This window comes from Anaerosacchariphilus polymeriproducens (genome assembly GCF_003363435.1).
Taxonomy (GTDB): Bacteria; Bacillota; Clostridia; order Lachnospirales; family Lachnospiraceae; genus Anaerosacchariphilus; species Anaerosacchariphilus polymeriproducens.
This window is the reverse complement of the sequence record NZ_QRCT01000049.1, coordinates 346,028-403,698: the sequence shown is the minus strand read 5'-3', so window position 1 is coordinate 403,698 and position 57,671 is coordinate 346,028. Positions and strand designations below refer to the sequence as shown.

Here is a 57,671-nt window from a genome sequence, read left to right as displayed (position 1 = left end):
ACAAGAAATAAATATAATCGGTGCCTGTGTAGATTTTTGTTTTGCTATCTGGGATTTTGCATTTGTATTTTTTTATATGTCAGATACAGCAAATGAAGCGATGATCTGGCACAAAATAAGCGCAATTGGCTGGATTATGTTTTGTCCGTTTGCGACACATTTCTTTTTGATTCTCTCTGAAAAGGCTAAGAATCATAACAGGCTCAGAATATATGTAAGCTTATATTTATTGCCTTTTATATTACTAATTAAAACTTTTTTTAGCAACGAGTCTCCTATTGCGAAAGGGATTAAAAAAAGTAATATAGGTTTAGGGTGGACTTACATTTCGAATATAGAATCCGAATGGTATTGGATATATTTAGTCCAGATGGCTGTTTATATAGGGGTTGCATTATATTTTACTTATCAATGGGCAAAAAGGGAGAACCGGATTAAATTTTTAAAACAAATTAAAAATATAATTCTGGTAGATTCGTTTTTGATAATTTTTGGATATATTACTGACTTAATACTACCTATATTTGGAAGCGATTTTCCGCCTTTATTTAATATTATTTCAATTTTTTGGGGAGTGGGTTCTTTATTAATTGTAAGGAATTACAAATTATTAAATGTTAATGAAGCTGCCACCCCGGAGTTGATTTTGGAAACAGTATTGGATCCAATTATTATGATTGACAGAAATGGAATTATTGTACGATGTAATCAGGCAACAGCAAGTCTCATGAAATATAAGGCAGAAGAAATGATAGGAAAATCCCTATTTGATTATTATGATTCTAAGAAATATCCAAAAGAATATCTTATTAATCTGTTTCAAAAGAGAGCACCGAGAAATGTGGAGGCAGAGTTAATTGATGGTGAAGGGAATATTATTGATGCTGTTGCCTCTTATTCCATAGCTGAAAATAAACTAGATGGTTTTTTGGGTGTAGTAGTAAGTCTTCATAACGTTACAGAGTATAAAAAATTGACACAAACGTTAGAGAATTTGGCAAATTATGATAAATTGACGAATTTGGCTAACCGAAGATTATTTGATAATAAATTAAATCAGGCAATTGAGAATTATAAAATGACAGGTGAAAAATTTGCAGTAATATTTATGGATTTAGATGGGTTTAAAAATATAAATGACCGTTATGGTCATGATATAGGAGATAAATTATTATTAGAAATTTCAAAACGGATGCTTTCTGCAATACGGAAAAAAGATACACTTGCACGTCTTGGAGGAGATGAATTTGTATTACTATTTACAGATTTAGTTATTGAAGCAAATTTAGTCGCTGTTATTGACAGGTTAAGAGAATACTTTTGTGAGGCTGTAAATATTGAAAATAATATCTGTAAAGTCGGTATTTCATTTGGAGTCAGTCGATGTCCAGAAGATGGATTGACGATAGACGAATTAATGAAGAAAGCAGATGAGAGAATGTATGGGGAAAAATCTGATAAATATAAGCGATAATAAAAGCTGACAAAAGAGAGGGATTTATTATGGAAAAAGCAAAGTTAAGCAATATAAATATTTTCACAGACTTAATAATTGGAATACTTTTTACGTTATTTTTTATGTCTGCAGGAGTTATATTGGTTCTAAATTTGAGACCAATATATTATTTCGATATTTCATTGCTGAAAATAGAAGAAACTTCCGGCATGGAAAAAGAAGAAATTGTAGAAAATTATAATGCTCTAATAGATTATAATTCTCCATTTTATAGAGGAGAACTTAATTTTCCAACATTGAAATCTTCAGAAACAGGCTTGCAGCATTTTAAAGAAGTGAAACGGATTTTTATAAGTTTTTACTATTTGTTTGTAATTACAGGACTGATTTTGATACCTTTCGTTATATATAAAAAGAAAAAAGATTGTTCACTTAAATTTTTAAGAAATGCAGCAATATTAATTTTCATAATTCCTGTTGTAGTTGGAATTGCAATTGCATTAAATTTTAATCAATTATTTATTTTGTTCCATAAGATTTTCTTTCGGAATGATTATTGGATTTTTTCCATTGAGACAGATCCGGTTATAGGTATTTTACCTGATACTTATTTTCTCCATTGTGCAGTTTTAATTATTTTAGTAATGATGCTAAGCGGTCTTGCTTTGTATTTCATTTATAAAAAGAGAAGTGCACCGGCTTTAGACTGAGAAGAGCCATTATTATTTGTGAAGGTAAATAGAACAGCCACATTCCTATCGTGGAGAACTCTATAAAAAAAGAAGGTATAAACGAAAAATCATAGTTAAAAATAGCTTTAGAATTATAAAGTCCGACATTTATATCACATAGAAAAAGCAGTATGATTCCTGCGCAAAAAATAGTAAGAGAGGTCTGGTTGGAAGTAAAAGCTTTCAAGCAGGCTTTTATTACATTGCAAATTAAAAAACAAGAATAGAAAATTGCAATCATGGTAGTTATATTAACAGAAAGGTTTAAGATTATCAAAATAGTATAGCTGATTGCACAGACTATAAAGCAAAAAACATACATTTTGAAAACACCTTTCTTACCTGAAAGTATGTAACGATAACAAGTCTGAACACAAATAAAAAAGAAAATCCCTATACTAAAATAAGAGGTAAAAATTAAAAAAATATCTGCTATCGCTGAAAAACCCAGTGCAAATGTTAAAACTGATAGATGATTTCTAAGTATTCCTTCTGCCAGACTGAATAAAAAGCATAGAAATATAGATATATATTTTATAATGTTAACATATTTAAATTCCGAACCTTCATTTAGTGCATTTTGTATATCAAAGTATAAAAATGTTAGATAAAGAACGACTTCTACTGATATAAAAATATAAGTTCTGTATTTTGATTTCATGATTACTCCCTTTTCAAAATGTTTATATAGAATTATTTTATGAATTGTTATTTTATATTATATCAAAAGTTTTTCGGATTTTAGAATGTTTTTTTGACGAGTTATGGAGTGTTTTTTTACTGTTCACAGCTACGCATATTTTACATATTATAAAATAACTTAGAACTATTAATTGAATCAGGGTGGGGAATGGTATGCCAAAATTGGATCATGCAGCCGTAGGAAGTTGTGTTACAGTTGATGAATTATTATCTACCGGAATGTTAAGAGAAAGGATGTTAGCACTTGGACTTACCAAAGGAACCCGAATAGAAGTAGTCAGAAAAGGACCTTTTGGAGATCCAACTGTTTATAATATACGTGGAGCTATGATTGCTCTTAGAAAAGAAGAGGCGTTTTTAATTTCAATCTATCCGATGGAAGAGGTGTTTCCAAAGAAAGAATCTTATGTCAAAATAGAAGATATACCGGGAGGCTCGTAATGGGATTAACATTTCAGTCAACTCAAAATGCTTCATTAACAGATATGTTTTATATTAAAAAGAATAATGGAGAAGCTGTTATTGCTCTAGCCGGTAATCCGAATACAGGTAAAAGTACTGTATTTAATTCTTTAACTGGATTACACCAGCATACAGGAAACTGGCCTGGTAAAACCGTAGTGAATGCAAGAGGAGAATTTACATATAAAGGAAGAAATAATATATTGGTTGATCTTCCGGGAACTTATTCTTTATTTGCATCCTCTGTGGAGGAGGAAGTAGCCAGAGAATTTTTGCTTTTTGGAAATGCAGATGCAGTTATTGTAGTAGCAGATGCAACTTGCATTGAAAGAAATCTAAATCTGGTAATTCAAGTAATGGAATTAACTAAAAATGTAATTTTATGTATAAATTTGATCGATGAAGCTGTAAAGAGAAATATAATCATAAATAAAAAAAGATTACAAAAGGAATTAGGAATACCAGTAGTATTATGTGCTGCAAGACAAGGAATAGGAATGAATGAACTTAAGGAAATCGTATTTCAGGTAACGAACCAAAATGCAAAGTTTTTTCCCGTATTAATGGAGTATTCCAAAGAAGTAGAAGATAAAATCCAATCTATGCAGTCCTTATTGGAACCTTTCTTTAATCAATATAAGGGGAGAATGAATCTTAGATGGATTGCATTAAGAGCTCTAGATTCAGAGCCTAAATTTCTTGATTCCATTCTTAGCAAGTGCTTAAAACAAAATCCAGAATTGTTAGATGAAATTAATAAAATAGAAACAAGAGAAAGAATAATACTTAGAGACAAAATTACAGAACAGATTTATAAGAAAGCAGAAGAAGTTCGGAATAAGTGTGTGAATGAAGATCATATGAAAAGAAATCGAGAAAGAATGATTGATAACTATATTACTTCTAAAAAATTTGGAATTCCTATTATGTTATTAACATTAGCGGCAGTATTCTGGCTTACGATCGTTGGTGCGAACAAACCGTCTGAGTTGATCGCATCAGTTCTATTTGGACTCGAAGATAAGTTGACTGAATTATTTATGAACATACATGCAGCGAAATGGCTTCATGGAGTAGTTGTTTTGGGATTATATAGAACTCTTGCATGGGTAATTTCAGTGATGCTTCCCCCAATGGCTATTTTTTTCCCATTACTTACTATTTTAGAAGATTTGGGCTATCTGCCCAGAGTAGCTTTTAATCTGGATCATCTTTTTAAAAAAGCGTGTGCTCATGGGAAGCAATGCTTAACAATGTGTATGGGATTAGGATGTAATGCAGCTGGAGTAATTTCATGTAGAATTATCGATTCTCCAAGAGAAAGAATTATTGCAATTTTAACAAATAATTTTGTACCTTGTAATGGAAGGTTTCCCACACTAATAACAATTTCAATGACTTTTTTTGTTGTAAAAGGAAGAATGGGTTCTGGTATGATTCCTGTGCTTTTTATTACTGGTTTAGTCGTAATTGGAATTTTAGTAACTTTGCTGGTTTCCTATTTATTATCGAAAACTTTGTTAAAAGGAATACCGTCAACCTTTACTTTAGAATTACCGCCTTATCGAGTCCCTCAAATAGGAAGGGTATTGTATACATCAATGATCGACAGGACTATCTTTGTACTCTGGAGGGCGGTAATTATAGCTGCGCCGGCAGGTGCAATTACTTGGATATTGGGTAATGTTTATATTGGAAATCTTAGTATTATCAGTTATGGAGCTTCTTTCCTTAATCCGATTGCTCAAATAATAGGGCTGGATGGATATATTTTAATGGCTTTTATACTAGGGCTTCCCGCCAATGAAATTGTACTTCCGATACTTATGATGGCTTATTTGTCTACAGGCAGTATGGTTGAGTTTGAAAATATAGATTCCTTAAAAAAGATATTATTAGAACATGGATGGACTTATCTTACGGCATTGAATGTTATGCTTTTCAGTTTACTGCATTGGCCTTGTGGGACTACTTTATTAACAATAAAAAAGGAGAGTGGAAGCATAAAATGGACAGCACTATCCTTTATAATTCCTACCGCAATAGCATTTGGGGTATGTTTTATAACCACAACTTTATTTAAGGCATTTAATTTGGTGTAATTTAAAAAATTTTAAAAAAGTATTGACTCTGACATTAGGTCATAGTTTATGATTATGATATCAAAAGGAGGTTAAAGATATGATGACAGTAAATCAAGTAAGTAAACGCACAGGAGTGAGCGTACGCACTCTGCATTATTATGATAAGATTGGATTATTACATCCGAATGAAGTGACGAAGTCAAAATATAGACTGTATGACGATACAGCCTTAGAACGTTTGCAGCAGATTTTACTGTTTCGTGAATTGCAGTTTTCTTTAAAGGAAATTAAGCAAATAATAGATAGTCCCGGATTTGATAAGAAGAAAGCGCTCGAACAACAAATTGCATTGCTTCAAATGAAAAGAGAACGTCTGGATGAATTAATTAACCTTGCTTTTGAAATAAAATTAACAGGAGTGAAAAAAATGGATTTTTCAGCATTTAATACACAGAAAATAGATGAATACGCAAAAGAAGCGAAAGAAAAGTGGCAAGAGACGGATGCCTATAAGGAATTTGAAACTAAGACAGGAAAATATTCCAAGGAAGACTGGAAACAAATCAACCAAGAAATGACACAGATTTTTGCTGAATTTGGTAAAATGTTAGATTTAGATGTCGATTTGGAAGTAGTCAGGAAGCAAGTCATGAAACTTCAACACTGTATTACGAAAGGATATTATACTTGTACGAATGAAATCCTGGCAGGTTTAGGTGAAATGTATATTGCAGATGGCAGAATGAAAGATTCCATAGACCGGATGGGAGGAGAGGGAACAGCTGAATTTGTCAGCAGAGCCATTAAAAATTATTGTGTATCATTATCTTAATTATCAAGAGAGCGGCATGTCCGCTCTTTTTTAATTGTGCACAGAAGCATAAGGTGTGTTATAATGTAAATATTTGAAAAATAATGGTTAAAGGGGTGAACTATTATAGAGACTATTGATATGCTAAATAAACGTTGGAGGATGTTGCTGTTTAAAAGATTTAGCATAATTGCATTTGTTATCTTTTTGACGGAAGTTATTATATTTCTTTATGATGAGAGGGTAGGATTGTTATGTTTTTCAATACCAATATTTTTAATAAGATTTTTAATAATCCCTTCTGTTTTTAATATTATAGTTTTAGTGATAGGATATCTATTATTAAAATCAGAACGATATTCTGAAACATTTAAAAATATTACGATTTGTATGGTTTGCTTTTTTTTATGTGTATGTGTGGAATTAACTCATTATGTATTTGTACCGGTATTATGTGCACCAGTGATTGCTATTTATATTTCGATTACATTTGGAAATATAAAAATCACACGGTTGTTAACGGTCTTAAGTATTATATCGTTAATATTAGCAGGTATTATAAGTGCGGTTGAATTGCGGGCAGGTGATAAGGAACTCCCTTTTGAAATAGTAGTAGCAATCATCATTACGGTTTGTTCTGATGGAATTGCTTCTTTGCTAATACAAAGAGAAAGGGAAAGAATGAATTTTATGTTACAATGTTATCAGAAACAAACGGAGTTATCGGAACAATTGAACCGTGACACCCTGACCGGATTGTATAATAGAAAAGTAATGTTTGATGTACTGCATGGTGAAATAGAGCAAGGGAATCTGGTATATTTGGCAGTTTTAGATATTGATAATTTTAAAGTTATTAATGATACATATGGACATGCCAAAGGAGACGAAGTTTTATTGTACCTTTCTAAACTATTTAAGAAATATGTTAATAGAATAGGTTATCCGATACGTTTTGGTGGAGAAGAATTTGCTATTATTTTTTCAAATCTTCATGAAGAAAATGTAATTGCTATTTTAGAAAAAATCCGTACAGAATTATTGAATCACACCTTTGTATTGGCAGAGAATGGACAGATAACTCATATTACAATTAGTTCCGGTCTGGTCAGACATAGAGGACTACAATCCATAGAAGAATTATTCAAATCTGCAGATCGTGCAATGTATCAAGCCAAAAAAAGAGGGAAAAACAATATTGTTTATGTACGTGGATAGCTATAAAGTCACAGAATATGAGTTTTCATTTTTATTCTGTGACTTTACATTTAAATTATTGGGACAGGATTCTTGCAGATTGATATAAAGTAACGGTGTATCGAAGAATCCTGAGTAATTTCAGGATGAAACGCAAGACCGAGTTGATTTTGATAACGGGCTGCTACGATTCGGTCATTTACGGTTGCTAATACTTCAACGGAATTTTCTACGGATTCAATATATGGGGCCCGGATAAATACTAATGGGACCTTTCCGATATTTTTGACATCTGCTGATACCGAAAAACTTCCGAGTTGTCTGCCGTAAGCATTTCTTCGTACTTTAATTGGCATGGTAGCAAAATAGGAATTAGAATCATTTGATAGTTCAGAGGCCAGAAGGATCAAGCCTGAACAGGTAGCAAGTACAGGAAGACCATCTTTGATTTTTTCATAAAGAGGTTGAAATAAATCTAATTCTTTTAAAAGTTTTCCCATTACTGTACTTTCTCCTCCCGGAAGAATAAGACCATCGTAACTCTGTTGCAGATCTGTTTTTTTTCTGATTTCAAATGATTCGACGCCTAACTCTTTTAATTTGCCGGCATGTTCCCAAAAGGCACCTTGTAATGCTAATATTCCAATTTTCATGAAGGTATCCTTTCTGCTAAATACCGCGTTCGGCCATTAGCAGCTGAATTTCCTGTTCATTAATTCCGACCATTGCTTCACCAAGGTCAGATGATAATTCTGCTAATATTTTAGGGTCATTGTAATTAGTCACTGCTTTTACTATGGATGCTGCACGTTTTTGTGGATTTTTGGATTTAAATATCCCAGAACCGACAAAGACACCTTCGGCTCCTAACTGCATCATCAGTGCAGCATCTGCTGGAGTTGCAATTCCTCCTGCAGCAAAATTGACAACAGGAAGACGTTTGTTGTCATGGACATATTGTACTAATTCAAAAGGGACCTGAAGTTCTTTGGCAGCATGAAATAATTCATTTTCCTGTAAAGAAACCAGTTCGCCAATCTGCCGGTTCATTTTTCGCATATGACGTACTGCCTGGACAATGTCCCCTGTGCCCGGTTCTCCTTTGGTACGAATCATGGAAGCGCCTTCATTGATTCGCCTGAGTGCTTCTCCTAAATCTTTGGCACCACAGACAAATGGAACTTTAAATCTTGTTTTGTCTATATGATATACATCGTCTGCAGGAGATAATACTTCGCTTTCGTCGATATAGTCGATTTCAATTGCTTCGAGGATCTGCGCTTCTACAAAATGTCCGATTCTTGCTTTGGCCATAACGGGAATTGATACGGCATCCTGGATGCTCTGGATCATTTTGGGGTCACTGGTACGTGAAACTCCACCTGCCGCACGAATATCTGCAGGAATTCTTTCGAGAGCCATAACAGCGCAGGCACCTGCTTCTTGTGCGATTTTGGCTTGTTCCGGCGTTGTGACGTCCATTATAACGCCGCCTTTTAACATTTGAGCTAATGCTTTATTTAATTCATAACGGTTTTCTGACATGAAAATCCTCCTTCTGAAATGGTTTTTATATTAAATTGATTTCAATTGATACTTATTATAACAATATCTGGACTATTGTGAAGAACCAGTTCTATAATAATTATGCATACCAGTTCAAATAGTAAGAGTTAGAATTCTTAATAATAAATAAAAAATTTTTGATTGTTTATAAGCTTCTTGCTATAATAATTAAGAGGGATGAGGAACTTGTGAATCTAACAATTAGAGAAAGGGAATATAAATGAGTATAGAAGAATTAGTAAGGAAGAACTATAATAAATTAAATGAGAATGATATTTATATCTGGCATTTTATTTCAGAAAATAAAAAGAAATGTGGTAACTATACGATTGAAGATATGGCAAAACATTGTAATGTTTCCAGAACGACAATTATGCGGTTTGCCCAGAAATTAGAATTTTCTGGTTTTAGCGAATTAAAGGTAAGGTTAAAAATAGAATGCGAAAAATTGCAGAACCATAATTTCAGAAGTTCAATTGCAGATGTCTGTTATAGTTATCATAGATTGATTAATGATATGGAAGGAAAAGATTTTACGGCAGTCTGTAATATGATATATGGGGCGAACAGAGTTTTTGTATATGGTACGGGAGCGGTACAATCATTTGTAGCCCAAGAGTTGAAAAGAGCTTTTTTGTCTGCACAGGTATGTATCTATCATATTGAGGGACGCGAAAGTGAGGTCGCTTTAGCATGCGATATGCTTACAGATGAGGATCTGGTCATAGTTATTTCCTTGACTGGAGAATCAGATCAGGCAGTTGAATTGGCTAAAATACTGAAATTAAAAAATGTAAAAGCTATATCATTTACGAGAATGAAATCGAATACTTTAGCCGGAATGTGTGATGAAAATATATATATTTCAACTTCACCGGTAGAATCTGGTGACAGGCATTATGAAACTACTTCATTATTTTTTGTAGTGGTAGAAATACTTGTTTTAAAGTATATGGATTACTTACAAAAAATATATGAAGAAACATTTGGTTTAAAAGAATAATCACTTAATTTTTGCATAAATTTTACTATGAAAGATAAAAAGAACAATAACAGTAATAGACACTAATTGCTATCAGAAAATGGCGATTGGTGTCATTTTTTGTGAAATCTCACAGTGAATTGTGAAGATATACTAAAGGACATGCAAAATACCTAAAAATGGTAAAAGTGTTGTATAAATTAGAAATTAATAATAAGATAATGATATATTAAATGGCCGTTTAATAGAATAAGATTATGAAGGAGAAGGTTATGGGAAGTAAAATAATGGAAAAGGTACAACGTTTCGGCGGTGCTATGTTTACGCCGGTACTGCTATTTGCCTTTGCAGGTATAATGGTAGGAATATCTTCTGTATGTAAGAATACGGATATTGTAGGAGCATTGGCTAATGAAACAACCTTGTGGTTCAAGATTTGGAGCGTTGTTGAAAGCGGATCATGGACTATTTTCAAAAACATGCCATTAGTTTTCGTCGTAGCGCTTCCAATTGGATTAGCGAAGAAACAGAATGCAAGGGCGTGCTTGGAAGCATTAGTAATATTTCTTACATTCAATTATTTTTTAAATCAGATTTTTACATTTTGGGGTGATAGTTTTGGTGTAGTGTTTGAAAGTGGTAGGACAGGTATCACTACCGTAGCAGGTATTCAAACATTAGACATGGGAATGATTGGGGCGATTTTGATATCTTCAATAGTTGTATATATTCATAATCGTTTCTTTGATACAGAACTCCCGGAATTTTTAGGTATTTTTAAAGGATCAACGTTTGTATATATGATTTGCTTCTTTGTAATGATACCTGTTGCATTTTTAGTAGCATTGATTTGGCCAAAGGTTCAAATGGGTATAAGTTCTATGCAAAACTTTATTGCAGGTTCCGGTACAGCAGGAGTTGGGATTTATGCATTCCTAAATAGAATACTTATACCAACAGGATTACATCATTTTGTTTATTCACCGTTCCAATTTGATAACCTTGTTGTAGATGGAGGGATTGCTTCCTATTGGATGCAGCATTTAAATGAATTTGCAAATTCAACCAAATCTCTTAAAGAATTATTTCCTCAAGGTGGATTTGCCTTATATGGGATGGAAAAAATGTTCGGCAGTATAGGAATTGCACTTGCAATCTATTCCACTGCCAGAAAAGAAAATCGTAAAAAGGTAGCAGGACTTCTTATACCGGCGACGTTAACTGCTGTGTTATGTGGAGTGACAGAACCTTTAGAATTTACGTTTTTATTTGAAGCACCAGTCTTATTCTTAGTTCATTCAATTTTGTCGGCTCTGTTGGACATGACATGTTACATATTTGGTGTTGTAGGGTATTTTGTAGGCGGAGGAATAGAATTTGCAGCATCGAACTGGATACCTCTGGGAGCGAGCCATGGAATTACATATGTGATACAGTTCATTATAGGATTCGTTTTTATAGGTATATATGTTGTTGTGTTCCGCTTTTTGATTTTGAAATTTAATTTCAGAACACCTGGACGTGAAGAGCAGGGAGAAGAGACGAAATTATTTACCAAAGCAGACTATAAAGAGAAGAAAGCAGCAGAAAAAGGCAGCAGCAGTGATGATTATACAACAAAAGCACAGGCATTTTTGGATGCCTTAGGTGGAAAAGATAATATCTCAGAAGTTAACAACTGTGCTACAAGACTTAGAGTCAGTGTAAAAGATGAGTCTTTGGTACAAGATCCACAAGCATTTAAATCAGCAGGGGCACATGGTGCCGTGATTAATGGAACCTCTATACAGATCATTATTGGACTGAAAGTAGTCCGTGTAAGAGAGGAATTTGAAAAATTGTTATAGATAATAGGAGGACTTAGAAATGAAAAAATATTCAATTGTAATAGCAGGCGGTGGAAGTACCTTTACACCAGGAGTTGCACTTATGCTATTAGATAATAAAGATAGATTTCCAATCAGACAACTTAAATTTTATGATAATGATGAGAAAAGACAAGAACCTATTGCAAAAGCATGTGAAATTTTAATTAAAGAAAAAGCTCCGGATGTTGCTTTTTCTTATACTACCAATCCGGAAGAGGCATTTACAGATATTGATTTCTGTATGGCGCATATTCGTGTAGGTAAATATGCTATGCGTGAATTAGATGAAAAGATTCCTTTGAAATATGGGGTTTTAGGTCAGGAAACATGCGGTCCTGGAGGAATTGCGTATGGAATGCGTTCTATTGGCGGAATTTTAGAATTATTGGATTATATGGAACAATATTCACCAGATGCCTGGATGTTGAATTATTCTAATCCTGCTGCAATTGTTGCAGAAGCAACCAGAAGATTAAGACCGGATTCTAAGATTTTAAATATTTGTGATATGCCAATTGATTTGGAAGAAAAGATGGCAAATATGTGTGGTCTTAAATCCAGAAAAGAAATGTCTGTGAGATATTTTGGTCTAAATCATTTTGGCTGGTGGTCACATATTTATGATAAAGATGGCAATGATTTGATGCCTACAATCAAAAAACATATGGAGCAGCATGGATTTGCATTGGCAACTTCTGAGTTTAATCAACATGTGGAACCTAGCTGGAATGATACATTTGTAAAAGCAAGGGATGTGTATAAGGTCGATCCGGAACATATTCCAAATAGTTACTTAAAGTATTATTTATTCCCTGATTATGTTGTAGAACATTCTAATCCGGAATATACAAGAGCCAATGAGGTAATGGATTATAGAGAAAAGAATGTTTTTGAAGAATGCCATAGAATCATAGATAAGGGAACAGCAGAAGGAACAACCTTTGAGGCAGATGCACATGCTAGTTATATTGTTGATCTGGCTACTGCAATTGCTGAAAATACAAAAGAGAGAATGCTTCTTATTGTACCAAATGAAGGCTCAATAGCCAATTTTGATCCTGAAGCAATGGTAGAGATTCCATGTATTGTAGGAAAGAATGGGTTTGAAAAAATCACTATCGGAAATATTCCACGTTTCCAAAAAGGACTTATGGAACAGCAAGTAGCAGTTGAGAAGTTAGTCGTAGAAGCATGGATTGAAGGAAGTTATCAAAAATTGTGGCAAGCAATTACACTTTCAAAAACAGTACCAAGTGCATCTGTGGCAAAACAAATTTTAGATGACTTAATTGAAGCAAATAAAGATTATTGGCCGGAATTAAAATAATTAATCATAAAATTTCCTTAGTTCTACATGAGTAATTTGAATTTCATGCAATTAAAGATTGTTTTGTACTTCATTGTATGATAAAATTTAGGATTGTGATTATGTCTTTTATTAATTGAATAAATGTTATAAAAACAATCATAAACTTAAAATAAAACTAAGGAGAATTTCATACAATGAATATCAGCAATAACTATAAGAGTTTAGTTAATACACATACAAGAAAATTGTATATTGTATATAAAAGTTTGTTTATAGGTGTTCTGGCAGGAGCTGTTTCGGTAGCTTTTCGATTTACATTAGAGAAAGTGGGTATATTTTCTGAGATAGTTTATCACTTTTTTCGGGAAAATCTAATTTACATACCAATTTTATTAGTAATTTTAGGGTTTGTCGGGTTGGCAGTTGGATTATTAGTACAGAAATATCCTCTAATCGGCGGCAGTGGAATTCCGCAAGTAAAAGCACATATGATAGGTGCTGTGAAAAATAAATGGTTAACCTCTATGATTTTTAAATTTATTGGTGGAACCATATCAATTATTGGTGGACTTTCTGTTGGTAGAGAAGGTCCATCAATTCAGTTGGGAGCTTGCGTGGCTCAAGGGGTAGGTGAAAAAATTGCATCTACCAGAACGGAAAGAAAAGTATTGATTGCCGGAGGTGCAAGTGCAGGGCTTGCTGCAGCATTTAATGCACCGCTTGCAGGGACAATGTTTGCGATAGAAGAGTTGTTCAAATATTTTTCACCCATTGTTTTATTGGCAGTTACTTCGGCTGCTGTTGTTGCTGATTTTATATCCAAAACAATATTTGGTATTGAACCGGTTTTTAATTTTGCAGTAAATGATAGTATACCTTTACACGGATATTGGGTATTTATTCCAATTGGTATTATTTTAGGATTAGCCGGTGCATTTTATAATTGGTCATTGATAAATACACAGAATATAATGAAGAATATCTTTAAAAAATTTCCTTATGTGAAACCAGTGATTCCATTTTTGGCAGCAGGAGTATTGGGAATCTATTTACCGATTGTTCTAGGCGGAGGACATCATTTAATAAAAGAATTAAGTATAGAAAAAAGTTTTCTATGGTTAATCATAATTTTAATTATTAAATTTGTATTTTCTATTGTAAGTTTTAGTTCCGGAGCACCGGGAGGAATTTTCTTTCCGTTACTAGTTTTGGGTGCTACACTTGGGGCAGTCCTGGGAAAGATTTCTGTTACATATTTGGGATTTGATCCTAGTTTATATCATAACTTCATAGTTTTAGCAATGGTTGGCATGTTTACTGCAATTGTTAGAGCTCCGATTACAGGAATCATATTATTAACGGAAATGACAGGTTCGTTTACACATTTGTTATCTTTTACAACGGTTGCTGTTATTGCTTATATAACAGCAGATTTAGTAAAAAGTGAACCTATTTACGAATCATTATTAGAAAGTTACTTAAAAAAGAATGATTTAAAGACAACAAAGCGGGATCATGTAAGAAGAATAACGGTGGAATCGGTCGTTCATTTTGGTTCAAATTGTGAGAAGAAATTAGTGAAACAGATTCCATTTCCTGATGAAAGTTTATTAATATCAATACGTCGAGATGGAAAAGAGATTATACCAAGAGGAGATGTAGAGATGAAGGCAGGAGATTATTTAGTTGTAATAACGGCTGTTAAGGATGAACATAAGGTTAGAACGTTTTTGGATGAAATGACATCCTCTACACATTGTTAAAAATACGGTTTGACATAGAATAGAGATTGTGTTAGATTATAGATAGTTAATTACGAAGAACATAAATGGGGTGCACCACCGAGGGTGTAGTCCTTTTTATGTTCTTTTTTTATTATTAAAATTAGTGAAAGAGGTGAAAAGATGAAGGTTAATGGGAGTGAAATCTTATTAAAAGACTCTGTAAATTTGCAAGAGTTTCTAGAGAAACATCAATATGATACAACAAAGATAGCGGTAGAAAAAAATAGTGAAATTATTCCAAAGGCAAATTACAAAGAAGTAATGTTGAGTGATACAGATGTTCTTGAAATTGTAAGTTTTGTAGGAGGAGGCTGATGATGAGAGTTGTTATTAATGGAGAAAAAAAAGAAACAACCAAATATTTCCTATATGATATTTTAAAAGAATTTAAAATAGGTGGAGAAGTCCACATAGTGAATGGATTTCAGGTAAAAGAAGATTTGAAAATAAAGGAAAATGATGCTTTGATCATTATTGAAAAAGGGAAAATTCCTGATCGTGATAAGCTGGAATTGATGATTTCGGCCAGACATACGCCTAATGTGTTTGAAAAATTAAAATGTGCGAGGGTAGGAATAGCCGGACTCGGGGGATTAGGTTCTAATCTTGCAATTGCATTGGCCAGGACAGGAGTCGGCAATTTGGTTTTGGTAGATTACGATGTGGTAGAACCAAGCAATTTAAATCGTCAAAGTTATTTTATCAATCATTTAGGCAGACCCAAAACGGAGGCGTTGAAAGAACAGATTTCACAAATAAATCCCTATTTGAATGTAGAGATTCAAAACTGCAAAGTAACGCAAAAGAATGCTGCAGAACTTTTTGGCGGGTGTCAGATAGTATGCGAGGCTTTTGATGTTTCTCAGGAAAAAGCGATGTTAGTCAATACACTATTATCAGAGGAAAAAAAGATAATAATTGTAGCAGCTTCCGGCATGGCAGGGTATACTAGTGCAAATGATATTAAAACACAAAAAAAGATGAGTAGATTGTATGTATGTGGAGATTTAGAGAATGAAGCAAAACAAGGCAATGGTCTTATGGCACCAAGAGTACAGGTCTGTGCCGGTCACCAAGCGAACATGGTGCTAAGACTACTGTTGGGGATAGAACAGCCTTAGAAAAAAGAAAGAGCAGAAAAGGAGATTAAAGATGAGTGATAAATTGGTAATTGGCGGACATGAATTTCAATCAAGATTTATTTTGGGTTCCGGTAAATTTTCTTTAGAAATGACAGATAAGGTAATAAAAAATGGAGGAGTCGAAATGGCTACCCTTGCTATACGCAGGGCAAATGCAGGCGGAGAGGAAAATATTCTTGATTATATGCCAAAAGGGATTACACTGCTTCCGAACACTTCAGGTGCAAGAACTGCTAAAGAAGCACTTCGAATTGCAAGATTAGCCAGAGAATTAGGCTGCGGAGACTTTGTGAAGGTAGAGGTGATTCGAGATTCTAAATATCTAATGCCCGATAATTATGAGACAATTAAGGCAACGGAGCTTATGGCAAAAGAAGGATTTATAGTCATGCCATATATGTATCCCGACCTGAATGTTGCAAGAGAATTGGTAGATGCCGGTGCGGCAGCAGTCATGCCTCTTGGAGCTCCGATTGGAAGCAACAAAGGTCTTATGACGAAGGAATTCATAAAAATGTTAGTGGAAGAAATCGATTTGCCAATTATTGTTGATGCAGGGATAGGAAGACCGTCGCAGGCATGTGAAGCTATGGAAATGGGAGTCGATGCGGTAATGGCGAATACGGCAATTGCGACAGCCAACGATGTTGGATTGATGGCGCAAGCATTTAAGAAAGCAATTGAGGCGGGAAGAGAGGCTTATTTAGCAGGATTAGGAAGAGTGTTAAATTTTAAGGCAGAAGCTTCTAGTCCATTAACAGGTTTTTTGGAGGATTAGGAATGCAAGTAGAAATGAATCATATGGAATATATGCCGGATATGGATGTTATTGAGTCTGATATTATGGACAGAGTTCAAAAAAAGATGAAGGCATATGATTATAATTGTTATACAAAAGAGGATGTTATAAGGATATTAAATAAAGAACAAATGAGTATAGAAGATTTTGCTGTTTTACTTTCTCCGGCTGCAGAAGGATTTTTGGAGAATACAGCACACAAAGCACAATTAGAAACGAAAAAGCACTTTGGCAATGCGGTGAGTATGTTTACTCCTTTGTATATCGCAAATTATTGTGAAAATCATTGTGTTTATTGTGGATTTAATTGTCAAAACAAAATTAAACGGGGAAAACTTTCTATGGATGAAATAGAAACTGAATTGCAGACGATTGCATCTACCGGTCTTCAAGATATTTTGTTATTGACAGGAGAATCAAGGAAGCATTCAGATGTGGAATATATAGGGGAAGCTGTTAAGATTGCTGCTAAATATTTCTCTACGGTAGGGATTGAAATTTATCCCCTTAATGTAAAAGAGTATGCGTATTTGAGGGAATGCGGTGCGGATTTTGTTTCGGTATATCAGGAGACATATCATACAGATAAATATGAAAAGGTTCATTTAAGTGGTCATAAAAGAAGCTATCCATATCGTTTTTATTCCCAGGAAAGGGCAATTTTGGGAGGGATGAGAGGGGTTGCTTTTGGAGCTTTGCTTGGACTTGGTGATTTTAGAAAGGATGCTTTTGCTGCAGGACTGCATGCGTATTATGTACAACAGAAATATCCTCATGCGGAAATATCGTTTTCTTTACCCAGATTAAGACCTTATATCAATAATTCTAAAGCAAATCCAAATGATGTTCACGAAGCTCAACTACTTCAAGTGATGTTGGCGTATCGTTTGTTCATGCCTTTTGCAGGTATTACTATTTCTACGAGAGAAAGAGCGGGATTCCGTGATCATGTCATTGGAATGTGTGCGACAAGAATATCGGCAGGAGTAAAAGTTGGAGTAGGTGGTCATGAAGAAGAGAAAAAAGGGGATGAACAGTTTGAAATAGCAGATCCCAGAAGTGTGAAACAGGTACATGAAGCAATTTTAAACAGAGGATTGCAACCGGTATATACAGATTATATCCGAGTGTAAATAGAAATGTGACAGAGAGAAAGGAAGATAATGGGATATGATGGTTGTGACCAGCTCGAGACTGTGTAAAGATAATTTTTTTGACAGAATAGAAAAGATTTCCAGGGGTGGGCCTGAGGGAATCATACTGCGCGAAAAAGAAATGAATCAGGAAGAATACAAAATCACTGCAAGAAGATGCGCTGAAATCTGTCACAAATATAAGGTGCCACTCATTATCAATCATCAGGTAGAAATTGCTCGGGAATTGGAAATCAAGAGGATTCATTTGTCGTATGGGGAATTGATTGAATATGTTGAACCCAAAGAGGAGTTTTCTTGTATGGGAGTATCCGTTCATAGTGTAGAGGAAGCGGTGAAAGCAGCTGAATCAGGTGCTGATTATTTAGTTGCAGGACATATTTTTGAAACCGACTGTAAAAAAGATTTAGAGCCAAGAGGTCCTGGGTTCTTAAAAAATGTTTGTGAACATGTAAAGATACCGGTCTATGCAATTGGAGGAATAAGAAGAGACCGTCTGGAGCAAATTTACGAGTGCAATGCAGCTGGAGTGTGTGTGATGTCAGAATTAATGTTGTGTCAAGAGCCTGATAAAGTAGTAGCAGATTATGAAAAAGAGTGGAAAAAGATTCATGAATTAAAGGAGGAAATCCAAATCTGAAATTGAGAAAACTTTCGAATAATTGGGATTTCCATCCTATACTGTTTTACATTTCTTTTGATATTGCTTTTGCATCCTTTGTATACATAAAAATACAAATGATTGTCAAAACCGTTTCAACAACTGGTTGCGCAGCAATAACACCATTTAATTTCCAAAGATAATTCAAAATGATTACTCCTGGAATAAAAAACACTGCATTTCTCATGACTGTAATAACCAGCGAATTAACTGCCTTGCCTAAAGCTTGAAAATAACTTGTAACCATATTGATAACTCCGAGCATCGGTGCCGACAGGCAAAGAATTCTTAAAAAGTATCCGGTTTGTAAAATCAGAGTTTCATCGTGCAGGAATATGGATACAAGAGGTTTTCCAAAAAGAAGAAAAGCAGCGGTAAATATTGCTCCAAGAAGAACCCCATACATCATTGCATATTTCACAACATCGATCGTTCGTTTCTTCTTTTTTGCTCCATAATAATAGCCAATTAATGGGGTAACTCCCTGTGATAATCCAACTGACAGTAGAATTGGAATCATTTCAAGCTTATATGCAATCCCGTAAGATGCTACTGCATCAGAACCATACATACCAATATAGTTATTTAGTACGATATTTGAAACACTCATAAGAACTGTAATCAGTGCCCCAGGAATACCGATGTTTACAACGTTTCGAATCATTCTTGTATTTGGTGAAAAATATTTTGGGGTTAATGGCACTAATTGATTACCCTTGCATTCCTCACGGATCATGCAGATAATATAGTATATAGTTGCACATAAAAATCCCAAGGAGGTTGCAAGTGCAGCTCCGGCTGTTGCCCATCCTAAAATAACGATAAAGACATAGTCCAATCCAATATTGATGATATTGCCAAGCACTAATCCAATCGTACTTTCTTTTATCAAACCAACAGAACGAAACAGATGGACAAACCCATTTGCGAGCATGATAAAAGGTGCTCCAATAAAAATGTATTTCAAATAGTCACAGGTATAACCTATATTATCCGCATCAGCACCTACCAGTTGTGCTAATGGATGCAAGAACACAAGACCTAGCACAAGTGTGATAATTCCTGCAAACACCAATGCATACACGCAAAAATTCATGGTTGTGCCAGCCTCTTTTTTCTTTTCTTCTCCTAATAGCCTGGCAATTACACTGCTTCCGCCCATTCCAAAGATAAAGGAGAGAGACATTATAATAAGCAATATAGGAGCACACAATGTAACAGCTGCAATGGTTGTTGGTTTTCTGGTCAAAGACACAAAAAAGGTGTCGGCAATATTGTAAATGAGGGTTGTAAGCTGTCCCAACATAGAAGGCAATCCAACTCTCATAATCGCCTTAGGAATATTCTTTTCTTCAAAAATAGATGTCATAGTTTCTAATCCTCCCTTGAAATCTTAATGATTATAATGTAAAATTGATTTCAAAAACTGGACATTTGTCTTGTTGTTTGGAGGACTTATGAAAAAAATTTATGACAAAAACAAAATAGCTACTTTTATTGAAAATAGCAAATATCAAACGGTTCTCAATGAACTGCATGTAGATTTTTGCCTTATAAAATACGAAAAAGGCGAATTGGTCACTTCGCCTTTTCAGAATGAATTGTTATTTCAAATTGTAGAGCATGGATCTATAAATATCTATTTTATTCGTGATGACGGCACACGATATTCTTTGTCAAACGGCTATGCAGACTACTTACTTGGAGACATGGATATTTTTTATCCAAGGAACTATAACATCTATTCTGAAGCAACTGAAAATTTGACCTGCATTTCATTTCCTATTGACAAAAACAGGGAATTATTACTTGCGAACAATCAGTTCCTGCAGCTCATCTGTAATAGTCTATCTGCAAAAATAGGTGCAATAACAAACATTGACGCTGCTCCAACATCCTTAACAGAACGGGTCATGTCCTATATGAAATACAAATGTGATTCAGGTATATTGAAGGGGCTAGAGCAGGCAGCTTTCCATCTTCATTGCAGTTCAAGACAACTTCAAAGAATTTTGAACCAATGTGAAGCGGCTGGCGTAGTCTCAAAAATCGGAAAAGGTACTTATCGTTTAATAGAATAATATATTTATTTCAGAACTCAACCTTCAAATTCGAATTAAACTAATTCAATCAGATTTATCATCCAATGACACTTCTACTAATATTCTTCATTTCTCTCGTTTTGTAATCTTTCATTGAAAAGACAAAGATACATCGTTTCCACTTTGCAAATTTAAATGTTAAGAGAAATTAATGAAAACAATACTCTTAATCTAATAACAATTTAAAAGCAGCAAATAAGATACTGTTTAAACATGTACATATACAACTAAGGTAAAATATACACATAAAATGCAAAAACAATGTTGACAAGTGTAAAAAAATGATATATATTATGACTAACAAGTAATAAAAATAAATAAAAAACAGTTTAAGATGTACACATAAAAGATAAAATACACAATCATCTCATACAAGCGAATATATAGTTTGTTAATGACATATAGAAATAATAGGGGTATGCAAAAAAAGATTGTAATATTGTACAAAACCGTACAACTAGTACGGATTGTAAATACAACTTTAAACCAATGTATGAATGGGAGGTAAAAAAATGAGAAACAAAATCTTAAGTCTTATTCTAAGTGTAGCTATGGTAACGACTATGTTAGTTGGGTGTGGAGAAGGCTCAACGACTGATAAGTCTACAGTATCAGATTCAGCGCAGACAGCTGACAGTGCTAATGTGAATGGGAAAAAAAGTGCAAAAGGAAAAACCGTTGGTTTGGCAATGCCGACGCAGTCATCCGAAAGGTGGATCAGCGATTGTGCCAACATGAAAGAGCAATTTGAGAAACAAGGGTACAAGGTAATTGCTCAGTTCGCGGAAGATGATGTACAAAATCAAGTATCACAGGTAGAGAATATGATTGCTCAAAATGTAGATTGTCTTGTAATTGCAGCAGTAGATTCCTCAGCGCTGGTCAATGTGGAGAAACAGGCAAAGGATGCAGGAATTCCGATTATTGCTTATGATCGGTTGCTTATGGATACCGATGCTGTTTCCTATTATGCTACATTTGATAACAAAGGGGTGGGAGTAGCGATAGGAAAATACATAGAAGAAAAGAAAGACTTAAAAGTTGCCCAAAAAGAAGGAAAATCTTATACAATCGAATTTTTTATGGGATCACCTGACGATAACAATGCTTTGTTTTTGTACAACGGAATCATGGAAGTGTTAGAAGGATATTTAAAAGACGGAACCTTAGTATGCAAATCAGGCAGAACATCTTTTGACGATACATGTATTTTGAGGTGGTCACAGGATACGGCACAAGCCAATTGTGAAAATTATTTAACAGGTTTCTATGCAAAAGAAAAATTAGATATTGTATGTTCTGCATTTGACGGTTTTTCTTATGGATGCAAATCAGCCTTAGAAGGAGCGGGATATTCAGTTGGAAAGGACTGGCCATTAATTACAGGACAAGATGCAGATTTGATGGCTGTAAAAAACATAATAAGTGGTTATCAGACAATGTCTATTTATAAAGATACCAGACTTTTAGCAGAAAAATGTGTGAAAATGGTTCAGGCGGTTTTGGAAGGAAAAGAGCCTGAGATCAATGATACAAATCAATATAATAATGGGGTGAAAACAGTTCCTTCCTACCTTTGTACACCGGTACCGGTAGACAAAGATAATTATAAAAAAGTAATTGTTGATAGTGGATATTACACGGAGGAGCAATTGTCAAAATAGATAACATTGATATTTGCAGCAGGGGTGTGGCGGTCTTGTACCGCCGCCAAATCGAATGAAAGGATTCTGTAAAGAAGAATTTTAATCAAAAGGAGAAGAAAGGGAGCGAAAAAATGTCTGATGTTATCTTGGAAATGAAAAAAATAACGAAAGAGTTTTCAGGGGTGAAAGCATTAGCAGATGTACAGTTAAGCGTGAAACGTGGAGAAATTCATGCTCTATGTGGAGAAAATGGAGCAGGAAAATCTACGCTGATGAATGTATTGTCCGGCGTGTATCCATATGGTACTTATACCGGGGATATTATTTATAATAACGAAGTATGCCAATTTCACAACATCAAAGAAAGTGAAGCGAAAGGAATTGTTATTATACATCAAGAGCTGGCTTTGAGTCCGTGTCTGTCTATTGCAGAAAATGTATTTTTGGGGAATGAACAGACTTCTGTAAAAGGTGTCATAAATTGGACTAAGACAAAAAGCAAAGCAAAAGAAATGCTGGCAAAAGTGGGATTGGAAGATGAAAATGTCAATTTGCCGGTCAACTTACTTGGTGTTGGGAAACAGCAATTAATTGAGATTGCAAAAGCTTTGGCGAAAAAAGTCGAACTCTTGATATTGGACGAACCAACAGCAGCGTTAAATGATGAAGAGAGTAAAAAGCTATTAGAGTTAATGCTGGAATTAAAAAAACAGGGAATTACTTGTATCATTATCTCTCATAAATTAAATGAAATCAGTTATGTTGCAGATTCAATTACGATTATTCGGGATGGAAAGACGATTGAAACAATAGAAAAGGAGAAAGAAGATTTTACGGAAGACCGTATTATTAAAGGAATGGTTGGAAGGGAGTTGACCAATCGTTATCCCAAACGGGAAGATGTTAAAATTGGAAAGACTATTTTTGAAGTAAAAGATTGGAATGTATTTCATCCGGAAGAAGCAGAACGGCAAATGATTAAAAATGTTTCTTTTCATGTCAGGGAAGGAGAAGTAGTTGGTTTTGCAGGGCTAATGGGAGCAGGCAGAACGGAATTGGCTATGAGTATCTTTGGGAAGACCTATGGTCAGAAGATTCAAGGCAGCATTAAAATGCATGGAAAAGAAGTGAGGATCAAAAACGTAAAAGATGCCATACAACATAAGCTTGCATATGTTTCAGAAGATAGAAAGAATTATGGATTGGTTCTGATAGAGGATATTAAACGAAATATGACCATGGCTGCGTTAAAAAAGTTTTTTTCTAAAAATGGAGTAGTGAATAAGAATGAAGAAATATTAGCAGCAAATAAATTTATGAAAAAAATTAATATAAAGGCGAATTCAATTGATCAAAAGGTTGTTTCCTTATCAGGCGGAAATCAACAGAAAGTAGTTCTGGCAAAGTGGATGCTGACACAGCCGGATGTTTTGATATTGGATGAACCAACAAGGGGAATAGATGTAGGTGCTAAATACGAAATCTATTGTGTGATTAATGAACTTGCCAAAGCTGGAAAAGCAATTATTATAATTTCATCAGAAATGCCTGAGATTATAGGAACTTGCGACCGTGTATATGTAATAAATGAAGGTGAGATTGCTGGGGAATTAAATGAGTATGAGGTTTCTCAAGAAAAAATCATGCAGTGTGTCATGGCACATAACAGAAAGGGAGAGTAAAAATGCGAGAGAAAAAAGTAAAAAATTTAGATATGAAACAATATGGTATGGTCGTAGCTCTTATTGCAGTTTTCTTGATATTTTCTTTTCTGACAAAAGGAGCGAATATGACTCCTATGAATATGAATAATCTGATTATGCAAAATGGCTATGTTGTAATATTGGCAGTCGGTATGCTTCTTTGTGTTTTGACTGGGAACATTGATCTTGGAGTTGGCTCAATGGTAGCATTATCCGGGGCTGTGATTGGTATTTTGCTTGTGGATTACAAAGTGAATATTTGGATTGCGATATTGGCAGCAATTTTGGTAGGGCTTTTGTCAGGGGTATTTGTTGGATTTTTTGTTTCAAAGCTTGGGATCCCGCCGTTTATTGTAACCCTGGCGACAATGCTTATGGGGCGTGGTCTTACTTATACGGTTTTGCAGGCACAGACGAAGGGACCGTTTCCCAATGAATTTACATACATAGGTGCAGGTTTTTTACCTACCATAAAAGTAAATCTTGGGGGAAGACCAATTGATGTGATCAGTGTTGGTGTAGCAATAATAATTTCGGTATTGATACTTTTAGCAGAATTCAAAGATATAAAAACAAAAGAAAAATATGGTTTCGCAACCAATCCTTTGTGGCAGATTGCGATAAAGGAAATTGTTATACTTGCAATTGTGTGGTTTATCTTTTCGAAACTGGCAACTTGTAACGGGATTCCCTTTGTTCTTGTTATTATGGCAGTTTTGGCAGGGTTTTATCATTATATAACAACGAAAACAGTAGCCGGGCGTCAAATTTATGCTTTAGGCGGTAATGCAAAAGCAGCAAAACTATCTGGTATAAATACTGAAAAAGTTTTCTTTTGGGTGTATACTAATATGGGAATTATGTGTGCGATTGCAGGCATTGTTTTATCTGCTCGAAATGGTTCCTCAACACCAAAAGCCGGAGATGGATTTGAGATGGATGCCATTGCTTCCTGCTATATTGGAGGGGCAGCTACGGCAGGTGGAGTCGGAACTGTAATCGGAGCAGTAGTCGGCGCTTTTATCATGGGAATTTTGAATAACGGAATGTCCTTGTATGGGTGGTCTACCGATATTCAAAAAATCGTTAAAGGAGCCGTACTTCTTGGAGCCGTAACCGTAGATTTGGTTACAAAGCGTAAGAAGGGCTAAAGAATAAAATAGAAATGAGGTAGAAGGCCGGAAAGGTTTCGGTCTAGAATCAGATGAAAAATAACACACCAAAATATTTAGAGATCGTAAATTTTATAAAGGAAAAGATTGAGTCTAAAGAATTAAAACCAGGTCAGAAGATTTATTCGGAGAATGAATTAAGTAAAATATTTAAACTAAGCAGACAGACGGTACGTCATAGTATCAGTGTTCTGGAAAAAGAGGGTATTGTAAGAAAAGTACAAGGAAGCGGTACGTATGTGGCCGATAATCGTCTGACAAATTTGGAAAATAAGACTAGAATAGCTGTGATAACCACTTATGTTGACAGTTATATTTTTCCTAGAACCATTAAAGGGATTGAAAATTATCTTTTTGAAAAAGGGTTTTCTGTTCAAATAGCATTTACCAATAATGTGTTTGCCAGAGAGAAAATTATTCTGGAAGATATTCTAAATAGAAATGATGTGGCTGGAATTATTGCTGAACCTACCAAGAGTGGACTTCCGAATTTGAATGAAGATCTTATTTCGGAAATAACCAGCAGGCATATTCCGGTAGTATTCATTAACAGTTATTATGCTGATTCAAAGCTGCCTCATGTTTCTATTAATGATAAAGAAGCAGGAAGAAAAGCCACGGAATATTTGATTTCTATGGGACACAGAAAAATAGGTGCAATTCTAAAACTGGATGACGGACAGGGACATTTACGTTTCAAAGGATATTCAGAAGCAATGATGAATGCAGATTTAGATTTTTTGGATACAGATATTGTTTGGATTGATACCGAAGAAGTGAAACATTTGGAGAAGACAAAGGGTAAAATATTAGAAAGATTAGGGAATTGTACTGGAATTTTATGTTATAACGATGAAGTTTCATATAGCTTGATTGAAATATTAAAAAAAGAGGGAATGAAGGTTCCTGAAGATATTTCAATTGTTAGTATCGATAATTCAGAGTTGGCTGTTTTGTCAGATGTGGAATTCACTTCTATTCCTCATCCTATGGAACGATTGGGGGAAAAAGCAGCAGAAAATTTAATTCAACTTATCAAAAACCCTAGTTTTGATGCAAATTATGAGTTCGATGAGGACATTATTATAAGAGATTCTGTAAAGAGGATTTCACGTTGATTCGAATTCTGTATAAAGGAGGCATTTTGTGAAAACAGCAAAGAAATATAAATTCTGGTTCTGTACAGGTTCGCAAGATCTATATGGCGATATGTGTTTAAGGAAGGTCGCAGAACATGCAGCAAAAATGGTAGAAGGGCTTAATCAATCAGGCGTATTGCCTTTTGAAGTAATATTAAAGCCTACATTAATCAGTCAGACATCGATTCGGCAGACTTTAAATGATGCGAATAACGATGAAGAATGTGCAGGTGTTATAACTTGGATGCATACTTTTTCACCGGCCAAAATGTGGATTATAGGATTGCAGGAATACAAAAAACCTTTGTGCCATTTACATACTCAATTTAATGAAGCGATTCCTTATGATTCCATTGATATGGATTTTATGAATGAAAATCAATCTGCCCACGGTGACAGAGAGTATGGGCATATCGTCAGCAGGATGGGGATTGAACGGAAAATTATTGTTGGACATTGGGCAAAAACAAAGGTACAGGAACAATTAGCAAATTGGATGTTAACTGCAGTCGGAGTCATGGAATCGTCACATATCAGAGTCTGCCGATTTGGAGATAATATGAATAACGTGGCTGTTACGGAAGGAGATAAAGTTGAGGCGCAGATTAAATTTGGTTGGGAAGTAGATCATTATAATGTAAATGATGTAGTGGAATACGTAAATGCAGTATCGCCCAGTGAAGTAAATGCCTTAATGGAGGAGTATGAAAGCAAGTATCAAATGCTTTTTGAAACGAGAGATCCGGAAGAATTTAAAAGACATGTTGCTGCTCAGGCTCAGATAGAAATAGGAATGGAAAAGTTCTTAGAAGAACGGGATTACCATGCAGTAGTAACACACTTCGGTATGCTTGGGGGTTTAAAGCAATTACCAGGATTGGCGATTCAACGCCTAATGGAGAAAGGGTATGGTTTTGGAGGAGAAGGAGACTGGAAAACAGCTGCGATGGTAAGGCTGATGAAAATTATGACGCAGTCTGTTAAAAATCCTAAAGGCACCTCATTTATGGAAGATTATACCTATCATTTGGTTCGAGGAAAAGAAGGCATATTACAATCTCATATGTTAGAAGTATGTCCTACTATTGCAGAAGGACCAATTTCAATCAAAGTCAATCCATTAACAATGGGGAACCGTGAAGATCCGGCTCGCTTGGTATTCACTTCGAAAACAGGACCGGGTATTGCGACTTCCTTAATTGACTTGGGAAATCGGTTCCGATTAATTATTAATGCAGTAGATTGTAAAAAGTGTGAACATTCCATGCCGAATCTGCCGGTAGCAACAGCTTTTTGGACACCGCAGCCCAATTTGGAAGAAGGAGCAAAAGCCTGGATCATGACAGGTGGAGCCCATCATACGGCCTTTTCTTATGATTTAACAGTAGAACAGATGGTGGATTGGGCTGATGTAATGGGAATTGAGAGTGTTGTGATTGATAAAAATACCAGAACTTGTGAACTGAAAAAAGAATTAAGATGGAATAATATGTACTATAAATAAGACGAAATTATCTTTTTGGGAGAAGGGAAATGTATGTCTGATAAGCGTCAATTAAAAAGGAAAAGAGGGGAAGCTATAATGGAAAATAAATATTCTGTAGGTGTTGATTTTGGGACATTGTCAGGTAGAGCAGTATTAGTAGATGTTTCAAATGGAGATGTCATTGCTCAGTCCACAAAAACATATACACATGGAGTTATGGATCAATTCCTGCCAGATGGGACGAAATTAGGACATGACTGGGCGTTACAACATCCAGGTGATTATTTGGAAGTGTTGGAAACTACCATTCCGAATGTTCTAAAAGAAGCAAATGTGAGCAAGAATGATGTAATAGGAATGTCAATTGATTTTACATCCTGTACGATTCTGCCGGTTGATAAAGCAGGGGTTCCGCTTTGCTTAAAAGAAGGTTTCGCAAAATTTCCTCATGCATGGGTGAAGCTCTGGAAACATCATGCGGCTCAAAAACAGGCGAATAAATTAAATCAAATTGCAGAAGAAAGAGGAGAAGAATTTTTAGGAAGATATGGAGGGAAAATTTCCTCTGAATGGGTAATTCCGAAAATTATGCAAATTTTAGAAGAAGATCCAAAGATTTATGAATTGACCGACAAAATTTTAGAAGGCACAGACTGGGTTACAATGCAGTTGACTGGAGTTGAAACCCGAAACAGCTGTACAGCCGGTTATAAAGCAATATGGCACAAGAAAAAAGGATATCCAAGTAAGGAGTTTTTCAAAGCTTTAGATGATAGGCTTGAAAATGTTGTAGAAGAAAAGTTAGGGACAAAAATTCTGCCACAGGGTTCAAAAGCAGGTGAGTTAACCAAGGAAATGGCTGAGAAGATTGGACTTAATGCAGGGACTCCGGTCGCAGTTGGTAATGTTGACGCACATGTGGCAGTGCCGGCAGTTGGGATTACCGGGCCTAATAAAATGTTAATGATTATTGGAACATCAACATGTGATGTTATGTGTGGTGAGGTTGAAAAAGAGGTTCCGGGTATGTGTGGAGTCGTAGAAGATGGTGTTTTACCGGGATATTTTGGTTACGAGTCCGGGCAATCCTGTGTTGGAGATCACTTTGACTGGTTTGTAAATAATTGTGTCCCTGAGAGTTATTATAAGGAAGCGGAAGAAAAAGGTGTTAATATCCATGAACTATTAATGGAAAAAGCCTCCAAACTGAAAGTAGGAGAAAGTGGGCTGCTGGCTCTTGATTGGTGGAATGGAAATCGTTCCTGTCTGGTAGATGTGGATTTGACAGGAATGATGCTGGGCATGACACTGGCAACAAGACCGGAAGAGATCTACAGAGCGCTAATTGAAGCAACCGCTTACGGTAAAAATAAAATAATAAAAACTTTTGAAGAAGCAGGAGTTCCGGTAGAGGAGTTATATGCCTGCGGAGGAATTTCAAAGAAAAATCCATTAATGATGCAGATTTATGCAGATGTTACAAACAAAGAGATATTTATTGGAGCCTCTGATCAAAGTCCTGCTTTAGGGGCAGCGATGTTTGGAGCAGTAGCAGCAGGAGCTGAAAAAGGTGGATATGATACCATCTTTGATGCAGCAAGAGCAATGGGAAAAGTGGAAGAGAAGTCATATAAACCAATTCCTGAGAATGTAAAGATTTACGAGAAGATATTTAAAGAATTTGAGACCCTTCATGATTATTTTGGCAGGGGAGAAAATGATGTGATGAAGAGGTTGAAAAAGTGGAAGAAAGAATCTTAAATTAAATTATCCTGGAGGGGATTTTATGTTAGAAGAACTGAAATATCAGGTATATGAGGCGAATATGAAACTACCGGAGTATGGGCTGGTTACGTTTACATGGGGAAATGTGAGCGGTATAGATAAAGAAAGAGAGTATTTTGTGATTAAACCCAGCGGTGTGGATTATGATAAACTTTCGCCCGAAGATATGGTAGTAATGGATCTGGAAGGAAATAAAGTAGAAGGAAAATGGAACCCGTCCTCTGATACTGCTACACATATTGAATTATATAAAGCAAGTCGTGATATAGGGGGAATTGTACATACACATTCAACCTGGGCTACAAGCTGGGCACAGTCAGGAAGAAGTATTCCCTGTTATGGCACGACCCATGCGGATTATATGTATGGAGAGATTCCTTGTGTCCGCTGTTTAACAAGAGAAGAAATTGAAGATGAATACGAAAGAAATACAGGCAGACTAATTGTAGAATATTTTAAAGGAAAAGACTATTTAGCAATGCCGGCAGTTCTTTGTAAAGACCATGGGCCGTTTACTTGGGGGAAAGATGCAAAAGAAGCGGTACATAATGCAGTTGTTTTGGAAGAAGTGGCAAAAATGGCGGCGAATTGTGAGTTGATTAATAGAAAAGTACAGCCCGCGCCACAAGAATTGTTAGATAAGCATTATTTCAGAAAGCATGGAGAAAACGCTTATTACGGCCAGAAACGTAGTTAGTTTTCTTTGGAACCATGAAAAACCGAAAGGAAAAGGAAGGGAATAAGGTATGAATCAATTGGATCTAAAGCGTATAGCAAATGAAGTCCGTAAGGGGATCGTTACATCTGTATATAGTGCTCAGGCAGGCCATCCGGGAGGAGCTTTATCGTCTGCAGAGATATTTACATATCTTTATTTTCAAGAAATGAATATCGATCCGAAAAATCCAAAGATGGAAGACAGAGATCGTTTTGTATTGTCAAAAGGGCATGTTGCGCCCGGGCTTTATGCGGCATTGGCTAACAGAGGTTATTTTCCGGTTGAGGATTTAAAAACACTTCGTAAATTGGGATCCTATTTGCAAGGGCATCCTGATATGAAACGGATACCGGGAGTGGATATGTCTTCAGGGTCTCTTGGACAGGGAATATCGGCAGCGATAGGAATGGCTTTGGCTGCGAAGCTAGATGAAAAAGATTATCGTGTGTATACATTAGTAGGAGATGGAGAAATCCAGGAGGGCCAGATTTGGGAAGCGGCGATGTTTGCGGGCTTCCGTAAATTAGATAATCTCGTGGTCATTATTGATAATAATGGTCTGCAGATTGGAGGAAATATTGATGAGGTATGTTCCCCTTACCCGATTGATAAGAAATTTGAGGCATTTAATTTTCATACAATTACTGTAGATGGTCATGACTTTGATCAACTTAAAGATGCATTCGCACAAGCTAGAGTTATAAAAGGGAGACCGACAGCTATCATAGCGAAAACAATCAAAGGGAAAGGGGTCTCTTTTATGGAAAATCAAGTGTCATGGCATGGGGCGGCACCGAATGAGGAACAATACATAAAAGCTATGGCAGATTTGGAAAAGGCAGGTGAAGTTCTTTGTTAGAGGGTAAAAAAATTGCGACTAGAGAGAGTTATGGCAATGCATTGGCAGAGTTTGGAAAAGTTTATCCTGAATTGGTAGTGTTGGATGCAGATTTGACGGCAGCAACGAAAACTTCTATATTTAAAAAAGCATATCCTGACAGACATTTTGATTGTGGGATTGCTGAATGTAATATGGCTGATATCGCAGCAGGGCTTGCGACTACAGGTAAAATTCCGTTTATTAGTTCTTTTGCTATGTTTGTTGCTGGAAGAGCGTTTGAGCAGATTCGAAATTCAATCGGTTATCCCCATTTAAATGTAAAAATCGGTGCAACTCATGCTGGTATCACAGTTGGAGAAGATGGTGCTTCACATCAATGCAATGAAGATATTAGTTTGATGCGCAGTATTCCAGGTATGGTAGTAATGTGTCCGTCGGATGATATAGAGGCCAAAGCTTCCGTAAAGGCAGCGATTGAATATGAAGGACCTGTATATATAAGATTTGGAAGAGCACCGGTTCCTGTTATTAACGATAAATCAGAATATGAATTTAAAATGGGAAAAGGTAATATTTTAAAAGAAGGAACTGATGTTACGATTATTGCTACAGGTATTTGTGTGTGCCAGGCATTAGAGGCTGCTATGATGCTTAAAGGGGATGGAATCGATGCAAAAGTAATCAATATGCATACGGTGAAACCATTGGATGAAGAGTTGGTAATCGAATCAGCGAAAACTACGAAGAAAATAGTAACAATAGAAGAGCATTCGATTATAGGAGGTCTTGGGAGTGCGGTATGTGATGTACTTTCTACTACATTGCCGACCAAGGTATTGAAAATAGGAATCAATGATGTCTTTGGAGAGTCAGGTTCTGCAAGTGCATTGATTCATAAATATGGATTAGATGCGGAAGGTATCTATTCAAAAGTGAAAGTATTTTTAAGGGATGGTTTTTGATTGGATAGCAAAAAAACGTATAATACCAGATGAGAACGTCAATGCTAAAACAGCAAAGGAGTGTTGATTCTAAGATGAGTACGTTTAAACATTTATATAAATCAGTTACAGATGAAAAACATGGACATAAGTTAGAAGAAGGATTAGAGAAAGTCCGTTCAAAAGATCCGGAAGAAAACCATTTATCCTGTTTATTACATCCGGAAGAAAGAATATCTTCTTTAAAAGAAAAAGAGGTCTTCATGAAGGAAGCTATGGATGATCCCGAATTTACAAAAGATTTAAAATTAACAATTGATTTATTGCAAAATCATAAAGGTCCTGTATATGCATTGGTGGCGCCTGCATATATAGGACAATTTGGTGACCATATTACTACAGGGCAGATCAGAAGTGCATTTAAAGAAATGGGTTTTACCGGAATGGTTGAAGTTGCTGTTTTCGCAGACATATTAACGTTTAAGGAAGCATTAGAGTTTCATGATAATATAAAAGACGAAAATGATTTCCAACTTACCAGCTGCTGCTGTCCTGTTTGGATTTCTTTGATTAAAAAACATTTCCCCAAAATCGTTTCTCATATACCGCCGGCAGTTTCGCCTATGATTGCATGCGGCAGAGTGGCAAAGCATCTTCAACCCGATGCAGCGACAATTTTTATTGGTCCGTGTATGGCAAAAAAAATGGAAGCAAAAGAAGAAGATATCAAAGATGCCATTGACTGTGTATTGACCTTTCAAGAAACGGAACAATTATTTGAAAAAATGAGTATTGTTTTAGAAAATCAGATAGAGTCTATACGCAACCATACTTCTTATGCCGGAAGGATTTATGCAAGGACCGGTGGAGTCAGTAAAGCGGTTGAGATGACAATAAAGAGAATTGATCCCAATCAGAAAATAAAATTTAAAGCAAAGCAGGCAGATGGAGTCATGGAGTGTAAGAAACTTTTGGAAGAACTTCTAGAGGGAAAAGTAGAAGCCAATTTTTACGAAGGTATGGGGTGTCAAGGCGGTTGTGTTGGAGGACCCAAAAGAATTATAAGCACAGAAAAAGGAAAAGAGAATGTTGAAGAGTATGCGAAGGAAGCAGAGTTTGAGACTCCATTGGATAACCCGTATGTAATTGAATTATTACATGTGCTTGGGTTTAAAACAGTAAAAGATTTTGTTGAAAATAGCAAGTTGTTAACTAGAAAATTTACTTAGAATATGTTTTCGTTGTTCTGCAAGATTTATAACTACCTAATTATAGAAAATTTAGACAAAGTTTAGTTAAAAAGTGTACATTTTGAAAATTAAGAATATTATATAATAGGATATAAAATAGTTATACTTTATATCTTAATTTCTATAAGGAGGTAATTATATGAATAATGTTAGTAACGATAACAAAGAACGTAAAATAGAAAGCAAAAGTAATGCAACAGTTGTAAGCACTGAAACTCATATTAGTTCAGATTGCCATAAGGATTGTGATTCCGCTGTTTTGAAATCAGATACACTTCCTGGCGCTGAGAATTACCCTTGGTTTGGTGGAGAATATAAAATACCTAAAGTTCTTGCAGAATTTATTGTTCAAATCGATTCAGAATCGAAAATCAGACTTAATGAACCTTCCTATGAAATAAAAAGAATTGAAAAACAAGTATTCTTAACACAATGCAGATATATTCCGCCAACAGACAAAGTATTTATTGAAGGTTATATTAGAAAAAATATTGAATATGCTACAAAACATTGCACTAGTAAGACTGGAATAGGCGGCGCTATTAAAGATACAACAGTTCATATTCCATTTAAAACTTATACGAAAGTTAACTTTTGCGGGAACCTTCCGCAAGTTCAACCTAACTATCCTCCAATGGTTGCAAGATATTTTGATCAAAAAAGAATGGGAAAGAATTTTAGGGAAGCAGATAGATCGGATATTGAAATTTTCAACGAACCTGTTTATTGTGAATTGGAATGGTCAGCAGTATTTGATGCTGATATAGATAATAAAGGTACTCCAATTGATGGATTTATCAATGAAGAGGAATTCCAAGAATTTACAGACAAATCAGTTGTTTATTTATGCATGAAATTACTTCAGAAACAACAGGTATGTTGGTTCGATCCTTTTGATAAAGATGGCAAAGGAGAAAAACAAACTTCTAAATTAGATTCTAAATGGAATTTACCAATAACAGAAATGAGAGATTCAAAGAAATAATCTATATAGGCTGTTGCATTATTGTGACAGCCTATAATTCATTATTGACAAGTAATTTTAAGTCTTCTATAATAAAAACATAATTGAATAGAAATCTGGGGAGCTTGCTAAAGCAGGCTGAGAGGAAGTGTGTTACATTTCGACCCATGACCTGATACGGATAATGCCGACGTAGGAAGAGAGAAAAGTATACATTGTTGAATCATAGACATATCCTAAGGGGTATGTTTTTTTATTTTTAACAATTCTAAAAAAAATAATCATAAACTCCTATAAAGCATTTAAACCTGACAAGAAAGGAAAATTATAATGAAATTTACAACACAAATGGATGCAGCAAGAAAAGGAATTTTAACAAAAGAAATGCAAGTCGTAGCAAAAAAGGAGCAAATAGATACACAAGAATTAATGAAGTTGGTAGCGGAAGGAAAAGTTGCAATTCCTGCCAATAAAAATCATACAAGCCTTGATCCAAACGGAGTGGGGTTTAAATTAAAAACAAAAATCAATGTTAATTTAGGAGTATCAAGAGATAGTACGGATTTAAATGTGGAGTTAGAAAAAGTGAACGAAGCAGTAGCATTGGGCGCAGAGTCAATTATGGATCTCAGCAACCATGGGAATACAAGAGAGTTTCGTAAAAAGCTGACACAAGAATGCCCGGCTATAATTGGTACGGTACCAATCTATGATGCTGTTGTATATTACAATAAAGCTTTAAAAGACATAACGTCACAGGAATGGATTGATATAGCAAGAATGCATGCAGAAGATGGCGTGGATTTTATGACAATTCATTGTGGGTTAAATCGATCTACTGCGCAAAGATTTAAAAAGAACAAAAGACTGACCAACATAGTATCACGTGGCGGCTCTTTAATGTTTGCCTGGATGGAAATGACAGGAAAAGAAAATCCGTTTTACGAATTTTATGATGAAGTATTAGAAATCTGCCGACAATATGATGTTACTATGAGTCTTGGGGATGCGTGTCGTCCGGGTTCTATTGCAGATTCTGGTGATATCTCTCAGATTGAAGAACTTGTAACACTGGGAGAACTTACAAAACGTGCATGGGAAAAAGATGTTCAAGTAATCATAGAAGGACCTGGGCATATGCCTTTAGATCAGATAGAAGCAAATATGAGGATACAGCAGACGGTTTGCCATGGAGCGCCATTTTATGTTTTGGGACCGTTAGTGACTGATGTGGCACCCGGATATGATCATATTACTTCTGCAATTGGTGGAGCTATCGCTGCTACCTATGGAGCTTCTTTCTTGTGCTATGTAACACCGGCGGAACACTTAAGACTTCCAACAGTAGAAGATGTTAAAGAGGGGATTATCGCAACTAGAATTGCAGCTCATGCAGCTGATATTGCAAAAGGTCTTAAAGGTGCTAAAGACTGGGATTATGAGATGAGTAAAGCTAGAAAAGAAATCGACTGGGATAGGATGTTTGAACTTTGTATTGATCCGGAACGAGCAAAAGCTTATAGAGCCTCTTCTAAACCGGAAAAAGAAGATACATGCAGCATGTGTGGCAATATGTGTGCAATGAAAAATATGAATCGTATTTTAGAAGGTGAAACGATTAGCGTTTGGAATGAATAGAAAAAGTGGTTTTTGGAGGGAAAAGGATGAAAAAGGGATTGACCATAGCGGGTTCAGATCCAAGTGGAGGAGCAGGGATTCAGGCTGATTTAAAAACATTCCTGGCTCATAATGTTTATGGGATGAGTGTTATTACAGCTGTTACAGCTCAAAATACAACAGGAGTTTTTGCAATAGAAGACCTTTCCGAAGAGATAGTTGGTAAGCAGTTAGATGCTGTTCTATCAGACATATATCCGGATGCAGTGAAGATTGGGATGGTATCATCGAAAGAATTGATCAAATTAATTGCTGAGAAACTGAAAGAATATCATGTCAGTAATATTGTATTAGATACGGTAATGGTTTCTACCAGTGGACATTCATTGTTACGACCCGAGGCGAAAGAAGTTTTGATTCATGAACTCTTGCCTCTGGCAAATTTAATTACTCCTAATATTCCTGAAGCGCAAGAAATTGCAGGAATTACAATTTATAATAAAGAAGATATGGTACGGGCAGCAGAAATTATTTCCAGGAAAACAAATGCTTATGTACTTGTAAAAGGCGGACATTTAAAAGATTGTTCTGATGATTTATTATATAAAGATGGTAATGAGAAATGGTTCTTTATGGAACGAATAAAAGTAGAGAATTCTCATGGAACAGGATGTACTCTTTCTTCTGCCATCGCGGCGAATCTGGCTTGTAATAAGAGCATGGAAGAAGCAGTTGGTCTTGCAAAAGAATATTTGACAGGAGCACTTATAGATGGTTTGGATTTGGGCAGGGGTAATGGTCCGATTAATCATGGATGGAATTTATAAAAAGGAAGAATGGTTCTTTAAAATGGAAAGGAATATGATTGGAGTATGAAAAGGAAAGGGATATTATATTTAATAGCAGATTTTTCAAGAGGTGAACAGGTGATTGAACAGGCGCTAAAGGCAGGTGTAGATTATGTTCAATTACGGGAAAAAAATATTTCTTCTGCAGAATATTTGAGGCGGGCCAAACGGATGAAACAGATGACAGATGCTTATCACACCCCCCTTTTAATTAATGATCGAATTGATATTGCGATGATAATTGGTGCAGAAGGGGTACATTTAGGACAAGATGATATTCCGGTATCTGAAGCGAGAAGAATTTTAGGACCTGGGGTCATCATTGGAGCAACGGCAAAAACAGTTGAGCAGGCTTTGGATGCGCAAAAACAAGGGGCTGATTATCTTGGTAGTGGGGCCTGGTTTTTGTCAAATACAAAACAGAATGCAATTCCGATAAAAGAAGAAACTTATGTGAATATTCTAGAGAATTCAAGTATACCTAATGTAGCAGTTGGAGGGATACAGGTGGATAACTGTCATATTCCATTGAAAAGCGGAGCTGATGGTCTAGCCATTTCTGCAGGAATTCTTGCATCAACAAATATTCATGATGCCGTTATGGGATTTCGCATTCAATTAGGTGAAAAATAGAAAATTGACAAACAATATAAAACTTAAATTTTAGATTTGTAAAAAACAAGTATAAAAATTAAAAAAACACCCCCCTAAAATGGGGGTGTTTTTTCGATTTTAATATGTTAAAGTAATGCTACCGAAAATAGATATCTCAAACCTTATAAAAATTTCTAATTTAATAAAAATCTTAAAGTAATCCCCAATTTACAATTTAATTTTTAAAAGAACAAGAAGTAGTTTAAATCCTATTCTTATACTTGCATTCTTACAGTTCTAGAAATTATTGTTTGTGTAAGCAATTAAGCACAAAAGATATTAATAAATAATAGAACGAGAAGGAGTATTTGTATGTTAGCTATTTTGAAAGAAGAGTATATGAATCTTTTGAAGAAAATGAAAGCTATTGCTATTGTTCTGATTTTTGTTTTATTTAGTTATCTTATAAGAAACTTATCTTTTAAATATCGAGGTTTTGGTATAGAAGATAATTCTTTGTATTCAAGTTTTAGATTTTTAGTTACCGCAGGGGGATTTTTTTTTGTATCTGTGTTATCTCATGATGCCATCCATAAAGAAAGTGATTTAAGTACGGTTTCTATCTATAAAATGAATTATTCCGGCAGAAGAGTTTTCTTAGGTATATATACTGGAACACTGTTATTTTGGTACAGTTGTCTCACCGCTGTTAATATTACTATTTCGATGCTTGAGGGGAAATATTACCTATCAAATTACTATCACAGTATCGTTATTATCACTTATTTCATAAGTTTTAAATTTTTGATTTCATCATGTACGAGTAAATCTATGATAAGTAGTTTTGTTGAAATTATTTTAGGTATTATTATTTTCTTGGTGGGAAAGTGGACGGTCTATTCATCTAGTTCAATATGGAATAATGCGAAATGCTTTTTTCCATATTTTTATTTAGATAAAAAAGGGGCATACCTTCTAATACCTTTAGTGATATCAGCCGGTATGGTAGGTACTTCAATCTTGCTTTATGAAGGGAAAGATTGATTGACATAAGCTTATTATAATCAAATGTTACGAATAAGAAGAAAATTAAGGACGAAATTTATGGTGCATTTTTGGAAAAAAATTATAAACTATCTGATAGAAAATTGGAACAGGATTCAAGGTCCGAAAAATATTCAATCAGGGCTTAAAAATCGTAGGTTTCGAATACGGGACCTACGTGCTTTATCTATATCATCTGGTCTTAGAGGTTATCTTTATTATAGTTCAAAAAATTTCAATGTTATTTATTGTAGTATCTTATTTTAATATCTTTAGGAAACTTTCACAAAATTTAGTATAAAAATTCTCTGTTATTAAAAACCCCCAAAATCTGGATATTATAAAATTTCATGGTATACTAAATTTAGTACGCTTAATGTTTTAGAAGTCGTAGATAAGAATAAATATGTAAGTGGATAACAGAATAGAAACGAGGAGACCAACTATGAAAAGATCAGAAATCAACCGTTGTATTAAATATATGGAAGCTTTCGTTCGTGAACACAAATTTGAATTGCCGCCTTTTTGCAATTTTACTCCACAAGAGTGGAACGATAAAAACGAAGAATATGATGAAATCAGAGATAACATGCTTGGCTGGGATATTACAGATTATGGACTTGGAGATTGGGAAAAAGTTGGATTTGCCCTAATAACCCTTCGTAATGGGAATCAAAACAATCCAAAATATAAAAAAGTATATGCCGAAAAATTACTTATGTTAAAAGAAGGACAGCATTCGCCAATGCATTTTCATTGGACTAAAAGTGAAGATATCATTAACCGTGGCGGAGGGACTTTGATTATCCATGTTTACAATGATAAAGGGGATGGTTCCTTTGATGATTCGGATGTATTAGTGAATTCAGACGGACGTTCTTATTATGTAAAACCTGGTACGGGCATAGAATTAAGACCCGGTGAAAGCATTACGTTATGGCCACACCAGTATCATGATTTTGATGTGAAGCCAGGTACAGGAGATGTCTTGATCGGTGAAGTCTCAGTGTGTAATGATGACAATATAGATAATCGTTTCTTCGAAGAAATGGGGCGTTTTCCTGAAATTGAAGAGGATGAACCGCCATATAGATTACTGTGTAACGAGTATCCAGCGGCTAAAAAGTAGTATACAAAATATTAACTGTTATGGGAGTTATAAGGGAGAATAAATTATGTTTGGAAGTAATAAAAAACAGATCGAAAGAATATTCCAGTCAAATGTAAGATTGGAACAGTTGGGATTTATGGAACAGCTTGACCGCGAGGTGGCTGTAATTATGGATAACGATACAATATCCATTGATAAAGTTGTATATATGTGCATTACTCCTGACTCATTGAATCAGACAGTGAAAGAACTAATGGAGAAGAATAAGAAACAATATACTTATGCTCAGACGGTACTTGGAATAGTTGTTGATAATGTTATTCAACAAGAATCTAATCAAGTACTTATTATTAGTGGACTTTTACCACGTGCACTTATAATTACCAAAGAAGATCTTCTGCTATTAAAAGATGTAATTGACAGTTTTTGTATTATGTATGCAGCAGCTAGAAATAACATGAACAATGATAAAGCATATGACCTTTTAAAAGAAAAGACGGTATATATTATTGGAACGTTGTTATTACCAAATATGAATAAAGGAGATACATTTGGAATCGAAATAATGAGGAGAGAAGTAGAAAATGGTCAGGAATATGAAGCTGTAAAGTGTTTTCTTACAAAGGAAAATGCAGAAAAATATAATCCTTCAAAAAGAGAAATAAGTCCGGTTACAGTAGCTCAAATAAAAGAATTCTATGGAAATGTGATCATTGAACCGCATAGGAATTATTGGATAGAATTTTGATACTCTTATTAAATAAGGTTTAAAGATTAAATTAGACCAATTATAGAAATTACGAAATTGACATATTTTCATTAGCATGATATTATGATAAATATAAAAGGTGCTACCGATAGATGGTTAGTCCACAAATTTTAATTATTACAAAATAACCGTTTAGTTTTGTAGACAGGGCGGTTATTTTTGTGTTTTATTGCTTCCTATTGCATATCCAAGTCCGAAGCAGGTCAAGCATAAGCTGATTACTGCAATCAGACCTTCAAGTGTCAACATTGGCATCCCCTCCTTAAGCAAGATTTCCAACAGAACAAATCTGGGGATTTCTATGTAGTCAGAGGGTCACAGTCCCTCTGTAGAAGGACTAACCGCGTACCGTAAATGGCAGCACCCATATTTTTATTATAGCAAGCAGAACGTCAGTTCGCAACATCTTTTCACATTATCTTTTTAGTTCTTATTATCTTATCATAGGCCAACTTAATTTTTAAAATGGCACTTTAATTCCCATCTGATTGAAACCAAATATCAATTATATTATACTTACACATAAAGGGCGTAAAATCTAGAAAATCAATTTTTATCAGTAAAAATGTTATTACAAATTTAGTTTATTCTTCAAATAGAGAGGTGTATAAATATTATGAATCCATTAGAAATTTTAAAAAAATATTTTGGTTACGATTTATTTCGAGCCGGTCAGAGAGAAATGATAGATACTATTTTAGAAGAAAGAGATGCGCTGGCAATTATGCCGACAGGAGCAGGAAAATCTATTTGTTACCAAGTTCCGGCTTTAATGCTGCCAGGAATCACTCTTGTCATTTCGCCATTAATTTCTCTTATGCAAGATCAGGTAAAGGCATTAAATGAAGCTGGAATCCATGCTGCTTTTATTAATAGTTCCCTTACCGATGTACAAATTTCAAAAGCACTCCAATATGCATCACAAGGGCTGTACAAAATAATCTATGTTGCACCGGAACGTCTTGAGAGCAACGAATTTAGATGGTTTGCATCTAATACCGAGATTTCTATGATTACAATAGATGAAGCACATTGCATTTCGCAATGGGGACAAGATTTTAGGCCAAGTTACTTAAAGATTATTGATTTTGTAAATTTTCTTTCATATCGACCAATCATAAGTGCATTTACAGCAACAGCTACAAAAGAAGTAAAAGAGGACATTGTATGTATTTTAGGTCTAAAAAGTCCAAATGTTTTGGTAACAGGATTTGACAGGGAAAACCTCTATTATCAGGTGGAAAATATTAGTAGAAAAGATAACTTCATTTTAAATTATATTAAGGAGCATTCAAATGATAGCGGTATTATTTATTGTGCTACGAGAAAGAATGTAGAAAAAATGCATGAGCTTTTGTTCAAAAATGGAGTTTGTGTAACAAAGTATCATGCTGGATTAAATTCTGAGGCAAGAAAAGATAATCAGGATGCTTTTATTTATGATAGAAGTCCAATCATTGTAGCGACAAATGCTTTTGGCATGGGAATTGATAAGTCTAATGTCCGATTTGTCATTCATTATAATATGCCGCAGAGCATGGAAAATTATTATCAGGAAGCCGGAAGAGCAGGGAGAGATGGGGAAGATGCGCAATGTATTTTGCTATTTTCTGCTCAGGATATCATGATAAATAAATTTCTTTTGGATAATAAGGAACTTTCTGATATTGATTTTGAGGATGCAGAGTTGATACGGCAGAGGGATGTGCAAAGACTTCATGTTATGGAAAACTACTGTCACACGACAAACTGTCTTAGAAATTTCATTCTTCAATATTTTGGAGAAAAGACAAATCAACCTTGTGGAGATTGCGCCAATTGTAAAAAGGAATTTACAGAGATTGACATGACCAAGGAAGCCAAGTGGATTATTAACTGTGTCACAGAGACCAAAGGAAGATATGGATTAAATGTTGTTGTTGGTACGCTTCTTGGTGCAAGAAGAGCGAAGTTGAAAGAATTTGGAACCATGGAGTATAAGTCCTATGGCGTTCTTAAGGATAGTACTGAATCAATGCTGAAGTTACTGATTACTCAAATGATTCAGGAAGGATATTTGAATCAGACAGATGATAAATATAGTCTTCTTAAAATAGGAAATATGGTAGCAAGACTTCATGATGAATCGACAAAGGTAACAGTTAAGGTACATATTGAAGAGAAGGATACGATAAGCAGTAATACGAATAAAACCAGACAAAAGAGTACGGATGCACTTACATCTGCTGGATTTGAATTATTTGAAAAACTTCGCCAGCTTAGACTTGAAATTGCAAGGGAAGAGAAAATGCCTCCGTATATCATTTTCAGTGATAAGACTTTAATTGATATGTGTGTAAGAACTCCGCATACAAAGATGGAAATGCTTCAGGTCTCTGGTGTGGGTGAAAATAAATATGAGAAATATGGTCAACGTTTTATTTCTGAAATAGAGCAGTTTACCTCTGAGAATCCTGGACGTGTCATAAGTTTGGAATCCGAAGCGCAAGAGGATGTTAAAGATTTGGCGAAGGAAGAGAAGCCTGTTAGTAAGCGGAATAGAAAAGAAGAATTTCATCTTACTTCAGAACAAGCCCAAAACTTTACCTATGCTGACAAATATTATATAACGGAGATAAAAGAGGAACTGAATAATCTGCGCGATCCACTGACCACGAAACAGGTTACGAACAAGAGTATTCTCGAGTTTCTGTTTAAAGAGGGGCTTTTAAAAGAAAAGCAGATAGAAGGTTTTGGAAAAACGATGCTTACAAAAGAGGGGCTAGAAAAAGGAATTAAAATAGTTGAAAAGATAAGTAAATCCGGTACTTTTTATGAGGTGTTTATTTATCCTAAGAATGTGCAGGAGATAATCGTTTATTATTATACTTCGGATTGATAAAAAGTAGCTTTGTTTTCAGATAGTATAATCTAAATATAAAAACTTTGTTATATTTTGTAGTAATAATTATTTGCGTTTGCTATAATTATTTCATTATATTTAAGGAGCGAAGAAAATGATTACAGGAGAGATGAAAAATAAAATTGACCGAATTTGGGAGACGTTTTGGACAGGAGGAATTACGAATCCGTTAGAAGTAATAGAACAATTTACATATTTATTATTTATCAAACAATTAGATGAAGTAGAATCTACAAAAGAGAGTGAAGCGAACTTCCTGGGAGTACCGTATGTTGGGATATTTCCAGAAGAATGTCAGCAGTATCGTTGGAATAAATTTAAGAGTTTAGGTTCTGCAGAGGAAATATACAAAATAGTTTTAGATGGGGTATTCCCATTTATTAAAAACCTACATCAGGATGGTGACTCTGCTTATTCGAAGTATATGGGAGATGCCATTTTCAAAATCCCTACACCAGCCATGCTATCCAAGATAGTAGATGGAATTGACAGTTTAGTTCTAGTTGATACAGATGCAAAAGGTGATTTGTATGAGTATCTTCTTTCAAAAGTTTCAACAGCAGGAACGAACGGACAGTTTCGAACACCAAGACATATCATTGACATGATGGTTCAGTTAATGAAACCGACTCCAAGCGATGTAATCGTAGATCCAGCCATGGGAAGTGCGGGATTTTTAGTAGCATCACAGAACTATTTAAGAACGAATCATGCGGATTTATTTTTGAATGCAGGGTTGAGAGAACATTTTAACAACGATATGTTCCATGGTTTTGATATGGATAGGACAATGCTGCGTATCGGGGCTATGAATATGATGCTTCACGGGGTAGAGAATCCTAAAATCGAATACAAGGATAGCTTATCAGAGCAAAATACCGATCATGTAAAATACACACTTGTATTAGCGAATCCGCCTTTTAAAGGCAGTTTAGACTACGAAGCAGTAAGTGCAGATTTATTAAAAGTTACCAAGACTAAGAAAACAGAATTATTGTTCTTGGCTCTTAATCTTAGGGTGTTAAAAAATGGCGGAAGAAGTGCGACTATCGTACCGGACGGAGTTCTTTTCGGAAGTTCCAAGGCTCATCAGCAGATTCGGCAGGAAATTGTAAATAATAATAAATTAGATGCAGTTATCTCCATGCCTTCCGGAGTTTTCAAGCCATATGCCGGCGTTTCTACCGCGATTCTTATCTTTACAAAGACAGGAGCAGGCGGAACAGACAAGGTTTGGTTCTACGACATGAAGGCAGATGGATATAGCTTAGATGATAAGAGACAAGCCATTGAAGCAAATGATATTCCTGATATTATAGAAAGATTCAATCATTTAGAGAATGAAAATGATAGGAAACGAACCGAGCAGAGTTTCTTTGTTCCGGTAGAGGAAATCAAAAACAATGGGTATGATTTGTCTATTAATAAATATAAGGAAATTGAGTATGAAAGAGTGGAATATGATCCCCCGAATGTTATTATGGAAAGAATTAACAAGATTGATGGGGAAATTGTAACTTTGAAAGATGAATTGATGAAATTATTAGATTTAGATTTGTAGGGGTGAATATGGAGAAGATAAGACTTGGAAAGTTCTGTGTGGATAAGATTGACAATGTTTCTGCACAGGGCGACTATGATATTGATTATATAGACATTTCATCAGTTGATAACGTTACAAAAAAAATCACTGGTTTTAATACATTTAGTATATTAGAGGCGCCTAGCAGAGCAAAACAAATGCTTGAGAAGAATGATGTTCTAGTGTCGACTGTAAGACCTAACCTTAATGCAATTGCTTTATGTGATATTGATTCGGAAAATACATTAGTTGGATCAACAGGATTTTGCGTGCTAAGAGGTAATGATAAGGTGGATAGTAGGTATTTATTTTACTTTTGTCAGTCCAAATATTTCATTAATGAACTAATGAATGTTGCAACAGGGGCAAGTTATCCAGCAGTTAGTAAAAATGACATTAAAAATGTTTTAATACCAAACATTACACTAGAAAAACAAACTGAAATAGTTGAAATTTTGGATTCGATTAGAGGAATATTAAATCACAGAAAAGAGCAGTTGAAACTCCTTGATGACCTTATCAAATCCCGATTTGTCGAGATGTTTGGGGACACTATATCAAATAATAAGAATTGGGAAATTAAACAACTTCAAGAATTGGGACTATGGAAAAGTGGTGGTACACCATCTAGAGCAAATAAATATTATTTTAATGGAGATATTAATTGGTATTCAGCAGGAGAATTAAACGAATTATATTTGAAAGAATCAGTTGAAAAAATAACACGAGAAGCCGTTGAGGAAAGTTCTGCGAAAATATTCAATAAGGGGAGTATGTTAGTTGGAATGTATGATACTGCTGCTTTTAAGATGGGTATTTTGGAGAAAGATAGTGCATCAAATCAAGCTTGTGCAAATATTATGCCAAACGAAAATATAAATATTGTTTGGTTATATTTTAATCTTTTACATATGAAAGAACATTTTTTGAATAATAGAAGAGGAATTCGTCAGAAAAATTTAAATCTTGGAATGATCAAGGAATTTGAGATTCCTGTGCCTGCAATTGAACTTCAAAACGAATTCGTTTCTTTCGTCCAACAAGTCGACAAATTGAAAGTTAATGTTCAAAAGTCTTTAGATGAGACAAAAATATTATTTGATTCATTAATGCAAAATTATTTTGGATAAAAAATTGATATACTTCTTAAAAACAAGGAGTGTATCAATATGAAAAGTCAAATTTATAATATTCTAAATGACATGTCAGAGAGCTTAAATATTTCTCAAATGAAACGCTTACAAGAGGTATTATTAAAGCGTTTGGAAGAAAATAATGATGATGTAGAAAATTTGGATAATCAAGATTATATGAGGCTATTTTTAGCGGCAAAACGTATTGAAGGTTGTTCAGATAGAACGCTTGCGTATTATAAAGCAACAATTACGAATATGCTAAATTCTATTAAATTGCCGATAAGAAGGGTGACAACAGAGATTATTAGAGAATATTTAACAGAGTATCAATTAAGAAACCATTGCGGAAAAGTTACTATAGATAATATAAGGCGAAATTTATCAAGTTTCTTTTCTTGGTTAGAGGAAGAAAACTACGTTATAAAAAGTCCAATTAGACGAATTCATAAAGTGAAGACTGGAACAACAGTGAAAGAAGTAATCTCGGATGAAAACATTGAAATAATGAGGGACGGCTGTGAAACAAAAAGAGATTTAGCGATGATAGATTTACTTTTTTCTACAGGTATGAGAGTAGGAGAGTTAGTGAATCTGGATATTTCAGATATTAATTTTGAAGAAAGAGAATGTATCGTTTATGGAAAGGGCGATAAGGAACGAAGTGTTTACTTTGATGCAAGAACAAAATTGCATATTCAAGGTTATTTAAAAGAGCGTTGTGATAATAATAGAGCGTTATTTGTATCGTTAAATTATCCTTATGATAGGTTGAAAATTAGCGGGGTAGAAATCCGATTGAACAGGTACAACGATTATTAGGACATCAACAAATTGACACAACAATGAAGTATGCTATGGTAAATCAAAACAATGTTAAAACATCACATAGAAAATTAAATTTATATCTTAACTTTATAATCGGAATATTAAAAATGAATTTAAAGGAGGGTTGCATTTTGAAAAAAATCGAGATTACTATTTGTATCTCAATTGCTGTTGTTATTTACATACTTAGTTACATTCAGTTCAGAGAAAAAGGGATGCTACTGAACAATGCTTATCTTTATTCTTCAAAAGACGAACGCATGAAAATGGACAAAAAACCATATTATCGTCAATCAGGTACTGTATTTAGTCTTATTGGGACTACTCTTTTACTGAATGCAATCCAGATAGTAACTGAATGGAGATGGATTTTTTATCTTGTTATAATGGTTATTGTTACTACAATTTTTTATACAATAGTATCATCAATATTAATTGAAAAGAAAAAATAATCGCAATGTCCGAAAAGCATTTTTGAACTCATCCTGATAAAATTTAGATTTGTAGGGGATGATTGATATGGAGATTAAACAACTAAGAGATATAAATGAATATTCTAGTAAGAGTGTGAATCCTTCTAAATCACCAGATACTATATTTGAAGTTTATAGTGTACCAAGTCATGCGGACAATAAACCAGAGTATCTTCGAGGCGATGAAATTGGCTCAACAAAAGCAGTTGTAGAAGAAGGGGATATTTTGCTTTGTAAAATAAATCCAAGGATCAATAGAGTTTGGGTAGTGGGTAAATCGTCTGAATATTTGAGTGTTGCTTCATCTGAGTGGATAGTAGTAAGAAGTACAGAAAACAATCCAGAGTATTTAGCATGGTATTTTAGATCTGATAAATTTAAAGCACGTATGAATACTGGCTTAACAGGAATAGGTGGGTCTTTAACACGAGCACAACCAAAACGGGTAGCAGAATATCCAGTTCCAATTAGAGATAGAAAAGAACAAGATGAAATTGTAGTTATTTTGAATAATGTATACAAAATAATTAATAGCAGAATAGAACAGCTAGAAAAACTAGACAACCTCATCAAATCCCGATTTGTCGAGATGTTTGGAGGTGAAAAACTCAAAAGGTTGGAAATATGTACAAATTGCTGATGTGGCAGAAGTTCAGGCGTAGGTTCAATATTATACAAAAAAATAAATGGAAATAAGCATTAAGATTCCTAAATGTAGATGAAGTAGTTTCTTCATTGCTAGAAATCAAATGGTGGGAATGGTCTAATGAACGAATTAGTAGAAACATTTCTGCGATTAAAGCAGGGTGCATTGATGAATTGAAGTGATATGATATAGTAGTTTGTGGGGATTAAGCGTCCCCACAAATCATATCCCGATTTGTTGAGATTTAGTAGGAATTTTATGGTAATAAATATTTACATTTGTTATAATTATCAAATATGTATCAATCAATAGACAACAAGTTTAAAGGCAAAAGAAGAGAGTGGATAAATAATGACTAGAGATTTTACGAAAGATTCAATCGATACATTTCGGAAGGAATTAAATGAATTTAAAGATGAAAAAGATCTGTTCGGTCTCCGCTATAAATTTCCGGATTATGATATTTTGTGTAAACTGGATATTGTACAATATATTGATAATGTAAAAAAATATGGAAGCAATGTTACAGCAAAATGTAAAACTGCAGATAAAGAGCTGGATGGAATCCTAAAGCAGGTAGAAACTGTTGATGCTAATTATGCCGCAAGACTGGATGCGATTCATGGAAGGATGGAAGCCTTTCATCAGCAGATACAGAATATAACCAATATCATGACACCGGAAGCGATTGACTTAGGTGAGAATTATTATGGAGATTATCTGAAAACATTTCAAGATGTATATCAGGCAGAAGTGAAGAAATCAGAAAAGGAATTGAAGAGACTTCAGGATCTTTCAGCCGTGTATGATACGAAATGGTATGAGGATATTGCTAGCGGTGCATACGGTTTTTTCACATCCCTTGCAAAAGACAACATAGATAATCTGTTTTTTATGGGGAATATTCTCAATAATTTTTTTAAAAAGGGAAAGTTTTCCACAGAAGGCAGTGAGAACGCAGAAAGAGCTTTGGATTATCTGGAACGGGCTTATTTAAATGACAAATACGCCAACAAAACGTGGTATTATGGAGGAAGAAGCTTGGCAAATGTGTCAGACATGCTATCTGGAGCCTTTTGTTTTGTACAGGGTATCGGTAACCTGGTAGTAGGAATTGGCGGAAGTTCCGGGTCAATGGCATTAGCTTCCACAGGAGTAGGGAGCGTGGTGGCGGTACCGGTAGGAGCCGTATCGGGAGCAGCTGTAATAGCAGGAACAGCGGTAAGTGGTTTTGGCGCCTCGTTAACTTTTTCAAGTGCGAGTAACTTTAAGGATAATTGGGAGAAGTTTAAGGAGAGTAAGAGTAGGGGGGAAGGAAGTCAAGATGGAAGAAAGGCTGAATATATAAAAGAAAAAAGAGTTCCATTAGATAGAGAAACGGTTTTAAATGATAGCGAATATGTTAAAACAAAGATGAAGGTTAAAGGTGCGTCTGTTTATAAAAGAGGAGATAAATATTATTATAGAGATACGTTACATAAAGGCGAAAGAGCTCATTTAGAAGTGTTTGATAAAAAAGGAATACATTTAGGAGAAGCTGATCCATTGACAGGTGAATTAATATATGATACTGCTGATAAAAGTAAAAAACTGAAATTAAAATAATATGAAATGGAGGCAAACATTGAAGGAAACATTAATAAAAGAGAATGATATTTATTTTATGGAAGTAACGGAAAATAAAATAATAGTTAATGATAATTATGAAGGCATTATAGTATTTGATACTAATATGAACTTACTAAAGAAAATGCGTTTATTTGAGGATATAATTATATATTCATCATATGATCTTGGAAATGATGAAATAGTATTATTTTGTCCTGAGAATGAAAAAATACTGTATATTAATTTAGAGGAATATAAAAGTATAGTTATAAAAATCGATGAGGAATTTACAGATGTTGTTAACTTGAAATTATTTTCAAGAGGAGCAGATAGTTGTAAATTTATTACACCTCAAGAAGAGTATATTGAATTTTCGTGGAAAAACGGACTTATAAGAAAAAGTTATCAAAGTATGATATTTTCTTGTGATCAAAAGTGTATTGATAGAACAATCATAACAGATCCGATGAATAGAATATTAGTTAAAAATAATGATTATATTAATACAGATATGTATGAACATCTATTTGTAATAGTATATGAAGAAAAAATAATTTATTATAGTAGGGAACAAATAAAATCATTAAATCCTAGAAAAAATTATATTTTTAATCATGCTAAGTTTGTAATGAAAGAGAATGAATATTTATTGGTTATTTTAAGCAATAACAAAGAAGATGGTGAAGAATCAATTATATCTTTAGTTAATATATAAATGCAAGTTGAAAAATATACGATGGCAGGAAGGGAAGGAAAAAAGCAAATGACTTATTTTTACGTGTAGTTTGACTGATTACATTGCCAGGAAGATATTATCCATAAGTATCAATCAATTTACAATAAGTTAAAAGAATTTACAGACGAATATATAATTGAACAATTGAAAAGGATAAAAAACCTATTAAAGAAAAGGAGGTTTTAATATGCGTATATTTGCATTAGAGTTAAATAATGATATCAAAGGCATTGAAATACGTAAACAATATATTGAAAATCTTATTTCAAAACTTCCTTCCCCTGATTTAGTTGTATTACCTGAATTAGCTATGTGTAGTTATATAGCGAATCAAGAAATATGGCAATATGCTGACTCTTGTGGTAAAGATACTAAATCTTGGGCTATGCAAATGGCTGCAAAATATAATACATATATTGGTGTGGGTTATCTTGATAGAGAAAATAGAGATTACTATAATCGATATTTAGTAGCAGGAAAAGATGATGTCTATGGAGTTATTAGTAAATCCGAAGGAGAATCAGCGGTATTTAAAAGAGGCTATTTTGATAATATTATTAAAACACCTTTTGGTAATGTTGCGGTAGGAATTTGTTATGATTCAAGAAGAAAACATTTGTATGACAATATAAAAGATGTAGAATTATCTATGATACTCTTCCCTCATGGATGTCCTGCTGATCCCAAGAAACCTGATGAAGAACAAACTACTATCGATTACTTTTGTGGTTGTTACGAAGATGCATTTAGCGTTCCTGTAGTTTATGTTAATAGTGTGGGAAAACTTGAAGATATGCCTGGTGTTATGGGAAAAATGATGAAAAAGCAAGGTTTTACTATGAATGGAAAATCAAAAATTTATTCTAGAAATAGCGAACCAATTTATTGTGAATCCAATGCAATAATTGGAGCAAATATCATTATCCTACCACAAAAAAGAATAAAAGAAATTCATTTTCATGGTGAAGATATCATTAGGGGAAATTGGTTTTTTCGTACATTTGTATTGATACCTGATACAAAAAAACAATTAAAGAGTTATGAGGAAAATCGATAAATTTGAATTTATCGGTGAGTTTTAAATTGTAGATTATTTATATTTTGAGTAGATGATAAATAAATGACGAAATAAATTATAAATGTAATAGAAGGAGAATTCTTTATGAAAAGATCAATGATGCAAGCATATGTTACAAAAAGTGATGAGGCGGTGGCTCTTTATCAAAAGGCTTTTGATGCTATTCTCATCAGTAGTTATCCTAATGAAGATGGAACGTTTTTTCATTCAGAGATTGATATTCAAGGGGAAATATTAGCTGTGGCAGAACGAAATTCAGAATATGCCATTATTAGTGAGGAAACGGTTACGGGTAATGTAATGCAGTTTTGTTTGCATTATGGAGAAGGTAATGAAGAAAAGGTGCGAAAAGCTTATGAAGTGTTAAAAACTGATGCTAAAATTTTGATGCCGCTTGCACCATGTGAATACAGCTCATTAATGGCAGATTTTATTGATAAATATGGTATTAGATGGTGCTTATTTGTATAGTGCGATATTGGGCTAATAAGAACTGATAAATTCCAATTTATAGAGGAAGGTAAGAAGCATGGAACATAAAGGAACAATTTTTCTTGAAACAGAACGACTTATATTAAGACAATTTATAATGGAAGATATAGAGCCAGCATTTCGAAATTGGACAAGTAATAATAGAGTAACAGAATTTTTGCGTTGGCCAACACATGAAGATATTTCTATTACCGAAGCAGTATTAAAAGATTGGATTGAAAATTATAAAGATAAATCTTTTTATCAATGGGCAATTGTGCCTAAAGAATTAAAAGAACCAATTGGCACAATTTCAATTGTAGATATAGACGAAAGAACAGATAAAGTTCATATTGGTTATTGTATTGGTAGTGATTGGTGGAACAAAGGATATACAAGTGAAGCATTATCTGGAATAATCCCCTTTTTATTTGAAGAAGTAGAAGTTCAAAGAGTTGAATCACAACACGATCCTAATAATTCAAACTCAGGTAAGGTGATGAAAAAATGTGGTTTAGTTTATGAAGGAACTTTGCGAAAAGCTGATTGGAGCAATAAAGGAATTGTTGATGCTTGTATGTATGGGGTATTAGCAGAAGATTATTTTAAGACAGTATAAAAACAGTTTTGTTTGAAGTATATCCTTCATTTATCTGTAGTGTAATTGAGATTTTAACGGAAGTTTTTATAATGAAAATTCGCATTTTATATTAGAAACTTATTTATCTGGAAAGATTGAAGTTTTAGTTCAAAACAAAATTTTGCTATAAAGATTACGATTAAAACACTTGATTTATGTCAAATAGAATGTTATTATTAGAAAAAGAAAGCACCCACTCCAAAGGTGGATGCTCCGAGTTTAGACGAATGTTGTCCTTATGGACAATGCCTATCCTGTGGGTCAGACAGGATAGGCTTTTTATTTCCGCTTGTTTCTCTTGTCGAGAAAGGCAAGCGACGCAACAACTAAGCTGCCAAAGGATATCAGCAAGGCCAATATCCCAATGAAACTTATAAAGACGTTACTGTTGACTAATATCACGTTCACAGAAACGTTCTTTTATTGGAGAAAAATCAACATTGTGAGGTGTATGCTAGATGAATAAAATAGATACAAAAGGACTTTTGTTAAGAATTTTTATACCTACATTGGTTTTGAGTTTTACATATTTGTTGTTAGGACATTTTTGCAAGATACCACATTTATTACTATTTTGTATATTGGGAACGGTTATTTTAGTGCCAATAGAGTTGGGGGTAATTTTATCTGCAAGTAAAAAAGCATATGGTACATATTCACTTAAAAGTGCATTTGTTGGACAGGAAAAGCTTGCTATTTGGAAAGTGTTAATAATTGCATTTGCATTCTTTGGAATAGCAGGACTTCTTTCATCATTTATAGCACCTATTGAAAATCAGATTTTTGCAGATATTAGAACTACTGTACTTAATAATATATCAGCAGGATTTGATTGGACAAAATATGAGTATTTGAAATCTTTTTCTAAACCGATACTAATTTTGACTTGTGTATTTTATGGCATTTTTAATGTGCTGTTAGGACCGATAACAGAAGAATTGTTTTTTAGAGGATATTTAACATCTCATTATGAAAAACAGAGTTCGTTTACACCAATACTTATAGTTGTTTTGTTTTCGTTGTATCATTTCTGGTTGCCTTTTAATAATGTATTTCGTATATTAGCCTTTGCACCAGTTGCATATGTGGCTTATAAGAAAAAGAATTTATTTATAAGTATATTCTTTCATTGTTTTTGCAACTTGTTTTCAGTAGTCGGATTTGTATTAGCGGTATTGGGGTAAATTCCATATTTTAAGATGCAAGATATCACATTTACTAAAGAGAAATATCATTTATAAAAACACTCCAAAGTTACCCAAAGAACTTAAGCTACTCAGTTAAGAATATGTCCGTCTTCTCTTACTTTGTAACGAATGGCGTCAATAAAAACAAATGGATAGATCGTTAATTTTTGCCAAGAAAGACCCATTTATCTCCATATACAATATAATAGCTATTTCTGATTCCAAATAAAATGAAAAGGAGGCTTAAAACGAATAAAAAATTTTCCTGATAATCGTTTTAAGTCACCTTGAAATTTCTGGTATAGCCGTTGAGAAACAAACCAGTTTATCGGAAAATTTATTCAACCTTTCCACCATGAAAGTAACACTCAAATACCTTTTTATCTAAATAAAATATCTCCTCATAACCTTGAAACCAAACAAATTCTCCTTCCACTATGCAATGATAGTGATAATCCCCTTTTGTAAAGATTTCAGGTCCACGATAAGGCATATTAGCCGGAACGTTCATTAATGCATCTTTTAGAAAATCACCATTGAAATGCTCGCCTATTACCCGACCCGTATAATTCATGCTCCAAATGGGATTTTCATAATGCCATACAGCTTCTTCTCCTGAAAATTTTTCACCACCCAAATAAGTATCATAATATAAAAATCCATTATCACGATAGCTGAAATCATGAGATGAAAGCCTTGAGGCCTTTACTTCATTTCCTTTTCCGGCGTATGTATTTCTTTTTGCACATATTAAGAATGTGACTATCTCATTGATATCCATCTCTGCTTTTTTTCTTAGCAACGTATTACATTTATCGTTATCTTTTACAATTCGATCAATCGTTACGCCATACAAATCACTTAATAAAATCAATCCGGCCAGTTCTGGTACAGCTTGACCATTTTCCCATTTGCTAATTGTTTGTCTGGAAATTCCGATTTTATCTGCTAACTGTTCTTGTGAGTATCCGTTCTTTTTTCTTAAAATTTGTAATTTTTCTTCTAATTTCATCTAATCACGTTAATCCAATTATCCTTCTTAGAGGGTGGTTGGATTATTTCCTTTCTCCCCAAGAGGTTGGGGTAATTCATTTACTCCGTTATAATAATAAAGCACTGTGGATTTGTTTCTATTTTATTACAGCTATGACTGTTTCGAGGTGACTCAGACCACAGCTTTTCGTCTTCACTGGTAATTAGCTAGTTAACGCATCGACGTTTATATTTACGTGAAAACACAGCCGAGATTGTTGTGGAAAACAACAGTGCAAAATATTATTTAAGGAGGTACTTATCATGTACTTTGTCGGAATCGACATTTCCAAGTATAAACACGACTGCTTCATCACTACTGAAACAGGCGATGTTGTATCTAATTCATTTACCATCAATAATAATCAAGATGGTTTTCAACAACTTTTGACCATTCTTAATTCTCTTGATAATCAAGATGAAATAAGAATAGGATTTGAATCCACTGGTCACTATGCCCTAAACCTAAAACTATTCCTTGAAAAAGCCCACTACAGCTTCATGGAATTTAATCCGGTTCTTCTTGCCAAGTTTAATAAATCCCAAACTCTCAGGTGTACCAAGACAGATGCAATAGATTGTGCTTCTATTGCTCGCTGGCTAATGACTGTTGAATACAAACCCTATCCAATTGGATTTTATCATACATATTCGCTTAAGTCATTAACTCGTCTTCGTGATACTCTTGTGAAACAAAGAAGTTTTTATATTGTAAAGATGACCAATGTTTTGGATCATACTTTCCCTGAATTTAAACCATTCTTTAAAAATCGATTTAGTAAGACCGCTCTCTATTTATTAGAGAATTATGGTTGTGCTGAAAAAATATCTAGGATGAATGCCTCCTCTTATGAAAATCTTCGTAAGATATCACGCGGCAAATTTTCTATGCAAAAGTTCCTAAAATTAAAAGAACTTGCTGCTAATACAGTAGGCGAAAACAATGAAATTTTCTCAGCTCAGCTAAATAGCCTGATGGCTCTTTATAATCAATCTGTTATCGAGGTAAATGCACTTGAACAACAAATTATTTGGCTTATTGAGAATATCAATCCTCATTTCCTCACTATTCCCGGTATTGGAGCATTGTCAGCTGCTGTTATCTATGCTGAATATGGTGATATATCCAAATTTAATTCATCATCACAAATGCTTTCCTTTGCTGGTTTGGAACCAGGGTACTATCAGTCTGGGACATCAGTGCATGGAGGGCATATGGTGAAACGTGGTTCTTCTCATTTACGCTTCACACTCATGAACCTTTGCATTCCCTTAATACAATACAACATGGTATTTGCAGAGTATTACGCAAAAAAACGTAGCGAAGGAAAGTCTCACCGTGTTACATGTTCACACGTTATTAAAAAACTAATTCGTATCATTTTTACATTAGAAAAAAATAATATAGATTTTGACGCTTCAAAACTTCGTTGATTGAGTAGTGGCTTTCAGCAATAAAAATCGTCGCTTTTCAAAATTTATTTGTTGAAAGGTTTATTAAGGTAACCCTTTTTTGCGGTATATAAATCTCAAAAAAAGTATTGACTTTTAATAGCTAGTCACCTCAAATATATTATAAAAGATAATGAGAAAAAAACCACCATTAAGGATTTACAAAAAAGTCACTTTTAATATACAAAGAATACGTAGTTGCTGACTTGCATTAAGTTTAAATCTATAGTAAAAGAATTTTGTACAGAAATTATGTTGGAAAGGACTCCAGGACTTTGACAAAAATACAACATTATAGTTTTAAATAAAAGAATTTTGTAGTAAAAATTAGGAGAATTTGTTATAATTATTTCAATTAAAATCAAAAATATCTCAAATAAATATAATCAAATGGAATGAAATAATTCAGAAACAGGGGGAAGTCATATGTGTACAAACTTTGAGTTCTTAAAGCAAAAACAATACAGTTCCTTTGCAGAGCAAGCGCAGGAAGCGGAGAAAAGTCTTATTGTTTCTTCAGCTACTTGCGCTATTTTGTGTAGAAGAGCATTAGAATTGGCGGTTCGATGGGTATATTCTTTTGATAATGCATTAAGACTGCCTTATCGAGACAATATATCCAGTTTGATTCATGAGTATTCGTTCAGAGAAATTTTGGAACCCAAATTGTTTCCTGCTATTAAGTATGTGATTAAATTAGGAAATGTAGCGGTACATACAAATAGTACAATCAAACGGGATGATGCGGTTTTATCACTCAAAAATTTATACGAATTCTGCAAATGGATAGATTATTGCTATTCAGAAGAATACAATGACGGAGAGTTTGATGAAAGCCTTTTGGAGAAAAGTGAAGAGCAGAAAAAACGTCCGGAAGAACTCAGAGATTTATACGAACAGTTAAGTTCCAAAGATAGAAAGCTGGAAGAAATAAGGAAAGAAAAAGAAGAATTAAGAGAACAGTTAAGTGCAGCGAGATTAGAAAATAAAGAGACAAGAACCTTTAAAGTGGATGAAGCGACAGAAGCGCAGACGCGCAAGATGTACATAGATTTAGAACTGAAAGAGGCAGGGTGGAATATAGGAACCGATTGTCTGGAAGAAGTCGAAGTTACGGGAATGCCAAATGCATCCGGGTTAGGCTACGTGGATTATGTATTGTATGGAAATGATGGAAAACCATTAGCAGTTGTGGAAGCAAAGAAAACAAGTGTGAATCCGAATGTTGGTTCTCAGCAGGCGAAATTGTATGCGGATTGTTTACAAAATCAGTATGACCAGCGACCTCTCATTTTTACAACGAATGGTTTTGAAATTGAATATAAAGATGATATATTAGGATATACGGACAGACAAGTGGCAGGGATATTTACAAAGGACGAGCTTCAATTGGCTGTAGACAGACGGAAGAATCTTAAGCCTTTGGAAAACTTAGAAATTGATGATAAAATTACCAACAGACCAT

Annotated in this window: 51 protein-coding genes, 1 pseudogene and 1 riboswitch (2 of these 53 running past the window's edge); of the genes and pseudogenes, 47 read left to right on the top strand and 5 right to left on the bottom strand. The window is 34.4% G+C overall.

All coding sequences use genetic code 11. From position 1 onward, the window contains the following. Both DWV06_RS15330 and DWV06_RS15325 read left to right on the top strand, forming a co-directional pair. Window positions 1-1,474, top strand: the 3' portion of a protein-coding gene (locus DWV06_RS15330) for a diguanylate cyclase domain-containing protein (protein ID WP_115483050.1). 83 nt of this gene lie to the left of the window's left edge; only the last 1,474 of its 1,557 coding nucleotides appear in the window; the start codon falls outside the window, past its left edge; it ends in the stop codon at window positions 1,472-1,474. Between the two features lie 29 nt (window positions 1,475-1,503). Further along, window positions 1,504-2,166 (top strand): TIGR01906 family membrane protein, encoded by a 663-nt coding sequence (locus tag DWV06_RS15325; RefSeq protein ID WP_115483049.1) that lies wholly within the window; start codon window positions 1,504-1,506, stop codon window positions 2,164-2,166. Here DWV06_RS15325 and DWV06_RS19125 read toward each other — a convergent pair. Then, a complete protein-coding gene (locus tag DWV06_RS19125) occupies window positions 2,129-2,848 on the bottom strand; it encodes a lysoplasmalogenase family protein (RefSeq protein ID WP_115483048.1) in 720 nt (239 codons plus the stop codon). The two genes, DWV06_RS15325 and DWV06_RS19125, sit on opposite strands and share 38 nt — an antisense overlap. A gap of 194 nt (window positions 2,849-3,042) precedes the next feature. Here DWV06_RS19125 and DWV06_RS15315 point away from each other — a divergent pair, with 194 nt between their 5' ends. The 4 genes from DWV06_RS15315 to DWV06_RS15300 all read left to right on the top strand — a co-directional run bounded on the left by DWV06_RS15315 (window position 3,043) and on the right by DWV06_RS15300 (window position 7,464). Next, a complete protein-coding gene (locus DWV06_RS15315; RefSeq protein ID WP_115483047.1) occupies window positions 3,043-3,330 on the top strand; it encodes a FeoA family protein in 288 nt (95 codons plus the stop codon). Further along, complete coding sequence (gene feoB, locus DWV06_RS15310; protein WP_115483046.1) at window positions 3,330-5,453, top strand: ferrous iron transport protein B; 2,124 nt, start codon at window positions 3,330-3,332, stop codon at window positions 5,451-5,453. Before DWV06_RS15315 ends, feoB begins: the two co-directional genes overlap by 1 nt. Window positions 5,454-5,532: 79 nt before the next feature. Beyond that, on the top strand, window positions 5,533-6,267 hold the full coding sequence (locus tag DWV06_RS15305) for a MerR family transcriptional regulator (RefSeq protein WP_115483045.1): 735 nt from the start codon (window positions 5,533-5,535) through the stop codon (window positions 6,265-6,267). A 141-nt stretch (window positions 6,268-6,408) separates the two neighbouring features. Beyond that, on the top strand, window positions 6,409-7,464 hold the full coding sequence (locus tag DWV06_RS15300; RefSeq protein ID WP_205027774.1) for a GGDEF domain-containing protein: 1,056 nt from the start codon (window positions 6,409-6,411) through the stop codon (window positions 7,462-7,464). 50 nt (window positions 7,465-7,514) lie between these two features. Here the strand turns inward: DWV06_RS15300 and pdxT are convergent, their stop codons facing one another. Next, window positions 7,515-8,096 (bottom strand): pyridoxal 5'-phosphate synthase glutaminase subunit PdxT, encoded by a 582-nt coding sequence (gene pdxT, locus DWV06_RS15295; RefSeq protein ID WP_115483043.1) that lies wholly within the window; start codon window positions 8,094-8,096, stop codon window positions 7,515-7,517. A 16-nt stretch (window positions 8,097-8,112) separates the two neighbouring features. After that, entirely contained in the window at window positions 8,113-8,988 is an 876-nt protein-coding gene (pdxS, locus tag DWV06_RS15290; RefSeq protein ID WP_115483042.1) for a pyridoxal 5'-phosphate synthase lyase subunit PdxS, read from the bottom strand. Window positions 8,989-9,229: 241 nt separating this feature from the next. Between pdxS and DWV06_RS15285 the strand changes: the two genes are divergently transcribed. From DWV06_RS15285 to DWV06_RS15245, 9 genes are all read left to right on the top strand, one after another. Beyond that, window positions 9,230-10,012 carry a MurR/RpiR family transcriptional regulator gene (locus DWV06_RS15285; protein ID WP_115483041.1) on the top strand — a complete coding sequence of 261 codons (783 nt, stop codon included), beginning with the start codon at window positions 9,230-9,232 and terminating at the stop codon, window positions 10,010-10,012. A 251-nt stretch (window positions 10,013-10,263) separates the two neighbouring features. Then, window positions 10,264-11,838 (top strand): alpha-glucoside-specific PTS transporter subunit IIBC, encoded by a 1,575-nt coding sequence (locus tag DWV06_RS15280; protein WP_331463340.1) that lies wholly within the window; start codon window positions 10,264-10,266, stop codon window positions 11,836-11,838. Window positions 11,839-11,857: 19 nt separating this feature from the next. Continuing rightward, window positions 11,858-13,186: a 6-phospho-alpha-glucosidase gene (locus DWV06_RS15275; protein ID WP_115483040.1), complete on the top strand. Its 1,329-nt coding sequence runs from the start codon at window positions 11,858-11,860 to the stop codon at window positions 13,184-13,186. Between the two features lie 176 nt (window positions 13,187-13,362). Further along, window positions 13,363-14,931 carry a ClC family H(+)/Cl(-) exchange transporter gene (locus DWV06_RS15270; RefSeq protein ID WP_205027773.1) on the top strand — a complete coding sequence of 523 codons (1,569 nt, stop codon included), beginning with the start codon at window positions 13,363-13,365 and terminating at the stop codon, window positions 14,929-14,931. A 141-nt stretch (window positions 14,932-15,072) separates the two neighbouring features. Beyond that, on the top strand, window positions 15,073-15,267 hold the full coding sequence (gene thiS / locus DWV06_RS15265; protein WP_115483039.1) for a sulfur carrier protein ThiS: 195 nt from the start codon (window positions 15,073-15,075) through the stop codon (window positions 15,265-15,267). Beyond that, the gene (gene thiF, locus DWV06_RS15260) at window positions 15,267-16,073 is read left to right on the top strand and encodes a sulfur carrier protein ThiS adenylyltransferase ThiF (protein ID WP_328587646.1); all 807 of its coding nucleotides are present in this window, start codon (window positions 15,267-15,269) and stop codon (window positions 16,071-16,073) included. Before thiS ends, thiF begins: the two co-directional genes overlap by 1 nt. A gap of 31 nt (window positions 16,074-16,104) precedes the next feature. Continuing rightward, window positions 16,105-16,872, top strand: coding sequence for a thiazole synthase (locus DWV06_RS15255; RefSeq protein WP_115483038.1), 768 nt, complete (start codon window positions 16,105-16,107; stop codon window positions 16,870-16,872). A gap of 2 nt (window positions 16,873-16,874) precedes the next feature. Further along, on the top strand, window positions 16,875-18,026 hold the full coding sequence (gene thiH / locus DWV06_RS15250) for a 2-iminoacetate synthase ThiH (protein WP_115483037.1): 1,152 nt from the start codon (window positions 16,875-16,877) through the stop codon (window positions 18,024-18,026). 37 nt (window positions 18,027-18,063) lie between these two features. Continuing rightward, complete coding sequence (locus DWV06_RS15245) at window positions 18,064-18,687, top strand: thiamine phosphate synthase (protein WP_115483036.1); 624 nt, start codon at window positions 18,064-18,066, stop codon at window positions 18,685-18,687. Between the two features lie 46 nt (window positions 18,688-18,733). Here DWV06_RS15245 and DWV06_RS15240 read toward each other — a convergent pair whose 3' ends face one another. Further along, complete coding sequence (locus DWV06_RS15240) at window positions 18,734-20,077, bottom strand: MATE family efflux transporter (protein ID WP_115483035.1); 1,344 nt, start codon at window positions 20,075-20,077, stop codon at window positions 18,734-18,736. Window positions 20,078-20,165: 88 nt separating this feature from the next. On the opposite strand from DWV06_RS15240, the gene DWV06_RS15235 reads away from it, so the two are divergent. The 30 genes and pseudogenes from DWV06_RS15235 to DWV06_RS15095 all read left to right on the top strand — a co-directional run bounded on the left by DWV06_RS15235 (window position 20,166) and on the right by DWV06_RS15095 (window position 53,719). After that, a complete protein-coding gene (locus DWV06_RS15235) occupies window positions 20,166-20,789 on the top strand; it encodes a hypothetical protein (protein WP_115483034.1) in 624 nt (207 codons plus the stop codon). A gap of 533 nt (window positions 20,790-21,322) precedes the next feature. After that, window positions 21,323-22,474, top strand: a complete 1,152-nt coding sequence (chvE, locus tag DWV06_RS15230) for a multiple monosaccharide ABC transporter substrate-binding protein (RefSeq protein WP_115483033.1) — start codon at window positions 21,323-21,325, stop codon at window positions 22,472-22,474. A gap of 113 nt (window positions 22,475-22,587) precedes the next feature. Beyond that, window positions 22,588-24,138 (top strand): multiple monosaccharide ABC transporter ATP-binding protein, encoded by a 1,551-nt coding sequence (gene mmsA, locus DWV06_RS15225; RefSeq protein WP_115483032.1) that lies wholly within the window; start codon window positions 22,588-22,590, stop codon window positions 24,136-24,138. Window positions 24,139-24,140: 2 nt separating this feature from the next. After that, the gene (gene mmsB, locus DWV06_RS15220; RefSeq protein WP_115483031.1) at window positions 24,141-25,310 is read left to right on the top strand and encodes a multiple monosaccharide ABC transporter permease; all 1,170 of its coding nucleotides are present in this window, start codon (window positions 24,141-24,143) and stop codon (window positions 25,308-25,310) included. Window positions 25,311-25,363: 53 nt separating this feature from the next. Further along, entirely contained in the window at window positions 25,364-26,449 is a 1,086-nt protein-coding gene (locus DWV06_RS15215) for a GntR family transcriptional regulator (protein ID WP_115483030.1), read from the top strand. A gap of 28 nt (window positions 26,450-26,477) precedes the next feature. After that, window positions 26,478-27,974 carry an L-arabinose isomerase gene (gene araA, locus DWV06_RS15210; RefSeq protein ID WP_115483029.1) on the top strand — a complete coding sequence of 499 codons (1,497 nt, stop codon included), beginning with the start codon at window positions 26,478-26,480 and terminating at the stop codon, window positions 27,972-27,974. A 33-nt stretch (window positions 27,975-28,007) separates the two neighbouring features. Next, complete coding sequence (locus tag DWV06_RS15205) at window positions 28,008-29,717, top strand: ribulokinase (protein WP_331463339.1); 1,710 nt, start codon at window positions 28,008-28,010, stop codon at window positions 29,715-29,717. Window positions 29,718-29,742: 25 nt separating this feature from the next. Further along, window positions 29,743-30,438, top strand: coding sequence for an L-ribulose-5-phosphate 4-epimerase (locus DWV06_RS15200; protein ID WP_115483028.1), 696 nt, complete (start codon window positions 29,743-29,745; stop codon window positions 30,436-30,438). Between the two features lie 49 nt (window positions 30,439-30,487). After that, window positions 30,488-31,318 carry a transketolase gene (locus DWV06_RS15195; RefSeq protein WP_115483027.1) on the top strand — a complete coding sequence of 277 codons (831 nt, stop codon included), beginning with the start codon at window positions 30,488-30,490 and terminating at the stop codon, window positions 31,316-31,318. Continuing rightward, a complete protein-coding gene (locus DWV06_RS15190) occupies window positions 31,312-32,262 on the top strand; it encodes a transketolase family protein (RefSeq protein WP_115483026.1) in 951 nt (316 codons plus the stop codon). The genes DWV06_RS15195 and DWV06_RS15190 overlap by 7 nt, the downstream gene beginning before the upstream one ends. Window positions 32,263-32,336: 74 nt before the next feature. Continuing rightward, the gene (locus DWV06_RS15185) at window positions 32,337-33,470 is read left to right on the top strand and encodes a [Fe-Fe] hydrogenase large subunit C-terminal domain-containing protein (RefSeq protein WP_115483025.1); all 1,134 of its coding nucleotides are present in this window, start codon (window positions 32,337-32,339) and stop codon (window positions 33,468-33,470) included. 160 nt (window positions 33,471-33,630) lie between these two features. Next, window positions 33,631-34,476, top strand: coding sequence for a CsxC family protein (locus DWV06_RS15180; protein ID WP_235828980.1), 846 nt, complete (start codon window positions 33,631-33,633; stop codon window positions 34,474-34,476). Between the two features lie 86 nt (window positions 34,477-34,562). Further along, window positions 34,563-34,671: riboswitch (TPP riboswitch) on the top strand. A 114-nt stretch (window positions 34,672-34,785) separates the two neighbouring features. Beyond that, window positions 34,786-36,093, top strand: a complete 1,308-nt coding sequence (gene thiC, locus DWV06_RS15175) for a phosphomethylpyrimidine synthase ThiC (RefSeq protein ID WP_115483024.1) — start codon at window positions 34,786-34,788, stop codon at window positions 36,091-36,093. A 26-nt stretch (window positions 36,094-36,119) separates the two neighbouring features. Further along, window positions 36,120-36,899: a bifunctional hydroxymethylpyrimidine kinase/phosphomethylpyrimidine kinase gene (gene thiD / locus DWV06_RS15170; protein WP_115483023.1), complete on the top strand. Its 780-nt coding sequence runs from the start codon at window positions 36,120-36,122 to the stop codon at window positions 36,897-36,899. Window positions 36,900-36,944: 45 nt separating this feature from the next. Then, window positions 36,945-37,553, top strand: coding sequence for a thiamine phosphate synthase (gene thiE / locus DWV06_RS15165; protein ID WP_115483022.1), 609 nt, complete (start codon window positions 36,945-36,947; stop codon window positions 37,551-37,553). Between the two features lie 333 nt (window positions 37,554-37,886). Next, window positions 37,887-38,558 carry a hypothetical protein gene (locus DWV06_RS15160; RefSeq protein ID WP_115483021.1) on the top strand — a complete coding sequence of 224 codons (672 nt, stop codon included), beginning with the start codon at window positions 37,887-37,889 and terminating at the stop codon, window positions 38,556-38,558. Window positions 38,559-39,003: 445 nt separating this feature from the next. Next, window positions 39,004-39,687 carry a D-lyxose/D-mannose family sugar isomerase gene (locus tag DWV06_RS15155; RefSeq protein ID WP_115483020.1) on the top strand — a complete coding sequence of 228 codons (684 nt, stop codon included), beginning with the start codon at window positions 39,004-39,006 and terminating at the stop codon, window positions 39,685-39,687. Between the two features lie 46 nt (window positions 39,688-39,733). Further along, entirely contained in the window at window positions 39,734-40,417 is a 684-nt protein-coding gene (locus tag DWV06_RS15150; RefSeq protein WP_115483019.1) for a hypothetical protein, read from the top strand. A 637-nt stretch (window positions 40,418-41,054) separates the two neighbouring features. Beyond that, complete coding sequence (recQ, locus tag DWV06_RS15145) at window positions 41,055-43,316, top strand: DNA helicase RecQ (RefSeq protein WP_115483018.1); 2,262 nt, start codon at window positions 41,055-41,057, stop codon at window positions 43,314-43,316. 118 nt (window positions 43,317-43,434) lie between these two features. After that, window positions 43,435-44,901, top strand: coding sequence for a type I restriction-modification system subunit M (locus tag DWV06_RS15140; protein WP_115483017.1), 1,467 nt, complete (start codon window positions 43,435-43,437; stop codon window positions 44,899-44,901). A gap of 8 nt (window positions 44,902-44,909) precedes the next feature. Beyond that, on the top strand, window positions 44,910-46,052 hold the full coding sequence (locus DWV06_RS15135) for a restriction endonuclease subunit S (protein WP_115483016.1): 1,143 nt from the start codon (window positions 44,910-44,912) through the stop codon (window positions 46,050-46,052). Window positions 46,053-46,091: 39 nt separating this feature from the next. Then, window positions 46,092-46,951 (top strand): annotated as a pseudogene (locus tag DWV06_RS15130) (tyrosine-type recombinase/integrase); the annotation flags it as partial. A 63-nt stretch (window positions 46,952-47,014) separates the two neighbouring features. After that, the gene (locus tag DWV06_RS18575) at window positions 47,015-47,335 is read left to right on the top strand and encodes a DUF3784 domain-containing protein (RefSeq protein WP_162300644.1); all 321 of its coding nucleotides are present in this window, start codon (window positions 47,015-47,017) and stop codon (window positions 47,333-47,335) included. Between the two features lie 67 nt (window positions 47,336-47,402). After that, complete coding sequence (locus DWV06_RS15125) at window positions 47,403-47,996, top strand: restriction endonuclease subunit S (RefSeq protein ID WP_162300657.1); 594 nt, start codon at window positions 47,403-47,405, stop codon at window positions 47,994-47,996. Window positions 47,997-48,353: 357 nt separating this feature from the next. Further along, window positions 48,354-49,607, top strand: a complete 1,254-nt coding sequence (locus DWV06_RS18875) for a hypothetical protein (RefSeq protein WP_235828979.1) — start codon at window positions 48,354-48,356, stop codon at window positions 49,605-49,607. A 19-nt stretch (window positions 49,608-49,626) separates the two neighbouring features. Then, a complete protein-coding gene (locus tag DWV06_RS15115) occupies window positions 49,627-50,325 on the top strand; it encodes a hypothetical protein (RefSeq protein ID WP_115483014.1) in 699 nt (232 codons plus the stop codon). Between the two features lie 208 nt (window positions 50,326-50,533). Continuing rightward, entirely contained in the window at window positions 50,534-51,403 is an 870-nt protein-coding gene (locus DWV06_RS15110) for a carbon-nitrogen hydrolase family protein (RefSeq protein WP_115483013.1), read from the top strand. Between the two features lie 105 nt (window positions 51,404-51,508). After that, on the top strand, window positions 51,509-51,895 hold the full coding sequence (locus DWV06_RS15105; protein WP_115483012.1) for a VOC family protein: 387 nt from the start codon (window positions 51,509-51,511) through the stop codon (window positions 51,893-51,895). Window positions 51,896-51,953: 58 nt separating this feature from the next. After that, a complete protein-coding gene (locus DWV06_RS15100; RefSeq protein ID WP_115483011.1) occupies window positions 51,954-52,514 on the top strand; it encodes a GNAT family N-acetyltransferase in 561 nt (186 codons plus the stop codon). Between the two features lie 479 nt (window positions 52,515-52,993). After that, a complete protein-coding gene (locus DWV06_RS15095) occupies window positions 52,994-53,719 on the top strand; it encodes a CPBP family intramembrane glutamic endopeptidase (protein ID WP_115483010.1) in 726 nt (241 codons plus the stop codon). Window positions 53,720-54,059: 340 nt separating this feature from the next. Here DWV06_RS15095 and DWV06_RS15090 read toward each other — a convergent pair whose 3' ends face one another. Then, the gene (locus tag DWV06_RS15090; RefSeq protein ID WP_115483009.1) at window positions 54,060-54,734 is read right to left on the bottom strand and encodes a DUF5680 domain-containing protein; all 675 of its coding nucleotides are present in this window, start codon (window positions 54,732-54,734) and stop codon (window positions 54,060-54,062) included. A gap of 284 nt (window positions 54,735-55,018) precedes the next feature. Here DWV06_RS15090 and DWV06_RS15085 point away from each other — a divergent pair, with 284 nt between their 5' ends. Next, complete coding sequence (locus DWV06_RS15085; RefSeq protein WP_115483008.1) at window positions 55,019-56,188, top strand: IS110 family RNA-guided transposase; 1,170 nt, start codon at window positions 55,019-55,021, stop codon at window positions 56,186-56,188. A 444-nt stretch (window positions 56,189-56,632) separates the two neighbouring features. Next, window positions 56,633-57,671: the beginning of a DEAD/DEAH box helicase family protein gene (locus DWV06_RS15080; RefSeq protein WP_115483007.1), read on the top strand. Its footprint extends 2,309 nt past the window's final position; only the first 1,039 of its 3,348 coding nucleotides appear in the window; the start codon lies at window positions 56,633-56,635; its stop codon lies off the right edge, out of view.

Excerpts from the sequence above, each read along its gene's own strand:
- DWV06_RS15325 (WP_115483049.1), top strand. The coding sequence starts at position 1,504 with ATGGAAAAAGCAAAGTTAAGCAATATAAATATTTTCACAGACTTAATA.
- DWV06_RS19125 (WP_115483048.1), bottom strand. The coding sequence starts at position 2,848 with ATGAAATCAAAATACAGAACTTATATTTTTATATCAGTAGAAGTCGTT.
- DWV06_RS15315 (WP_115483047.1), top strand. The coding sequence starts at position 3,043 with ATGCCAAAATTGGATCATGCAGCCGTAGGAAGTTGTGTTACAGTTGAT.
- feoB (WP_115483046.1), top strand. The coding sequence starts at position 3,330 with ATGGGATTAACATTTCAGTCAACTCAAAATGCTTCATTAACAGATATG.
- DWV06_RS15305 (WP_115483045.1), top strand. The coding sequence starts at position 5,533 with ATGATGACAGTAAATCAAGTAAGTAAACGCACAGGAGTGAGCGTACGC.
- DWV06_RS15300 (WP_205027774.1), top strand. The coding sequence starts at position 6,409 with ATGTTGCTGTTTAAAAGATTTAGCATAATTGCATTTGTTATCTTTTTG.
- pdxT (WP_115483043.1), bottom strand. The coding sequence starts at position 8,096 with ATGAAAATTGGAATATTAGCATTACAAGGTGCCTTTTGGGAACATGCC.
- pdxS (WP_115483042.1), bottom strand. The coding sequence starts at position 8,988 with ATGTCAGAAAACCGTTATGAATTAAATAAAGCATTAGCTCAAATGTTA.
- DWV06_RS15285 (WP_115483041.1), top strand. The coding sequence starts at position 9,230 with ATGAGTATAGAAGAATTAGTAAGGAAGAACTATAATAAATTAAATGAG.
- DWV06_RS15280 (WP_331463340.1), top strand. The coding sequence starts at position 10,264 with ATGGGAAGTAAAATAATGGAAAAGGTACAACGTTTCGGCGGTGCTATG.
- DWV06_RS15275 (WP_115483040.1), top strand. The coding sequence starts at position 11,858 with ATGAAAAAATATTCAATTGTAATAGCAGGCGGTGGAAGTACCTTTACA.
- DWV06_RS15270 (WP_205027773.1), top strand. The coding sequence starts at position 13,363 with ATGAATATCAGCAATAACTATAAGAGTTTAGTTAATACACATACAAGA.
- thiS (WP_115483039.1), top strand. The coding sequence starts at position 15,073 with ATGAAGGTTAATGGGAGTGAAATCTTATTAAAAGACTCTGTAAATTTG.
- thiF (WP_328587646.1), top strand. The coding sequence starts at position 15,267 with ATGATGAGAGTTGTTATTAATGGAGAAAAAAAAGAAACAACCAAATAT.
- DWV06_RS15255 (WP_115483038.1), top strand. The coding sequence starts at position 16,105 with ATGAGTGATAAATTGGTAATTGGCGGACATGAATTTCAATCAAGATTT.
- thiH (WP_115483037.1), top strand. The coding sequence starts at position 16,875 with ATGCAAGTAGAAATGAATCATATGGAATATATGCCGGATATGGATGTT.
- DWV06_RS15245 (WP_115483036.1), top strand. The coding sequence starts at position 18,064 with ATGATGGTTGTGACCAGCTCGAGACTGTGTAAAGATAATTTTTTTGAC.
- DWV06_RS15240 (WP_115483035.1), bottom strand. The coding sequence starts at position 20,077 with ATGACATCTATTTTTGAAGAAAAGAATATTCCTAAGGCGATTATGAGA.
- DWV06_RS15235 (WP_115483034.1), top strand. The coding sequence starts at position 20,166 with ATGAAAAAAATTTATGACAAAAACAAAATAGCTACTTTTATTGAAAAT.
- chvE (WP_115483033.1), top strand. The coding sequence starts at position 21,323 with ATGAGAAACAAAATCTTAAGTCTTATTCTAAGTGTAGCTATGGTAACG.
- mmsA (WP_115483032.1), top strand. The coding sequence starts at position 22,588 with ATGTCTGATGTTATCTTGGAAATGAAAAAAATAACGAAAGAGTTTTCA.
- mmsB (WP_115483031.1), top strand. The coding sequence starts at position 24,141 with ATGCGAGAGAAAAAAGTAAAAAATTTAGATATGAAACAATATGGTATG.
- DWV06_RS15215 (WP_115483030.1), top strand. The coding sequence starts at position 25,364 with ATGAAAAATAACACACCAAAATATTTAGAGATCGTAAATTTTATAAAG.
- DWV06_RS15205 (WP_331463339.1), top strand. The coding sequence starts at position 28,008 with ATGTCTGATAAGCGTCAATTAAAAAGGAAAAGAGGGGAAGCTATAATG.
- DWV06_RS15200 (WP_115483028.1), top strand. The coding sequence starts at position 29,743 with ATGTTAGAAGAACTGAAATATCAGGTATATGAGGCGAATATGAAACTA.
- DWV06_RS15195 (WP_115483027.1), top strand. The coding sequence starts at position 30,488 with ATGAATCAATTGGATCTAAAGCGTATAGCAAATGAAGTCCGTAAGGGG.
- DWV06_RS15185 (WP_115483025.1), top strand. The coding sequence starts at position 32,337 with ATGAGTACGTTTAAACATTTATATAAATCAGTTACAGATGAAAAACAT.
- DWV06_RS15180 (WP_235828980.1), top strand. The coding sequence starts at position 33,631 with ATGAATAATGTTAGTAACGATAACAAAGAACGTAAAATAGAAAGCAAA.
- thiC (WP_115483024.1), top strand. The coding sequence starts at position 34,786 with ATGAAATTTACAACACAAATGGATGCAGCAAGAAAAGGAATTTTAACA.
- thiD (WP_115483023.1), top strand. The coding sequence starts at position 36,120 with ATGAAAAAGGGATTGACCATAGCGGGTTCAGATCCAAGTGGAGGAGCA.
- thiE (WP_115483022.1), top strand. The coding sequence starts at position 36,945 with ATGAAAAGGAAAGGGATATTATATTTAATAGCAGATTTTTCAAGAGGT.
- DWV06_RS15160 (WP_115483021.1), top strand. The coding sequence starts at position 37,887 with ATGTTAGCTATTTTGAAAGAAGAGTATATGAATCTTTTGAAGAAAATG.
- DWV06_RS15155 (WP_115483020.1), top strand. The coding sequence starts at position 39,004 with ATGAAAAGATCAGAAATCAACCGTTGTATTAAATATATGGAAGCTTTC.
- DWV06_RS15150 (WP_115483019.1), top strand. The coding sequence starts at position 39,734 with ATGTTTGGAAGTAATAAAAAACAGATCGAAAGAATATTCCAGTCAAAT.
- recQ (WP_115483018.1), top strand. The coding sequence starts at position 41,055 with ATGAATCCATTAGAAATTTTAAAAAAATATTTTGGTTACGATTTATTT.
- DWV06_RS15140 (WP_115483017.1), top strand. The coding sequence starts at position 43,435 with ATGATTACAGGAGAGATGAAAAATAAAATTGACCGAATTTGGGAGACG.
- DWV06_RS15135 (WP_115483016.1), top strand. The coding sequence starts at position 44,910 with ATGGAGAAGATAAGACTTGGAAAGTTCTGTGTGGATAAGATTGACAAT.
- DWV06_RS15125 (WP_162300657.1), top strand. The coding sequence starts at position 47,403 with ATGGAGATTAAACAACTAAGAGATATAAATGAATATTCTAGTAAGAGT.
- DWV06_RS18875 (WP_235828979.1), top strand. The coding sequence starts at position 48,354 with ATGACTAGAGATTTTACGAAAGATTCAATCGATACATTTCGGAAGGAA.
- DWV06_RS15110 (WP_115483013.1), top strand. The coding sequence starts at position 50,534 with ATGCGTATATTTGCATTAGAGTTAAATAATGATATCAAAGGCATTGAA.
- DWV06_RS15105 (WP_115483012.1), top strand. The coding sequence starts at position 51,509 with ATGAAAAGATCAATGATGCAAGCATATGTTACAAAAAGTGATGAGGCG.
- DWV06_RS15100 (WP_115483011.1), top strand. The coding sequence starts at position 51,954 with ATGGAACATAAAGGAACAATTTTTCTTGAAACAGAACGACTTATATTA.
- DWV06_RS15095 (WP_115483010.1), top strand. The coding sequence starts at position 52,994 with ATGAATAAAATAGATACAAAAGGACTTTTGTTAAGAATTTTTATACCT.
- DWV06_RS15090 (WP_115483009.1), bottom strand. The coding sequence starts at position 54,734 with ATGAAATTAGAAGAAAAATTACAAATTTTAAGAAAAAAGAACGGATAC.
- DWV06_RS15085 (WP_115483008.1), top strand. The coding sequence starts at position 55,019 with ATGTACTTTGTCGGAATCGACATTTCCAAGTATAAACACGACTGCTTC.